Origin of the sequence: Paenibacillus assamensis DSM 18201, assembly GCF_000422445.1 — a bacterium.
GTDB classification, from domain to species: domain Bacteria; phylum Bacillota; class Bacilli; order Paenibacillales; family Paenibacillaceae; genus Paenibacillus_B; species Paenibacillus_B assamensis.
The window spans coordinates 1-57,671 of record NZ_KE383840.1; the positions used below are offsets into that span (position 1 = coordinate 1).

A 57,671-nucleotide genomic window follows, 5' to 3' on the forward strand; every position below is an offset into this window, starting at 1 on the left:
ACAAAGTTAGGTTTGTAATTTCAAACCCCTACATTTCACGCGAGTAATGCGTTTATAGTAGAACTTGTCGCACCCCAATTCATATCCACAATATCCGTAATACGAAAATCATATACCCGTCCAATGACTTCAACAGGAACGGTATCTGTTGCTACGTGGTTGTTTATTTCAAAGTTGGCGTCCTGCTGGGTAAGCGTATCGGAAGGAGCGTTTTCAGCAAACGATCTGAAATGAATCGTATAGTCCCCTTCATCTACCCACACAGGCAAATAGAAAGTGTTTGCTAGATCCCTTATAGGAATGCTGATCCATGTGTTCTTCGGATAATAGATAGATTTATCTGCACTATACACATCGAACTCAAATCTAACTTGCTTGTCTTTTATGTACTTGGCATAATCTCGGTTTCCATAGCCTAGAATGTTACGGTGTTGTCCTGATGTCGGGATATGTATGGTGAATGGTCGATCAAGAATAAACGCCCTTCTATTGAGGTTAGGCCTAGTCTTTTGATTATGTGCGGCATCATCCGTCGCGTTAGAATAGTTGACCGTAGGTGTGTGAACAGTGACAGTATTAATTCCGTTGATTGGAAATTCTTTATCGTTACCTCCATTTACATTTCCTGATACAAGATCGTAATAAATAGTTCCGTTACTCGGTGTATTGGCTGCATTTTTTATACTACTGCTAATAAGTAGACTACTTTCATAGAGCACATTTGTACCAATCAATGTCGGAGCAGGAACACGACCTGGCGCTGAACCATTCTTTGATGTCCAGCTCCCGTCCATAATAGTTGAGCCGTTAAAATTTACTTGATCGTTCCGTACGTCCGGCTCCCCAGTTTGGGCTTCTGCCATAGATTTCAACATAGACTCATCATTCGGTACAGTTGGTCTTTGGTAGCCTCCATTGAGTATTTGTGGTATATACGAAATTTTCCCGGTATCTTTCGGTCTTATATGCTCCGAAGGACTTGAGCTGTGTGTAGTAGACAAGGTCGGCATTGAATAACTTGACGGATACAAAAATATCGTTCCGCCCCTCGGTAAAGCATAGTTTGAAATACTTGATCTGTTAATGCCGTAAACTTCGATATTCTCAATCTCCCAATAGGAATAATCTCGTTGAAGCGTAAAAGAATATGATTTTGTTTCGCTATCGGACATCGGGATATCTGGTTGAGGCGTACATCCATTTTTAGTACAAATAGGAGATTGCTTCACTTTCCATATTAGACCATACTTTACATCGACTTTGCATTGGTAATTGACCTTACCAGACATATTGGCAAATGTATGCTGAAACAAATAATTATTCGCAAAAACATTCGCGTACAATGTCTCTGATGTCGGGATTCCCTGTAAGACATTAAATCGCTCGCTCCCCTTGCTGTCAGCTCTTAAAACTCCTGTTGCCTCTGGGGACATATAATTTGTTTTCGGGGATGTTACTTGACTAGGAGCCCCTATAGTCCAAGCGCAGCTACCACTACCTTCTACAGGTGGTATTTCAGGGTCTTTACCGATACTTTCATCCTCATATTCAACATAAATTTTCTTGTCATGATACATGTAAGTATAAGAAAAGAAGTCTGCTTCAAATCTCGCACAGTACCATAACTGCCTAGCGCCCGGAGCCGCCCAATCTTTAAATTGTTTTTTACCAGGTGTATCATACGGAAAAGATTCAAATGATTGTCCATATTTTAAAGAAAGTGAGTCACCGATTTCGCTAGGGTTCTTAACTCCAAAAACCATTGTTGTCGGATCATATGTACAAAAACTATTATGCAACTCAACTTTAATTCCATTTTGTCTTGTAACAGGTCTATCAGCAACCGTCAAATCCCCAGAAACTGGGGATACAGCTTTGTTTGGTATCCAAAAGTCACCGGGAGAGTTTGGTTCATCTTTCAGTAAAAAAAATCCTTTTTCTAATGGAATTTTCGATTCCATATGTTCACTTTCACAGCCCGGAAACTTACGAAGGCCGAAGTCGTCAGGAGGAACTCCTGGTTTCCCGCAATCATCACTATCCAAAGTAAAATGTTCGTTCGTTGCCCTCCAGTTATGACTCCCACTTCTTCGATCCCAATAATAAATTGTCCCATAATGCCCATTCATTAATGATTCAACTTTTACTCGTGTGCCTTGAATCGTATCTGTTCCAATAAAATTTTTCATACCCCGTGTGAAGCCATTTACATCTCTTATCGCTCTTCCATTCTTGTCGAAAATTCTTAGTGATTTAATAACTTTACCATCAGGAGCTGTAATGTCTATCGGTACTTTGCCTGTTAATGGAACTGTGTCCTTCGACTTGTCTTTTGAAAACAGCAGACCTCCATAATTGTAATCACTAGAATTTTCACTCAAGCTATATTTAACCTCTATCCTTAGCGGTGCTGCTTGTGATTTTTCTATATTGAAGCTCCCTCCTAGAAAAAGAACTAGGAAGGAGACAACCATTATTAAGGCGATAAATTTTCTCAAATGAATCCCCCTTACTTTTCAAAATACGATTTAACAATCATTTCGTTTTTATAAGGAGCAGAGGGACTTCCTAGTGCCTCAACATATATTCGAAGCTTTTTAGTCTTATCAACTTTAAATTTAGACTTAGAAACGATATATGCATCAAAAGTATCTTTTCCATGTTTTAAAACTTGTGGCGAATTAGTAGTTAATCCCGCTTCATCTTCTACAAAACCACCAAACAAAAATCTCAATCCATTTCCGTACCGCTTTGTATCTTTATTAAAAATAACATTCGCCCGCAAAAGGAATACATAATCATCACTAACTTCTTTTAACTTTTTCTCAGTAGAGAACGATGCCCAGCTTAGCTCCTTAATAGGAGGAAGAAGTTTCCTGTTCGGGTCTTTTGGATCCGCCATGTCGATAGCTATCAATTGCTGAATTTCCGCTTTATATTTGCCATCATCCGTTGTAAATGTTAACTTCTCTTTCTTCCAAGAATTAAGTCCGGCATTCGATGCTTTGGCATCATAGTTTTCCGGTCGATCAAACATATCAGCAGCTACTGTAAAAATATTTGTTCTATGCCAGTACAACTCCGCTGCTGAAACCGCATATTTATCAACAACAAGCTTCGCACCGCTCTTCACCTTTAGCATTCTTTCGATAACAGAAATCGCTTGGGCACGCGTCGTGCTCCCATCCGGTGATAGAACTCCTGGTGCTGTACCTGAAATCAACCCATTCTTCGTAGCAAGGTAAATCCACTGTTTATCCTCTGCTTTCATATCAAGCGCTCTAACCGCAACTTTGGACATTTCTTCACGGCTCAATGGCTTATTCCAATCCGTCCCTACAAAATCTCCTTCTACAAAAATCCCTGACGTCTTGGCAGCATCTACATACTTCACATACCATAAACCATTCGATGAAGATTCAACTGATAGATTCAATGCAGAAACCGCCATCTTCACAAACTCAGCACGAGATACTTTGGCATTGGGTAGAAACTTTCCTGTAGGATAACCGGTTACATATCCTCTCTTAACCGCCTCGTAAATCGCTCCTTCTGCCCAGTGCCCTGCTACGTCACTAAATGTAACAGCAACCGCACCATTAACCGTCGGAACGGACGCCGCAGATGATAGACTCACTGGCATACTGCCGCCCAAAAATACCAAACATGCCGTCACAGCAACAAGCGCTTTCTTCTTCATCATAAATAGATCCTCCTCGTAGTTGTTCGATTAATTACCAATCTTGTTAAGATGGATATGGAACTAAAAACGGAATACTATGCGAGTGAGTTGTATGTAAACATAAGATGTCGGAAGAGTACCCTCGCAGCAAACATGAGATTATGCCTGTATCGAATAAAATGAACAAGGGTTAACACTTAGAGGACTGACTTGATTGAAGTAATGGAGTAATTAATAAAAGGAAAAATATAGGCGGTTAAGTCTTATATCGGCACATACCTTATAAGACTTAAGTCCTATAGAACAAAAAACAGCCGAACGCACCTATATAAGGTCAACGTCCGGCTGCCTGCCGTCCAAGATTTGTATAATTAACTCTATTATACTGCTCTATATCACAATAGCAAGCTAGAAATACTTATCACGCGCTGCATAAATGAAAAAACTATTTATCAAGCTCTCTGCTCCGCAAAGTAAGCATCCAATAAACGTACAAACAAGTTCGGGAAGGCATATTGCTCCCGATCATTAGACCCAATAAACGCATATCCCTCCGGCACTGACGCATCTTCCGCTATGCTGCAGCGGAATACCCGCATCTGCCAGTGAATATGGCTGAACGTATGCTCTGCATCCATAAACCGCTCCATCGGCAGCACAGTAAGCCCTTCCTGATGCAAGGCACCTCGCAGCATATCTTGAGCTTCTCCATCGGGAAGTCCCGCTACGCTCATTTGCTTTGGCACCAATATATGAGGCATTTCCCACATCCGAGCCAGCAGCCCACTCTCAGGACGCTGACGCATAAGCAGCTTACCTTCGTTAACGCCAGTTCCTTCAATAAGAGCAGCATAGCGCAGCTCTGGCTTCGGCGGCTTCGCCTTCGTCTTAATCGGCAGCAGCGTCTCCTCTCCTGCCAAACGACCTGCACAATGCTCCATCACAGGGCATAGCAAGCAAGCTGGCGACTTCGGTGTACAGACAAGCGCACCAAGCTCCATAATCGCCTGATTGAAGTCAGAAGCATGTCCATCTGGAATAAGGTCACGCGCAATATGCTCAATATGAACTCGGGTAGCAGGTTTAGCAATATCATCATGCAGACGGAAATAGCGTGACAATACACGCATAACATTGCCATCTACAGCTGGCTCAGAACGATTGAACGCGATACTCATAATTGCGCCTGTCGTGTATGGGCCGACTCCTTTTAAGGAAGCGACAGCTGCTTTGTCATCCGGCACAACACCTGCGTACTTTTCCTTCACTTCACGGGCACCAGCCTGCAAGTTGCGTGCTCTTGAGTAATAGCCAAGTCCTTCCCAAGCTTTCAGCACTTCTTCTTCTGGAGCTTCTGCCAAAGCAGTCGGCGTAGGAAACTTCGCGATAAATCTTTCAAAATAAGGAATAACAGTGCTAACTCGTGTTTGCTGCAGCATAATTTCCGACACCCATGTGTAGTAAGCATTATGTTGACGGCGCCATGGCAAGTCCCGACGGTTGTCTAAATACCAACGAAGCAATTCGCGGCTAAAATATCGTTGTTGCTCCTCCATAAAAGTCTCCCCAATCCTCTATTCTCGATCCTCTATGTTTCTTTCTATTTCTAGTTATGACGTTACCAACTATTTTTTGCTGTTCATTATTTAGTATGATAAATATCCAAAAGTCCATTATACATCAGCAGCCTGTATTGTGAACGTTCTGCCAACAAACGGTTATCATGCTTGCCTATCTCTATCGCTCCTTACTATACTGATAACATAAGGAAATATAAGACAATCTAGCGAGACAACCTTACCTATTCAACTCCATGAAGCATACATGGTAACCGTCACACAGAGAGGATGAGATAACGAAAATGAGGATACATAACCATAAAGAGACCTCGCATCTGCACCAACCAAGCCATAGAAGACACGTAAAAAAGAAACCATTGCTTATGTCTTCATTCCTGCTTTTGATCACGATAAGTTTGACGGCATGCGGTGGAGGGACACAGCAGCAAAGTGCCCAGCTCGAAGGCCCGGCAGATGCCGTAGAAGTGTACAAAAATTCATGCTTAGCATGTCATGCAGCGGATTTAAGTGGCAAGATGGGACCTGAAACGAATTTGACTACCGTTGGCAATCGCCTGACGAAAGAGCAAATTATAACCATCATCAAAGAAGGCAAAGGCAGAATGCCTGCTCAAAGCGGACGTGTCAGCGACGAAGACGCTGAAAAGGTCGCCGCCTGGCTCGCAACGAAAAAGGAACAGACAAAATAACCGATAACGACACACCACGATCATTTCAAAATTACAAGCAAGGTCATGCAGGCTTCTACTATGGAGAAGAGCATGGCCTTTTTAGCATGCATGTCATAATCCTTGCAAATCTGTAAGTTTCCTGTCATCTCAATCGATAGTTCCCATAATCCTCCCTTGGTATAGTAATCAACAGATACACGACATGCTATCAATAACCTACTACGGAGGATTTACAACATGAAAAAAGCTGCTATAACGATGCTAGTCATCATGATGATGGCTATTTTAACTGGCTGTATAGATCAAGCGAACGGACTTATCCTTTATGGAGAAGAAGCTAAGCTGAACCAAGTGACAGACAAGTATAAAGATGATATTAAATCACAAGTAATCTACAATGTAAAAAAAGTCAGTGCCCAAGGAAAAGAAGTTCTCGTCGTATCTGAAACGACGGCACGCAATTTCATTCGCATGGAGCTGTGGAATGAAGTGAAAAACAACACGCAGCTAAGCGTTCTAAAAGGAATGCCTACGATCGGCAACGAAAGTGGCTTACTGTTCGCCAAACCTGAGGACAAACATATTGATATGGAAGGCCTGACCCTAAGCTACCAAGGCAACTGCGTGATTGGAGAATCTAGACGCTATACGGATGCCTATGTTGTTGTAAAGGACCGTTCGTTCGAAACGATAAAAGGCACGCTAAAGCAAATGACCGTTCTGCATACTAAAAAGAGCATGGATAAAGAACTTGTAACGATTAAAGATTATACGGATGCATTCCAACTCGTAAAATTGACTGCTATCCATTAAACAAGGTAATGACGATAACCTCCATTCTGACGAACAATAAGGAATGGAGGTTTGTGTTTTATTGCTCAACGACACAAACAGCTGATGCGATGTGCGGCTGATGAGAAATGCTAATATGAATGCGTGTGTGCTCTGCCTCAAGTCCTAATCGTTCCCATCCAGCTAGACTAAGCTCTACATAAGGTTTGCCTGATTCTGCAGGAAGGACCTCAATATCTTGAAATCCAAGGACAGAACCGATCCCACAGCCAAATGCTTTGACGACCGCCTCTTTGGCAGCAAAGCGTCCTGCAACCCACTCTAAGGATCTCGACTCATATTGTTGAAGGAGAGCAAGCTCGCGCGGCGTCAAGATACGCTGCAAGTAGCGATCTCTGCTCTTTCCATCCAATAAACGACCAATGCGATCAATTTCTAAAATATCATGACCAAGACCGAGTATCATTCTATCCCGCCTTCCCTTTTCATCGAATCAAAAATAACGTGCACTCATTATCTTATGAAGAACCATTGTTTGCAAATAGAAGTGACAGCTCGTTTGCCAATCTCGCATTATAGTAAAATCAGCATTTCTCCTCCTCTATTAATCTAGTCCGATCTGGTAACTCTCTCATATATTACAGTATCTTCTCAAATAAAAGGAGGAAGCAAGATGTCGTATTACAACAATTGCGGATGGGGCGGTAATTACGGCGGCAACTACGGAGGTGGCGGTCAAAATGATGGTCTGAAAGGTCCATTGGCTATCCTGAAAAGAATCTCTCTTGGCACTACGATTAGCGTACACTTCGACTCTGTAGAACGTGTTGGTAGATTTCTAGGAATTGAAAATGGCACTGTCCTTCTACTCGTAGGCGGAACAATATACTATATCTCTATTAAGAAAATTACTGCAGTCGACATACCATAACGATTCACAGTATGTAAAAAAATAGAGGGCTGCCTCACCAGCCCTCTCTCTTAACTCAATTGCCCCTATAGACATCCTCCTTCACGAGCTCGACAGCAGTTACTGCTATTCGCAGTACGTACATAAATAGAACGACGTAAATGGTTGTTTAGAAAATGTTGAGCTGTGAACTTCACTCCAGTTGAATACCTATTCCCAACTCATCGGCTTGCCTCGTATACCAAGCTGCTACTGCTACATCAAAAACAGCCAAGCCCATCGGAGCAAACCAGATTCGTTCCTGCCACGCTGCATCTATTTTCACCTTACCAGCAATGACATCGGACAGCGTAACCGCATGCTCTTCTTGCAGCCCTTCATCAAGGTGAAGACGCTCTATATCCGTATCCGCTCGACATACTTCATCCCAACTATCTACAACAACTAGGCCGCTGCTTGCCTTAGCTTCAGGTAAATAGTCACGAAGAGATACGTGCATAAGAATGCTGCCTTCTTTGGACGGAATATGAATATATCTTGCACTGGAAGCTGTGCAAGTAAATACGATATCGGCGCCTAGGTATGCCTCCTGCCAAGTCGCAACCGCCTTTACAGGCACATCATTAGCAACCGGCAATGAGAAACTGATTTCTCGCTTATCATAAACACGAATCTCCCCAATTCGTTCGCTAAACAAACTCGTCAACATATTTACATGATGCTGGCCGATTGGTCCCATCCCAATGACGGCAACTTGTAAGTCATCCCCTTGACGTTCTTGCAGCAGCTTGCGCAACAGCGCAGCGCTCACGGCAGTAGTCCGTATCGTACTAATCAAGCTGCCATTAATAATATAGTTCGGAATTCCGGTATCTGGATCATTTAAAATGGTGACACTATTTGCCCTTGGCAGACCTATGTTCACATTATTAGGATAGCTAGCAATCCACTTCATACCTGCTGCACGAATTGGCCTGCTAATATAAGCTGGCATGGCAATGATTCGATTGCTTGCATCCCCGAATTTTAAATAGGGCTTAATGGGCTGTGCATAGTCCCCCTCGCCATAGGCGAGGGAAACTTCTGTTATTACATCACTCAAAGCTGACCACGGAATGCCAATTTGCCGCAAGTCGTCTTCCGTTATATATTTCACGCGATCTCCACCCCGCCTTCACTCGCTTGCCGTGCACGGACTTGATCCAGTGCTTCCTTGCCAAAAAATTTGGCAATCCATTGATCATCATAAACGGTCTCTAAATATCGCTCCCCTCTATCAGGAAGTATCAATGCACAGGTAGAACCTGGAGCTATTCGTTCCTGAACCTTCTCCAGAGCAGCGACCATACCACCCGAAGAACCTCCAACAAGAATGGATTCCAAGCGAGCAAGGCGTCTACACCCAATAATGCATTCCAGATCGTCAACCTCTACAATGTCATCGATTCCGTCTTCGGGGCATAGCGCAGGCCTCACAGCCGCACCAAGTCCTGGAAGCAAACGACGCTGCTTCGGTCTATTACTGCCAAATATCGAGCTGCCAAGAGCATCAACCGCAATAACCTTAGTTGCAAGTCGATTAGCGCGAATGTATTCAATACAGCCACGAATCGTGCCGCAGGTGCTTACTCCGCAAAGTAAATAGTCTATTCGCGGTAAGTCAGCGGCAATCTCCGCCATCGTCGTCTGCTGATGAGAAAGTGGATTATTCATGTTGCCATATTGATTGGGCCAAAATGCATTGGGAAGTTTACGCAGCCAATGGCGCACTCTGGCCAAGCGAGCAGGCAAATATTCACCTGTCGCTGGATCTGGCTCACGAACGAGATCGATACGAGCGCCATAAGCACGCAAGATGCGTATATTTGTTAACGTCGTACGCGGATCAACGACACAAATGAACGTACATCCAATCAAGTTACAAATTTGCGCCAAGCCAATCGCAAGATTACCCGAACTTGATTCTACAACTACTGACCCTGGTCGAAGCTTACCTTCACGCAAAGCCTCTTGCAGCATCACTTTGGCTGGGCGATCCTTTATACTTCCGCCTGGATTCAGCATTTCCAACTTTACATACGCATCGAATGAAGCATGTTTGAACAAGCGCTGCAGCTTAACCACTGGCGTATTACCAATGACCGTCATCATATGCGCATGAGCGCTCACACTTACCACACCCTTCTTTTTGACTGCAACTCTTATTCTTGAACGTACAGCTTCTTCTGCTTCACCGCTTGATGGTTTAGACTTGGTACTGCATTCGGATCTTGTAAATTCACGAGATGCACATTCATGTCCTCTAAAATACCAGAATCAATCATTTGTCCAATTTCGGGAATAGCCTCATGCAAGCTCATGCGAATCTTCTGATAAAGGACGTTGTCGATAGGCTGTGGACTGTCGATATACACATGAAGCTGGTTATGCTCTACGATGACGCGCACATCTGCCTGTTTCACATGTTGGAATACGGCATCCTCAATGTCGTATAAGCTAATTTTTTCACCATGTTTCAATTCAGGGCCAATCCGTTTCACGATAGCTTCAAATGTCGTTACCTGCCGCCCATCTATACGCGCTGAACGGAGATCGCGTACGACATCATAGGTCACATAGCGCAGGACAGGGAATCGTCTACGGACGAATGAGGTTAGAACAAGAACTTGTTCTCCTGCTGGCAAATGTATATCAGGTAGCCCTACTTCCGCAGGAGAAACACCTTCCGCGGTAATCCCCTCCATCATGACATAGCGTCCAATAGCTGCATCATAATAAGCCATCGTACCAACCTCGATGCTGCCATACGTATCTTTTACATCGTCAGCAGAAATACCGAATACATCTGCCATCCGCTTCCGCCACGCTGGAGCTGCTACTTCTCCTACTAGAATGACAATTTGAATCCCCCAATCAAAGCCAGCAGGTGCCGCCTTGACGAGACGATCCAAAATGGAAGGCATCGTATACAATACTTCCGGGCGGTGCTCTGCAATGCAGGCCAGATGCTCTTCTACAGGCTGTTGGAATGGAATTGTCCAGCATTGCATATTTAGCTTCTCGAAGATTTCCTGCGCCGTAGCAGCCGCATGGCCTGTTCCCATATCACTAAGGGCTCTCTTTAGCCCCCTGCCTTCCAGCAGCTTACCGAACAGCTGCACCTTGTGCTCAACATACGCCTCCTCATCAGCAGCATCATAACCAATTGCTTTTCTCCTTTTTCCGCTCGTACCCGATGTTCGATAGACATTCCAATTGGGTTCTTGTACTAACTCTGTCTCGTCGAAATAAGGAAGCAGCCTATCATGTGTGAGCAATGGTAGTTTAGGCCAACTATCGATACACGCTCCCTCCAGCAGAGTCGTATACCAAGGGTAAAGCTGTTTTACTTCCTGCAGCTTTGCTGCAACATGCGGGGCGTTTATCTCTACCATTATGGCAACCCTACTTTCAAGATTGTTCATACTATACTATGCAGAACTTTCGAGCCCGTCTGCCCAATCCTCCTTAACATGACAGGCATAGCTTATATTAAAAAGAGGTGGTGCATAGAAGATGGCTACTAAAAGTAGACGTATCGCTAGCAAGTGGGTAAAAACAGCTGTACTTGTGCGCAACAAAACCGTACGTCGTGCAATTCCACAGACGATGCTTTACCGAGCTTCTGCATTGGATAAGCTCCTTAGGCGACATGGCATGGTATATGTAAAGCCTGATCATGGCTCACAAGGAAGAGGCGTTATGCGTGTTCAGCAAAATAATACAAAAGGCACTTCGTTCTCTGTTCAACGTGGAGACCGAATTCGCTCGGGTCTCACTTGGCGCAAATTAGTTAAAGAGCTCAGACCTTATACTCGCAGCCGTGTCCATGTCGTACAACAAGGTATCGATTTGCTTCGCTATAACGGACGATTACTAGATATAAGAGCTGTGACGCAAGTTGATCGTAAATGGAATTGGCATTTTACAGGCATGGTTGCTCGTATTGCTCAACCACGCAAAGCTGTTACAAACGGCAGCCAAGGTGCTGATATTACACCTGTTCCATATGTCTTTACACGCACTGGTAGATCAATGGATACGTATCATCAACTAGACGCTGATATTCGCCACCTTTGTCTAAAGGGAGCCAAAGTCCTATCTCGCAAATACCCGTTTCTACAAGAGCTTGGATTCGATATCGCCCTTGATCAAAAGCTTCGCCCATGGATTTTAGAAGTAAATACGAGACCAGATATAAAGCCTTTTAGTAAAATATCCGACCTGACGATGTATAACCGCATACGACGCTACCGCCGCAATTTTAAATAGGTGCATCTAATAGGCTAATAGATTAGTTGCCAGACCAACAGCAAGCTGGTCTATCATTACCCTAGTGCTCTGTGACTTTTTCATAGCGCATAAAGGCAAAAGGCTTACTCTCCTCAACCTCTTTTGCGGAGCGGTAAGCCTTTTAGGGGTAATCACAGACTACTTTAAAACAACATTTATTTGTACAAATAATCATTATACGTTAACCTATTTATATTAAAATATAGTTAACATATAGCTATGAATTAGATACTCCGTTGGGAGGTACTTATGAATTTGAAGCAAAAACAGGAACTGCTCGTTAAGGACAAGCAGTACGTGTGGCATCCATTCACACAAATGAAAGACTATGAACATCGAGACCATCTTCTCATCGAGCGTGCCGAAGGTATCTTTTTAATCGATGCGGATGGACGCCGCTATTATGATACTGTGTCCTCGTGGTGGTGCAATGTGCATGGGCACGGCCATCCAAGAATTAAAGCGGCTATTCAGCGTCAACTGGACGCGTTTGACCATATTATGTTCAGCGGACTAACACACGCACCAGGCATTGAACTAGCAGAAAAGTTGGTTGATATTACACCTGAAGGCCTTACTAAGGTGTTCTACTCGGATAATGGCTCAACTGCTGTTGAAGTGGCACTGAAAATGTCTTTCCAATATTGGCAGCAGATCGGGCAAACGTCGAAGACGAAATTTGTCTATCTCGACGGAAGCTATCACGGCGATACGTTGGGCGCCGTAAGTGTGGGCGGTGTGGCACTTTATCACGCGCTGTTCAAGCCGCTGCTCTTCCACGCGCACCGCGTTCCGGCCGCAGATTTGAGACAAGCTCAGGGGGCGCGTGCTAAGGTGACGACAGGACCGGGGCAGGAGCATGGGGCAGCGTCGAAAATTCAAGCCGCACTGCGACAAACTTATGGTAGAGAATCAAAGCTCACGGAGGATAGGATACAGGCTGGGGATGCGATGCCGAAACTTGGTACGCATCTCTATCAGGAACGTGATACAGACACGAATCTCGTGCAGGGCATGAGGAAGACAGGCAGAAGCACAGCGATTGAAGACACTGCTGCCGCGGCTAGGTTGGAAAGCGAGCGCGAAGTAGCCGAGCAGGCGTTAGCCGCGGTGCGCGAGCTGTTTGAGCGTGAAGGCGACACGATCGCTGGCATCGTCGTGGAGCCGATGCTCATGGGCGCAGGCGGCATGATTATGACGCCGGCTGCGTACATGCAAGGGCTGCGGGAGCTGTGCACGCAGCATGATGTCCACCTCATCGCTGACGAGGTGGCTACGGGCTTCGGTCGTACAGGCAAGATGTTTGCCTGCGAGCACGCTGAAGTGAGCCCTGACATCATGTGCCTGAGCAAAGGGCTTACAGCTGGCGTTATGCCGCTGGCCGTCACCTTATGCACGGATGCTATTTATGCTGCGTTCTATGATGACTACCATACGCAGAAGACGTTCTTCCACGGCCACAGCTTCACCGGCAACCCGGTTGCTTGCGCCGTGGCACTTGAAAGCTTGCGCTTGTTCGAGGAAGAGCATGTCCTCGAACGAGCGCAAGCCTCCGCCATCGCGCTGGCAGCTGCCCTGCGCGACTCTGGCTTAACCGAACTGCCGCACGTCGCTGATGTGCGCCAGCTCGGTCTTGTCGCGGCGTTCGACCTGTATGTCGATGCCGAACGCCGCGAGCCTTTCCGCCCCGAGCAGCGCATCGGGGCAGCCATTTACCAAGCGGGCTTCGAAGAGGGACTCATTCTCCGCCCGCTTGGGGACACGCTCTACTTCTGGCTGCCGCTGTGCGTCACGTCAGAAGAGGTGCGCGATATCGTCGCGCGCACTGTGCGTGTCCTTCGGCGCGTGTTGTCATAACGACACCCACACGCCGAACCCAATAGCGAGGAGGACTCCTTCACCAATCCGTAAACGGAGCCCTCCTCGCACAACAAAGAAGCGCCTGTCCTTACCAATCCCAGGACGGGCGCTTCTTTCACTCACTACCACTTGCTCCTCATTTATATGGCGGCCCAACAGCCCAATATAGCACTGTAGTCTCCGCTCAGCTAATTTAGTAGTAGTGCGACAAACTATTTAGAAACGAACACGCAGACGGTTAAGTAATTTAATCATTACATAGCCAATAATAAGTCCAACACCAAATCCGATCCCGTAGCCAATTTTTCCACTGTAATGTTGATGATATACATAAAATCCGAAAAATAACCCGCTGCTTATCGCAAAGCCGATAATTAAAATTTTCTCCCATATAGGAACAACAACCCACTTCCCGTTATGTTCAGCATGATTGAAACGATAGTGAACTATCCCTAGTCCAATTGTAACTAGTAAAACAAACAAGGAATGATAACTGCCATATTGCATATCAAAAAAATAAGTAATTAGCGGATATTGATTATAATTCTGTAGTATTGAAATATCATAAAGATGAGAGACCGTTCTGAAACTCCATCTTATAAACTCAGGATAATATATTACGATGAACGTAAATGCAATATGCGCTACTAACGAACCGCTAATCGTACCAACAAACATACCGATTGAATATGCAGACAGGACCACAAGCAGAAGCTTCCCTATATACGTCACATAATCTTCCCACATCATCATAAAGCTGAAATCCAAAGCAAATAGCATGACAATATCGAGTAATACATTTATCAATGTAGAAATAACTATACATGTTATACCAATCAATAACTTTGTTATATACATTTGACTACGAGAATATGGCAATGAAAAGCTAAGCTCCTGTCTGTGAGCATGTCGTTCTAGACCAAGCTGATAGATAGCCAAAATCAAACTCACTACTATCATCGTAGCTAAAAAGCTTGATAATAAATCGGTCACCATCCAGAAGCCTGCTGGGTTCTCCTTCAAATCTCTAATGATATGCATCAGTTCCCCATAAGGTTCCCCTGACTGCATTATAAAGTAATAACGAATATGCGTATAAGGAAGCGCAAAAAATCCAACGACGAGCATCACAAGCAGCATAAGCCTCGCCTGCCTAAATTCCTTCCACCACAGTCCTCGATCAAAAAGGTTACGCAGCATCGCCATCACCTCCCGACTTCCATGTGAACCAATCTTCAAGCGTTAAAGGTAATTCGTCAATGAGCAGTTTACTGTTATCACTCAGAAGCCCATATAGCTCATCAGATTCCATCAACACTGTATGTACAGGACCAATCTGCTGTAAAACGTGAACGCATGGCTGCTCCAGCATCTGAGCAGATGCACCATCCGTAAACACAATTTGCAGCTTGCGTACTCGCTGCTGCAATTGTTCTAACGTCCACTGCTCATCGCTCTTACCATCCCGCAGCAAAATAATTTTGTCCGCTATTCGATCTAGCTCATGGAGCATATGCGTAGAAATGACGATGCTGCTTTCCGGGGTCAGCGCCCCCATAATCAGTGCGAGCAATTGCTTCTTAGCAATGACATCTACCCCATTCGTCGGTTCATCCAACAAAATATATCGTGCTCTCGTCGCCAAACCTAACGTTGTACTGAAGAGCATTTTCATTCCCTTAGACAGTTTACGCACTTTCTGTCCTTCCCCCAAACCGAATTCCTTAAGCGTGGTCTGGAAAAAATCCATATCGAATTTTGGATAAATCCGTGCAAACATTCTAGCGCATTCCCCCAGTCCATAGCCATCCAACGCAGTTGGCGCATCTGGGATAAATACGAGATCTCGCTTCACTTCCGGCTTCGCATGAACATCAATGCCATCCAACGTTACTTTTCCGCTATCCGGGGCATATATACCCACTATCGTGCGCAGCATCGTTGTCTTTCCTGTTCCATTCCTTCCAAGCAATCCTACGATTTGGCCAGGCTCTACCTCAAAGGATGCACCACTTAGTACCTGCCTGTTGTCGATACGCTTCCCAATTGTTTCAATCCGCAGCATGATAACCCTCCCCAAGCATATGACTTGCTTCGTCCACCATTTCTCGAAATTGTGCTTTCGTCATACCTAGATGCTTCGCTTCCACCGTTAAACGCTGCAGTTCCTGCCGAAGTGCTTCGATACGCTCTGCTGCCATTCTAGGAACCGATGGCTCTAATATGAATGTTCCCTTCCCTCTAATCGTCTGGATCACTCCCTGACGTTCAAGCTCTTGATAAGCTTTGCTTACTGTATTCGGATTAATCAATAACGTAGAGGACAGTTCTCTTACCGAAGGTACTTTGTCTCCAGCCTTCATGATGTCTTTAGCAACTAGCTCTTTCATTTGCTCTACAATTTGCTCATAAATAGGAGAAGAACTTCGTTGTTGCAGCTGTATCATGTACAACCTCCTTCCTACTCCATTTCAATCGATAAAAGTCTTCCATGGGTATGTCACGAGATGATGTATCGTCTACGCCTCTCAGTTATCTGGCCCACTAACAGCGATTTCACTTAAAGCAGAGTAACCCGTAAAATAGTTAAGTGTATTATTTGATATAGTACACTTAATACACAATAAACTACCACCCTTGAATTGTCAAATTTTTCTCATTTTTGTAACTAACTAATCATGAAGTTTTGCATACAACAGCTACTCACTATGATACAATCACCTGTAAAACCGAATCGAACCGTTGAAGGTAAGGAGGAATCGCTTTGAGCTATCATTTTAATTTGAATATGCTAGGTGAGTCCGATACGGGCAATCGTAAAGAAAAGCTTTACGGGAGCCGAGTCGTTCGAGGAACACTTCATTTGCCCCCAGGAGGAGCAAAAGCCGTACAAGGCACACTTCTCATCTGCCACGGATTTAAAGGTTTTAAAGATTGGGGATTCTTCCCCTTTGCTGCTGAACAACTCGCTATTTTAACGAATCTGAATGTCGTTCGCTTCAATTTCTCACACAATGGTGTTGGTGCTGACATGGGCTCATTCAGTGAACCTGAACGCTTCGCCGTGAATACATATGAGCGCGAACAAGAGGATTTGGCGTCTGTATTGGCACTTGTCCATTCGGAAGCATTTCAACAATGGAAAGAACAGGTATATGCCAGCTTAGCTTTATCCAACCCGCTCCGAATTCCCTCATTTGATTCACGCATGCTTGTCCAAGCTGACCACGCCTCTAATGAACCTACATTTATTTTGGGGCACAGCCGTGGCGGTGCAACGGCATTATTGTATGCGCTTGATTATTCCGAGCATATTGCAGGCGTCCTTACATGGAACGGAGTCACCAATGTGGACCTCTTCTCAACAGAGCAAAAAGAAAACCTTCGTGCAACAGGTCGTTCTCAAGTGATCAATGCACGTACTGGAGAAGCTCTTCCGCTAGACGCCGTAGTACTGGAGGACTTAGAGAGAAATGCCGAAAAATATCAAATTATCGAGCGTATGTCTACTGCTCAGTTTCCTCTTCTTATGGTTCAGGGCTCTAACGATCTACCGGGGTTTTGCGAAGGTTCATCACGATTGCAGCAGCAATATAAAGAAGCTGAGTGGATTATTATTGACGAGGCAGGACATACGTTTCAGGCTGTGCATCCTTTCCAAGGCACAACTCGCCAGCTAAATGAAGCAATTGAGCATAGCGCAGCATGGCTGAAGAAACAATTGCAGTACCGTTATAAGTAAGGTAAACGAAAGTGCGTATGTAGAGGATAAGTAATAGTTGAATAATATTAGATTTGCAACCTGCCCCATTCCGATCAAACAGGCAATACAAATAGATGTCTTGTTCAATCGAAAATGAAGGCGGTGAGTTCAGCTTAATTGTGCTAATGCTAATCACCATTTGAGCATCAGACCAGTAGGCCGCAAAACAAGAGTTGAGTTTAACAAGTATCGTTTTTGATGGTTTCGTTTGCGCACAAAGGACATATCGCTAATTTGTCCACACAAAAGTGGACACGACCAACATATAACTGGGTTTGAACAACTTATTGTTGTAAGCAATAGATGTAGTGTATTAAACCTCATTAATGTCAATATATAGAGTGTAACGTACGGCTCCATCTATCTCTTTTTTTAAAATTAGTGTCCACTATTAGAAAGACATTGTTGTGCTTTTTTCCACCTATAGTGGACTTATCTAATTGGTCTGCATGGATAACATTAACTAAGGAATCTGTTCTGCACGTTACTTTATGTTACTGCTCTGCAACCCAAATACTAATGATATATCGAGAGGTTTATGACATCATGTTATCCAAACAACAGCTTGCTGCTAATATTTTCGTTCAGCCAAGGAATGGACCGTCGAACCATAATTAATGCCATTAAAGATGGAGCTTCCCGTACACAAGAAGTAATCTGGATATTGGTCATGGTCGGCTTGATTATTCCAACATGGACATTAAGCGGTACGATTCCCTAATTGATTGGCCACAACTCTTCCATGGCACAAGCGACTGCACGCAAAGCGCTGTGACCATATGGGAAGCACGTTGCGTCCTGACATCATGATCGGCAATGTTTGCTTACAAGATACCGCACCCAAGCCAAACCCGAACCTACTATACAATTCGTGCTATTCATCAAAAAAACATCCCGTCTCACTATAAAGTGGGCGGGATGTTTATGTAATTAAATGCCCGGAATGATAGCACGTTTATGTTCCGTTTTATTGTACTGACGCTCAATCTTCTCCTGTACATCAGTTGGCACTTCTTTGCCTTCCAAATAGTCGCTGTTATGCTCGTAGGAAATACCAAGCTCCTTCTCATCCGTTTGACCCGCCCACAAACCAGCCGTTGGAGCCTTGTCCAACACGCTCTGGGGAACGCCCAAATGACGTGCCAACTGACGAACTTGACGTTTATTAAGCGAGGAAAGCGGTGTAATATCTACCGCGCCATCACCCCATTTTGTATAGAAGCCTGTCAAAGCCTCAGAGGCATGATCGGTACCAACAACTAATAAGTTCAAGTCAAACGCCAACGCATACTGCGTAACCATACGCACACGAGCTTTCACATTTCCTTTGCCTGGGATGCTAAGATGACGATACTGTCCAATTTGCTTCAACGCATGCTCGGATTCCAAGGCAATCTCATTAACTGCCTCTTCGATGTTCGTCTCTACCGTATGCTCCAAGTGAAATGCTTTTGCTACCGCATAGCTATCTTGAATATCTTCCTGCTGACCATAAGGCTGGAAGACGCCTAACGTCATATACGGCTGACCTGTTTCTGCTGACAATTCATCTGTTGCCTGCTTACAAAGACCTGCTGCAACCGCACTATCAATACCGCCACTAATCGCAATTAACAGACCAGATGTACCCGACTGCTTCACATATTGCTTAAGAAAATCTACGCGCTTGCGAACCTCTGCTGCTTCATCAATTTCCTTCTGTACCCCGAATCGCTTGACGATCTCTTCCTGTAAGCTCATCTGCCCTATCTCCTTCCTTGTGCAAAAATCCCCGCGCATCGAGTGCGCGGGGTCTATTCGGTCTTAACGACAGTGCTTATCGAATGCTGCTGTTAGTTCTGCAGCAATGTCTTCAGCAGAACGGTTTTCAATGCTAAGACGCTCAATAAAATGAACCAGTTCTCCGTCCTTCATCAATGCAATCGATGGAGAAGAAGGAGGATATGGTGCGAAATATTCGCGTGCCTTTGCTGTCGCTTCTTTATCTTGTCCTGCGAATACAGTAAACAAGTGATCCGGTGTAACTTCATGCTCCAATGCTTTGCGCACACCTGGGCGGCATTGACCTGCTGCACAGCCACATACAGAGTTAACAACGACAAGCGCTGTTCCCTTCGCGTTTGGAAGCTTCTCTTCTACTTGCTCTGCTGTTATAAGCTCTTCGATACCCATCGAAGTAAGCTCCGTACGCATTGGTGTTACCATATCACGCATATATTGCTCAAATGACATAGACATCTCACATTCACTCCTACATAAATAGATTCCGATAGAACGCCCTCCCGTTCTATATCGACTCTATTGTAACGAAGCACCATTGCGAAATGCAACAAAATCCGAACAATCCATAATTACTAATTACTTGTTCATATTTAAGTAGAAGGACGATTTGGCCCATTCAACTTTTTATCAATACCAGCATTTCCTCCGGCACGTGACTTTCGCGCCTGATTTTCCTTATCTTGCTGCTGCTGAGCTTTTGAATCTTCTGACATGAGATAAGCCTCCTTTCTCCTGCATCATCACACGTATTATGTGCTTTCTGCAGCAGACTTATCCTCCATAACAGGCTGTTCCTCCATTTTCATCATCCAATAGCCAAGCAGGAGTAAGCCTATAAACACCCACTGTATGGTAGACAATCCTAACGTTGTCTTAGCTTGTACGGAAGTAAAGCTAATCAACATACCCAATACTCCACTCACTATTAGTGTCCAACGCGCATCTGCCCCTGTACCTAGATTACTTCTGCGCAGCCACAAACCAGCTAGCAGCAGAACACACCATATCGACTCAACTGGTGGAAGTACAGCCGCTAGTGTAGGAGGCAAAGGAAACGGAGTATAACCTTCAGGTGTCATGCCTGCATAAGCATAGATAAACCCATATACGGCGGCTGCAAACAATGCACCATGCGCAGTCAGATCCGCAACAACGTTAAGGCTTGTTTGCTGTTTACGAGCATAATACACAGTCCAAGCGACCAATCCAATGAGCATTAACACATTACCATTCCACGATGTACCTTGTAAAAAGAGTAATGCTTTAGGCTGCTGCCATAATATCGAAGGTGCATCCCATAAATACCCTAATTTTTCGTTTAAGATGACAACAAGCAATATGGTTAACATCCAATCGGTGTAAGCACGAAGCTTTATCCCCTCTAACCTTAGACGCAGAAGCATGACTCCACCTGCCAGCACTAAGGCCGCCAGCATAATAAACAAGTCAATTTGTAACGTCAATGAACCTAGTTGTATCGCTCCCACAATCGACCTCCATACATGGATTCACAGTTCAATCTTTTTACCTAATCATAACATAACAATATCCACTTATCCGATATAACTAACTAATACGGGATGTCTCTCCGGATGTATCATTTATACTTGGCGAGGGTACAACACTGATACACTTCTCATATGCTGCATTGGCTTCAACTTGGAAAGACACAATAAATGTGGTTCCTCGACCAATCTCAGAATCAATGCTTATAACACCTCCATGCCGTTCGACAATACTCAAGCATAACGGCAACCCCAAGCCTGTCCCCTTCGCCTTCGTTGTATAGAAAGGCTCAAACATTCGCTCTTGAACCGCAATAGGAATCCCTAGTCCGTTATCACGAACAATGAGTTCTACAACACCTTCATAGAATCTCGTTTGTATCGTTAACACGCCCTTTTGCTCCATTGATTCCATCGCATTGCGGGCTAAGTTCAGCAGCAATTGCTTCATTTCCTTCGAATTAATTAGCAGCTTGGGAACATCTTCAGCAAGCTGTAAATGAATCTCTTGTCCACGCATATTGGCATCTGCCCATAACAAGGGACTTATGTTGGAGATGATGTCATGCAAATGCATGAATTCCTTCTCCACGATTCGATTTTGCGCTAGCGATAAAAAATCGTTAATAATCATGTTTGCACGATCCAATTCTTCCATCACAATCGCATAATAATCATTGAGATGTTCTGGACTCTTACGCTGCATCAATTGAATAAAACCACGTACAACAGCCATTGGATTTCGAATTTCATGTGTAATACTAGCTGCCATTTGTCCCACTAGACTCAAGCGTTCCATGTTCCCCATTTCAGCTCTAAGTTGAGATAATTCCGTAATATCATGAGCCATTCCTACAGCACCGACAATTTCTCCCGTTTCCTGATTCCGCATTGAGGCGGTACGAACGAGATATTTCCGATTAAAATGCTGAATCACCTCAGATTGCGGCGGCTCACCACTCAAGACCCGACCAAGCATGAAATCATCTTTGTATAATAGCTCATACTCTTCAGAGAACGAATAATAGCAGCGACCAATAATATCAACATTAGTAAGCCGTGAATTGTACTGCTGCAGCATACGAAGCATCATTTGATTAACAGCAGTAATTCGCGCATTAGCGTCCACAGCAAGTACAGCCAATGGTGTCTCATCAATAAGTTGATGCATCTTCTGTGCCTCTTGTCGATACTGACGCCATACCATTTGATATCCCTGCTGAAGAAATGCTTTCTCACGGACATATTCCATCATGTAAATAATTGCGCACGACGCACATAAGAACACCGTTACATACATGCCCATAAACAATAAAATATGTGTCTGCATCTGGATATGATGATCCCATAAACTTAGTGAATAAATAATGAAGTGAAGCAGCATTCCTAGCGAAGCAACACCCATGAGCATGAGTATTCGCCTAGGAGCACTGGACTGCTGGAAGTAAGTAAGCATTAAAAATAAAAGAGGAGCAACATATAACAGTGAATCGGACCACCATGTGTAATGATCATGCCATGCGTGCATCATGAGCATGACAACGATGTACATCGCCGTTAACATAATCCCTACCCGATAACCCCCATATAGGAAACCAACCATGAACGGGATAAGGCGAAAATCAAACGGAAGATTCGTCTCGGGGAAATACATAAATGAGAACAACATACAAAAAAGTAACGACAACGCTGAAAACAGAAAGAGATATACATGCGCTCTTCCTATACGCTCTGGCTTCATCAAGCAAATATGGTAAGTAAAAGCCGGAAAATAAGCGATCAACACTTGTAGTAATGTATCTTTGAATGCGACGTACAGTGTGTCTTTGAAAGCAGCGAACATGGTTATCGTTATCAACTCCAATAGTTATCGTTGATTTTTTCCCTGATTAAACCATAAAATGCTGTCATTGTACAACGTTAATGTTGAAATTTTTAGATATTTTTTAACAAAACTCTGCAACCTACAGCAACCTTCTACAAAAATCTACACCAACCATTAACTTGTTCAATCAGCAAAATGAAGGGTACAATAGGGAAAAAGGAACGTTTACGCATAAGGAGATGGCTATGCAAGCAGATGTAGTAGTAATTGGTGGAGGACCTTCTGGACTAATGGCGTCTATCGCAGCAGCACAACAAGGTGCCCAAGTCGTACTTGTAGATAAAGGAGACAAGCTAGGTCGTAAACTCGCCATTAGTGGCGGAGGTCGCTGCAACGTTACAAATAATAAATCACGCGAGGAATTTATTCGCTATGTGCCTGGTAATGGGCGGTTCTTATACAGCGCATGGAATCATTTCAATCCTGAGCTCATTATCGGTTTTTTCGAAAATCTTGGTATCAAACTCAAGGAAGAGGACAACGGAAGAATGTTCCCTGTTTCGGACAAAGCTAAGACGGTTGTCGACGCCTTAATAGGAGAAGTTCGCAAACTGGGGGTTACAATTCGGACCATGTCTCCTGTCGATCATGTTCGCTACGATGAGGCAGGAGTAAGCGGCGTTCAATTACGAGACGGCACATACATTCATACAAAGTCCGTTATCATTGCAAGTGGTGGAAAGTCTGTTCCGCAAACAGGCTCTACTGGAGATGGATATGCCTGGGCAGAAGCAGCAGGTCATACGATAACCGAACTGTTCCCAACAGAAGTTCCTCTCACCTCGAATGCTTCCTTTATTCGAGAAGGTTCTCTACAGGGCCTTTCACTTCGTGATATTGAGTTGACCGTATGGAATGATCGCAGTAAAAAACTCGTTCAGCATGAGGGTGATATGATATTCACTCACTTTGGCTTATCAGGACCAGCCGTATTACGCTGTAGTCAGTATGTCGTGAAAGAGCTAAAACGCACTGGCTTATCTACCGTGCTGCTCACCATCGATCTGAAGCCTAACGAATCAGAAGAGCAGCTTGCCAGCTACCTCATGAAGCTTTGTCGTTTGGAGCCAAAGAAGGCAATCAAAAATATTTTAAAGCAAGCTATCCCAGAGCGTATGCTGCCCGTGTTATGCAAAATGGCTGGATTAGATGAGTCTATTACCTATGATAATATTCCTAAGCAGCCCTGGCTTAAGTTGTGTCAGCTAGTCAAAGCATTCCCGATTAAAATAAGTGGTACCAAATCAATCGAAGAAGCATTTGTAACTGGCGGTGGAGTTAATCTAAAAGAAATTGATCCCAAATCCATGCAATCGCGCTTGAAGCCGGGACTTTTCTTCTGCGGAGAAATTCTAGATATTCACGGATACACAGGCGGCTATAATATTACAGCAGCATTCGCTACCGGATATACAGCAGGTATGCACGCAGGACAACTACACGAACAGTAAGCTAATGGAGTAAAGAACAACTTCTCCTTGCTTTCTCGCAGATGAACTTAATATTCATTCACTGCGAGTTTCAGCGAGGAGAAGTTTATAATCACGTGTAATTACTGGTACTGAATCATACTGAATCGACATGACAGATTACAAGTGAATGCCGCCTTGGAATTGATTCGTATGCTCATCATTCCAACCTGTCGCTTCTTCATCGCGATGCGACAAATCATCCCCAGTCGGATCAATCGTGCTGTAGCTTTCACGATCCACCCAATCCTCATTTACAATATGCGCAGGAATCGGAATACAATCGATTCCATAAGCACTGCTCATTACAGCTGTCTCGGTAAGAGGGGCTTCTTCAATTAATTGCCCACCATGGGCTTCCGCAATTTCTAACGCAGAGGTCAAGTCTTGGCGTTCAATGTGAATATGAAGACAATCACCGCTTGGCTCTATCACCGCATCATATCCCAGCTCTGACAATGTATCTTGTGCTAATTGCGTTGCACTGCTAGTACCAAATCGGAATCGTATTACAGCCTGATGCATCGTAGATGCCTCCTGTCTGCTAGTTTCGTCCCTTACTATTCCCAGCAATAACAAGATTATACCGATGTGTCAGCTTTAGGACGCTCAAAGCTCCACCCACGCAAGGACAGAAAAGCACGCCCAACGAATGGCAATACAATAGTACCTAGGACAGCTGCCATACATACGATCAACAGATTCCCTGAACCTACAACAATACCTGTCGCTATCCCCCATACTAGACCGCCTAATGCAGCATTTACCGTTACAAAGTGCTCGGCCGCCTTCCACAATACTTCACTACGGAACTGAAATAAACACCAGTACTCGCCTGTGACAAGGCTTTTCCAGTACATATGCAGCCAAACACTAACAATAACGAATAGAAGCGGAATAACTCCGATTAACATCAAAGGTTCCTCTAACCCCGTCGCCACAATAGCTGTAGTTCCTACACCTACAATCTTAATAAAAAGGAATAATGAGGCTTTATTGCGCCATAACGTCTTGACTGCCAATGGACCCAGCTTGTCATCTCTATTGCGCTTCAGCCGTTTCCCATAGCCAGATTGTCGGAACACCCACGATCGCTTGCGGTTTCTGCGGCCAGTCTGCTCAACAGCTTGGGACAATACCAGCTGAGCAAGATTCCCCTTTTGCTTGGCCTCAGCCGCTGCATCCTTTTCGAAGTTAGCTCTCTCCCTCAAGCGCCAGCGCAAGACAGGCATAGATAATAAGACGACAAAGACTATACCAACAATAGCAAGCAAGCCCGATGTATCGAACTGCACAAGCCAAATGAGCAATCCAAACAACAGCGTGATAGCTATCATTTGCGCCACTTTCCCTACTACACGTCTCCAGCCATGCAGATGCGCTCGAAGCCAATGTTCAGTTAAAGCCTGAAGCCAAGACAATGATAACGTGCATAAAGCTGCCGTAACTATTATCGAGGTAGGCATAGCATATCCTCGCACAAGCCATGGCAAAACAATAATAATCGAGAAGGCTATTATCCCTAACTGTCTGACCACAAATTCCACCAGGCCAAATCGTACAAGTGAACGAATCCATTCTTGCCGTTGAATTAAAAAGAGCTTATCCGCTGCTTCTACCCAAACACGAAGCTCACCCATAAACACTAAACTTAGCAATGGAGTGAACCATACGAACTCAGGCAGTTGAAGCGCTGCCGCATATAGGGGTTCATTCCACCATGACCAATAAACCACAGCAACAAATACAAGGGCAGGAACTACGATATAAAGAGCAACTATCCAATCAGGAATAACCAATTTGATCGAGTCCCATTGATATCGAGAAAAGGTCTTCCATCTTCGTATAGCTAACGCTCTAGCTGTCTTCATGTCAGCACCTCAAAGCAATCCATTAAGCTCCCGTTTGGCAAACCAGCTCGTTGGCGGATATCTTCTAGTGTGCCATGTGCAACGACAGCTCCCTGTTGAATAAGCACAAATCGATCACAAATGCGCTCGGCCGTGTCCAATACATGAGTACTCATCAATACACCCGCTCCGCGTTCTCGTTCACTTTTCAACTTATCCAGCCATATTCGAGTTGCTCTAGGGTCCAAGCCTACAAATGGCTCATCTACAATATAAAGAGGAGGCCGGAGCAAGAAAGCAATAATGAGCATCATTTTCTGCCTCATCCCCTTAGAAAAGCTACCAGGCAGATGATGAATAACGTCGAGCATCCCAAACTCCTCAATAAGCGGCACGGCTCGCTCTTTCAATTCCGTGTCACTTACATCATGAGAAGCACCTGCCAGTTCCAAGTGCTCCCACAACGTCATCGTATCGTAATATTCCGGCTGTTCTGGAACATACGCATATGAACCATTACCAGCCCCAATTTGAATACTTCCCTTTACGTGCTGCATAATGCCTAAGATCGACTTGATCGTTGTACTTTTCCCAGCACCGTTCGGGCCGATAAGTCCAACTAGTTCCCCAGGTTGGACATCAAATTTGATCGCAGATATCTTACTGTCGCCTGCTTCATATCCTGCCTCTATCAGGTCAACTTGAAGCACTGTCATGTAGTTCTTCCTCCTAAAGTGAAATTAGGGAACAAGAACCACCATTTTCCCTATATTTTCATTACGTTCCATACGCGCATGCGCTTCATTTATTTCTTCAGCTTCCCATACAGAGTCCACGACAGGCTCGATTTCACCTTTCTCAATCAAAGGCATTGCCCAGTCAACAAAGGAAGCTGTAAGTGCCGCCTTGCGCTCAATAGGCAGACCTCGCAGCGTACTCGTAATAATATGAATGCGCCGCATCATAGCTGGCAGCAAATCAACGTTCTCCACCTTAGAACCGCCCAACACACCAAATAAGATCAGACGCCCGTCCATCGCCAAGGCTTCCATATTAGAATTCCAATAAGAAGCACCGATAGGATCCATGATCATATCGACACCTTTTCCATTGGTATATTCCATAACCGCATCTTCAAACGATTGATTCCGGTAGTTAATGACGACATCTGCATCAAGGCGTTCAACTGCATCCGCTTTTTCATCTGTACCAACCGTTGCAATTACAAATGCACCCGCTGCTTTAGCCAGTTGTACGGCTGCAGTTCCTACACCACTTGCCGCAGCATGAATTAACACATGCTCGCCTGCTTTCAATCTGCCCAACTCGAACATATTGAGATATGCTGTCAAAAATACTTCTGGAATCGCCGCAGCCTCAACAAATGTAAGCTTATCAGAAATTCGTATAGCCAATTCCGCAGGTATCGTAACGTACTGGGCATAACCTCCCCCAGGCAGCAGTGCACATATTCGATCGCCCACTTCCCAGCCTTCTACGCTTGAACCCACTTCCTCTACAACTCCCGCCATCTCTAAACCGATAATCGGGGATGCCCCTTTAGGCGGGGCATACAAACCGCGCTTTTGCAGCAAATCTGCTCGGTTCAACGCTGTCGCTTCAACACGGATAAGCAATTCTCCTGATGTACACTTCGGCTTTGTCCAACTTCCCCAATACAAACTCTTATTTTCATTAACTAAACACGCAATCATCTGCTCTTCCATCTTCATTACCTCCTCTAGGATGTATCGATTTATTACATCGCTTGTATAACAATACGTACAAGAAATCCATGTGCACTCAACATTTTCCATTATGTGATAAATGACATGTCCTTTATCCTATTAACCCATTAAGATGAATAGGTACATATATAAGTAAGGTGGGATTCCTATGCATGAGCGCATGGACAGAGAGACCGAAGCGTCACTGCATCTATTTCGCGTTTTCTCCAAAGCATTCAAGAGCATCTCCGATCACACTGCTGCTGGCTGTAAACAGGAAGGCTTCAACCCGACTGACTTTGCTGTACTGGAAATGCTATACCATAAAGGACCTCAGCCTATCCAGCAAATTGGTTCTAAGTTGCTGCTCCAAAGCGGAAACATCACTTATGTCATCGATAAACTTGAGCGCAGCGGATATGTGAAACGTCTTCCTTGTACAAAAGATCGTCGCGTCATCTATGCCGAGTTAAGTGAAAGTGGATGGCAAAGTATGAAGCTTATTGTGCCCCGTCAAGCCCAAATGCTTCGTAGAGCACTAAGTGGATTGACAACGAAAGAAAAAGATCAAGCCATTACCCTTCTCAAAAAGTTAGGCTTACAAGCAGAACGTCTTGCTCTTATCCACTATACAAAAAATGAATAGAGCTAAAGAGCCTGCTTCCCCTACGAAGCACGGCTCTTTTTCATAAACATCTATTTATCTTCTTACACTCATCATGTCCATTAAAATCTTGCGAGACTGCCTTACCTCCGCATTGATCGCATGTTCAATGGAAGAAAGAGTGTCATAAGGCTTTGAATTATCATCTATCGCTTGCTGCCTACGTGCTCGATACTTCTCTTCCATATCCACATCAAACGGGGTTGGGCGGTATTCCACAATGTGATTGGTCAACTTCATATACAGCTCATTCGCATGCTGTCCTCCTAGAAATTCACTCCTGCTACTTTGTTCCAACAGGTGAAGTCGAGATGGAAGATGGGCAGCCACTAATCCGTCCTGATCCATATGTTCATACACATATTTCATGAACTCCCAAGCCAACTGCTTATTGTTCGACATCTTAGGCATCATGAAGTACGTTCCGTCTGAGAACCCGTACGTGCCTAATGGTAATTTCGTAGCCCGCCACAATCCCTTCGTCTCTGGTGCGATCTCTCTTAGACGCTTCTCGCCCCATGTCCCAAGATACACCATTGCCTGATGGCCCGAACGAACTGCCTCCTTCCCTGCCTTCGTACGCAATGGGATGTTGAGTGCAAGATCGCTTTCTTTTAGTTTCTGTGACAGCTCAAATGCACGTGCGATGTGAACGTTATTACGGTTAAACATATACATGTTGTCGAATAAAGGAATGGCTGATTCTGCCCAATCTAAAGGATTGGTGACATCTTGCATCATATAGATTCCTTCTTGCCTCAGCCTTATAGCCATAGCAAGTAAACGTTCTTCGCTCTCCAAATACTTTGCAAGCTCTTCCGGTTCAGATGGATAACCGTACTTTTCCATAATATCTTTGCGATAGTATGTCAACAGTGGTGAAGTCGAAATCGGGAGTGCAAATAGTCGCTCATTATCTAGCGAATGCGCCGCTTTCAATAGCGGTATTGACATCGTATTTTTGAGCTTATCCTCTAAATAACCCTCACCTTTTAAGTCCACCAGCCCATCAATCACACTAAACTCACCAAGCACCATGTGATCGACTTCCATAACGTCAGGAGTGCTGCCGCTGACTAATGCTTCTCTGTACACATTCACATGGTCATGATAATTAATACGCTTAATATGGACTTTGACCCCTTGATGGTTCTTTTCAAATTTTTCAGCTAACTGCTTATAGTTTTCACTATATGCCCATATCGTAATCTCTTGCGGGGCCACTTCTTTCCCCAATGTTTTATGCTCTCGTGGCCATGTTGATACCTTTTCGGTACGAGCGCAGCCAGATAGCAGTAATGCAAAGAAACATACAATAAGCGTAGCAAGCAAATGTCTATATGATAATCGAACTTGTATCATGTCCGATCAACCTCCGGGTCGAGCAGCTCCCAATATATGCTCCATCATCGCAAATTGATGATATTGTGCGACGAACTCCTTTGCTGGAAGCGGCGGTGTTATAAGGTATCCTTGAATTTGCGTACAACCAAGCGCCTGTAGCTGCACTAGTTCCTCCACTGTTTCTACTCCTTCTGCCATAACTTTAAGATTCATGCTTTGCCCCATCTGGATGACAGCCTGCACGATAGATACATTGGTGCTGTCACTTTGCAAATGTCGAACAAAGGAACGATCGATTTTTAAGATGTGGATGGGTAGTGTTTTTAAACGACTTAAGGATGAATACCCTGTCCCAAAGTCATCTACTGCGATTTGAATGCCGCGCTTGTCCAACTGCTTTAATACGAAAATGGCTTGTTCTACATGCTTGTGAACATAACCTTCTGTAATCTCAAGAATCAAGCTTTCGGGATTAAAACCTGTTTGCTCTAAAATGCGGTCAACACTTGCCAAAAAATCATGGTTCAGAAATTGCCGCAGTGAAACATTAACAGACAGCTTAAAATGCGGCAGCACTTGCTTGCTTGTCCACTCCAGATGCTGTAAGCATGCTGTACGCAGTACCCAGTCGCCAATAGGAATAATAAGTCCTGATTCTTCTGCCAAGGGAATAAATTTGGACGGGGACACAAACCCGCGTTCTGGATGATTCCAACGCAGAAGCACTTCAGCGGCCGTCACGACTCCCTCAACATCAACGATTGGCTGGTAATTAAGATGCAGTTCTCCACGATCCAGCGCCTTGCGCAGATCGCTCTCCAGCATATGCCTTTCTGGCAGCTGCTCTGGATGAAGCTGATCATAGAACATATACGTCTGCCCTCCTCGATCTTTAGCAGCGTACATGGCTGTATCAGCATGCTTCAACAACGAAGTAAACTCCGTACCATCATCAGGATACACAGCGATGCCAATTGATGCCGATATGTACAACTCGTAGGAAGATACAAAAAAGCTTTCTCTGAACTGAGTTAAAATCTGATGCACGGCTACTGTAGCATCTTGGCGGCAGCTGTCTTCCATAATGACAACAAATTCATCTCCACCAAGACGTGCACAAATGTGCGCTCCTGCCATAGTGCTCATACAACAGGTTAGCCGCTGCCCAACCCGTACCAGCAAAGAATCACCAATGTTATGACCAAGTGAATCATTAATATGCTTAAATCGATCCAAATCGATAAACATAAGTACGAGCGAAGAAGACTTCTGTTCAGCTGCCTTTAACGCTTTCTCAAGATTAACTGTAAAATAATGTCGATTTGGCAACTGCGTCAATGTATCATAATAAGCGAGATGTTGAAGCTTCTCCTCTGAAGTTTCCAGCATCGTCGTCTGATCAACCAACTTCTCGTTCATCCGATTCATCTCACGAATCATTTCCGCGAGACGGTCGGACATCATCCGAAAGTTATGCACCAGTGAGCGGATTTCTCCGATACTGCTCTCTGGCCACGGAATTTTGTGAGTAAGAAGCTTATTCGGCATCCCTGTTGTAATCGCTGTAAGATTGCTAAGCGAGCGGACGATATACCGATTGGCTAATATAGACATACCTGCTGCAAGCGAACAAAGGATAAACAACGTAATATATTTTTGCAAATAAAGCTCAATCGTTTCTTTTAAATAGTGCGAGATTGGCAGCAGCACCACCACTTTATTTATGGGATGCTCCTTCAACCGTCTTTCCATTACATAATAGCCATCGCTCCATCGGCGAGTTTCATAGTCATAATCATGTGCAGATGGAAGCCATCTGAAAAAATGTTGTACATCATTATGATTCAGATTAAATCCATCAATTAAGAGAGGATCCTTCTCTAGTCTCCCTTCATTTTTACTCATGTCAGTCACCTTAAACCAATGCTCATCCGTAGATGTAATGAGCTCATTATTACTATCATAGAGTGAAATTTTTAATAAGCTGCTATGAGAGTAATCCTCCATCATTCGTTCTACCATGCCAACCTGAATCCTGTGTCTTAAGGCTAAACTCTGTCGTTTACTCAGATTCATCTCGTACAGCCAGTCTGAAACAAGACGTGTCTGCGTATCTAAAAAATAGAAGGAATCGGTTTCAATCTCGTTGCGCATTTGTTTGCTGTCCAAAACCATGTTGATCATAAACGGAATAAAAATAGCTGCGATGCAAAGATGAGTTAAAAGTTGGCTCAAATAAACGGACTTTTTGCGAGCCTTTGGAATGACCCGCGACCACGGAACGTAGGTAACGATAATGTCTGCAAGAAAAGCATTAAGCAAACCATTCATAGCAAACATAAAATATTGAAGCAGTACTTCCGCACTGAGTATGTCCGTAGACAAGTAAAAGAATAGGGCAGCAAAGGGAGCCCCTATACAAAGCCAATACAAGCCGCTCCATAATAAGAGTAGTTCTCTCTTACGCTCATATAAATATCCTACCAAGATAAGCTCTAAGCCAATTAACAGTAGCGTAACTGATCCAAAACCAAAAAAATACAAGCCAAGACTAACAATTAATGCGGAGCCAGCCGCCCATTGGGAACCGAACAAAACGAGGATAATTAGTAAAAAGGCGCTGCAAATCATAAACTCGGCGCCATATGCATATTGAATGCCATACTGCGTGAAAAGGGCCGCGAATGCGATGAGAACCGCGCAGATGAGCCCCGCACGCCATGAGCTATAAGGTAGTAAAGAACGCGGCATAGCAAAATTACTCCTTTACATATTGAACAGACATACATAAATTAATGTTCTGCCGCTATCTGCACGACACTGCGAATAGATGTACATGTCACGGAGAAAGGCATCTAATTTGGAATAACATCCCTCACCATGAAGGCATTACATAAATAAATTCGACACAAAAATGACTTTTCCTACCTATTGCAAATAAAAAACCGACACTTTCATCGTGTCGGTTGTTGTTAGATCCGTTCATTCACTATTCTAGATCAGCTACATGTTCTATTCCTCGTTTACATGTTCATGCCTATAAATACGGAGATTCCCGTTGTTCATCATCCATAAATGCCAGTTCGATCGCTCCTGCGCATAACGATCCCACAGTTCATCATGAGTAGCCACGATAAGCGCTGTACCTTGCTGACGCAGCAGCTCACAGTAATGAATGAGTGCAGAGGCAAAGCGTTCATCCAATCCTGCAGTTGGTTCATCTAAAATGAGCAAATGAGGCCGATGAGCGGTTGCCATGATGAAATTTAGCATACGTCTACTGGCAGCAGGAAGCTCTTGTGGATTTTCCTGTGCTCGATGCGTCAAGCCAAGCAGTTCCAAATGGTTGTTAACCCATTCGGTACGCGAGCGTTCCGGCTTCCCATGTTTGCCTTGATTGTCATTGTTAATAGGATCGACCTTCTTAACCTTGCAATCATCATTTTCGTTAAGCGGATTGACTGGACAAGGTGTATAAGGGTTTATTCCAATTGCGATTGTGCTATCATACACGAACTCAAGCTCTTGCTGCACAGTATCATATAAAAACATCGCGTAGCTGGACTGAGGCACATAACCGACAAGCCTAGCCAATTCATGCGGCTTCAAACTCAATAACGAATGTCCAACTATGCGGACAGTTCCATGCTGTAAAGGCAAAGACTGTGTAATCATATGCAGCAGCGTTGTCTTTCCTGAGCCATTCTCACCTTGCAGCAGCACAGCTTCACCTGGCATAAGTACAGCATCTGCGCGAATGCCAAAGGCGGAGTCTGGATAGCTTGAGCATGCATCTTCCAGTTTAATAGCCGCCACTTGCAATTGTTCGTCGATATTTCTGTTTCCCCTAACTGCTGGCTCTCCTTCGCTTCCCTTATCCATCGAGAACGAACTAGCCAGCTCAAACGGTACAGTAGGAAGCAATTGACCTTGCTTCAATTGGAGCCAAGTGGCCCGCAACCAAAGAGGATGAGAATGATCCCGCTGTTCCACTCTTGGCAAGATCATGACTAGTGCATGAGCAGCAGACTCCTCAAGCCACTGTAATAGAGCATCCGCAAATAACAGCTTTGCGCCTTTATCGAGATGACTCCAAGCATCGTCCATGATGAGCAACTGCGGCTCCATCGTCCAAACACTGCTTGCAGCAATTTGCTGCTGCTGGCCTCCAGATAACTGCTCAATAGCAGACAATCGGTAATCCCGCATGTCAATTCGCTTGAGTTCTCTTTCAATGCGCCGTTCAATCTCGGAAATGTCTACGCCAAGATTAGCTGGCCCAAAAGCTAATTCATCTTCTACAACTCCAACGACGAAGGAAGATAACTCGCCACCCATATGTCCAACAGTTTCACTGCTTACATAAACACTGCCATCCAATCGACCTTCATGTTCTGGCATCACTTGAGCCATAATACGGCTTAACGTAGATTTTCCGCTACCGCTCTCTCCCAATATGACGGTGAAGCTTCCCTGTTCGATAGTCAGATCTATCTCTTTCAATAAACAGGGCGCATCGGGGTAGCTGAAGCTAACCTGTGATAGTCGCAGCAAAGGCATATTCATCGTAACGGGCCTCCTTTTGCTTCCCTGCTCATTGAATCTTAATCACCTTAAGCAGCGTTATTGTGCTGCTGGCCGAGTGCATAAGGACGGACATAGCGTGTTGATGCTAAGCGATCTCCGATCCATTTCGTCAAAGCCCCGCATAACAGCATGCCGCTCGCGCAACGAACAAATAGAGATATGATAAGTACTGTAGATGAATATTTGATGTAACCGAACATAAATGCTGCCACAACGTACCAAAGCGGCACCATGGCAATACCTGCGAATAACATAGCTAGCCATCCAAAACGCTTATAGCGATAAATAAAGAACAACGGCTCAACAATTACGGCATAGCATGCAGCCGCTGCGATGGCAGACCATATGCCATACGAGGTACCGACCATAATTTGAAGCAAGGCTCCGATGGCGTATGTGCCAGCGGCAGCACCAGGCTTGCGAATGATATACATAGCCAACAATCCATAAACCATATAGACGCCAACGATGGTCGATGTTAGGATAGGACCGCCCCAACCATGCAGAAGTTTATTTACATGCGACAATAGTGATGTCGCTACCCCATTCGCTGCGGCCAACAAAGCCATCAGCATCCACTCTCTTACCGTAAGATTACGAAACGCTTGCTTCCAAGAAGAATTCATAGGATGCCCTCTTTCTTTATCTGAAATTATAATTAAAACCACACTAGCGTTGCGGCGGCGGCACCTACAGTAGCCGCCGCGAGTAAGCAGCCCACTGGCGAGATCGCAATGCGTCGCCAGTGGGTACGTGCCTGAGCCGAGCCGAAGCGCTTCGCCTCCATCGCCGTAGAGACATCCTGCACATGGCGAAGCGCGGAGCGCACGATGGCTAGGGCCATTCGGCGGGCGCTCTGCAAGCGCCCACCTACGCCGCGCACAGGCGTCAGCCGGCGCAGCCGCTCAGCGCGGCGTATTTGCTCCGCTTCGGCCAAGAGCAGCGGCACGAAGCGGAGCGCCGCAGCAGCTGCGTATGCCAGCTTGTCCGGCATACGCAGCTGCTGCGTTAAGGCGACGACGACATCCCTCGGCTCAGTCGTCGTCGCATACACGATCGATGACGCAAATAACGTCATCGATCGCAGCGTCAGCGCTGCTGACAATTCCAGCGCTGACGCGGTTAGCATAGGCCCGCCGCTGCCAAATGGCTGCCATAGTGGCTCCTCCCCCCCTGAGGGGAGCATGAGCCACTGGAACAGCAGCAGCGGAAGGCCAAAGCCCATCGCCCATAGGGCGAATAGGCGCCACTGCTTAAGGCGCCAACCTGCTCCGGTTCCTGCTATAAGCAGCACAATCAGGAACCAGAGCAGCTGCGCGGTGAGCGACAACGTCAGCATCACCGCGAGACCAGTGCAGAGAAGCCAGATCCCCTTCGTCAGGGGATCTAGGCGTCTAAGCCATCCTGGCTTTCCCCTTATAGACGGCACTGCTTGTCTACCGTTCATCTTATCGTTCATCCTCCGCTCGTCGACCGATCGCGCTCCGCTAACAACAACTCTAATAGCCTTCCAGCTGCCTCTTGGATAACGACACAATAAGCTCCCTCAGTTCCTTCTTTTGTTGAAGATGAACCTCTTTACGTTGGAAAGATACAAACAGCTTGAACCGACTAAATTGATCCAAGGACTGTATAATAAGCCGCTCCAGCTCCTCTTTATACGTCTGATGATACCCATTTTCGGCGAACAGGGCCAACGTCTCTTCCATGATGCTTTGCTTCTTCGCTTCCATCCGCTCGCCTCCTTACGAACTACAATCCTGCATGAAAAATGACTACGAGGTCAATTAATACCTACATAAATCTTGTAATCTATATTTCTATTATCCGTTTACAACATACCACACAACTATCGACTCCTTAAATATGTACAAAGAAAAACCTTTATCTTTGTTTAACAAGCATGTTTTGTTAACGACAGTAAAAAGCACATGGGCAAGCTCTTTCTCCTCCGTTTATATATGGGCGTTCGGCATTGCTGCACTAGGAATTATTTTGACACCTGCATTCATCCCTATCCCTTATCATCTACATGCATCGCACCATTTCATTTACGGTATTCCATTCATGCATGTGACGATATAGAAGAAGGTACCCTATGTCTTCGCAATAACGAAGAACAGTGGGTACCTTTTATTCATGTCGCGGCTAGTAACAGCGGCTGACTAGTAGCTCTTTATTGTTATCGCTTTGCTCTTAGTTATGATTCGCAGAGAACGCGATATTGCTATTTTTAATGTACGTGTTATGCCACAAGGCAAATACATACAGCGTCCAAATTTTACGAGAGTAATCTCCTTGACCTGCTTGATGGCGGCGGAACATCTCTTCAATTTGACTCAAGTTAACGATTGGATCGATACCGCTCGCAGAAATTTGCTCCCACATGATGCCAGCGCGATCTGTACGCAGCCAATCACGCATTGGTACAGGGAAGCCAAGCTTCGGACGGTTCAAGATGGAATCTGGAACAATTCCATTCATCGCTTGACGTAGTGCATACTTCGTCGTACCTTCTGCAATACGATATTTCATCGGAATCGTACGTGCCACATCGAATACTTTGCGGTCCAAGAATGGAACGCGAAGCTCCAGTGAGTGAGCCATTGTCAGCTTGTCCGCCTTCGCCAAAATATCACCTGGCATCCATAGATTCATATCGATATACTGCATGCGAGATACAGGATCGAGATGCTTCGTACGAGCATAGTATTCACCAGCTTTGTCAAATGGCTTCGTAAAGGAAGCGATTTGCTCTGCGGTTACACGCATAAGCTCTGGCTTCGCATCATCCGAGAAAATATTTGCATTTCCAAGGAAGCGCTGCTCCAATGGCGTCGTACCGCGCATCAAGTAGTTCTTACCGTAGAAGTTCGGAAGCTTGCGCAGCATTGCGTTTACAGAGCTCTTCATACCATCTGGCATCCAGTCTAGGTAACGCAAGGAATGCGGTTCGCGGTAAATACGGTATCCACCGAACAATTCATCTGCACCTTCACCTGAAAGTACAACCGTTACATGCTCTTTTGCCAAGCGCGCTACTTCATACAAAGCGATAGCAGAAGGATCCGCAACAGGCTCGTCCAAGTGCCAGATCGCACGAGGTACAGCATCAAAGTACATTTCCTGCGTAATCATGCGCTCAAAGTGCTCGGTATCAATTTGACGCGCTGTATCACGGGAAATAATGGTTTCATTGTTCGGTCCTTCGAAACCAACGCTGAACGTCTTGATCGGCTCCACCGAACGCATCATTGTTGAAGTAATCGTGGAATCGATACCACTGGACAAGAAACAACCGCGCTGAACTTCACTGTGAAGATGATGCTCAACGGAATCCTTCATGACATGGCGAATTTCATCCAACACTTGAGCCAATGGACGATCCACTGGATCGAACATCGGATCCCAATATTTGCGGAGCTTCGGCTCGCCTTGGAATGGGATCGTAATCGAGTGTGCTGGAGGCAGCTTATGGATGCCTTCATACATCGTATCCGGGTCCGGTACGTATTGGAACGTTAAGTAATTGTAGAAACTGTTCATGTTCAGCTTGCGTGGTACACCTGGTACCGTCAAAATGCTCTTAATTTCCGAACCGAACGCAAATACTTCTTCATTACGATAATAATAAACAGGCTTAATTCCAAAATGATCACGCGCAATAAAGAGCTGCTGCTTGTTGCGATCCCAGATCGCGATACCGAACATACCACGAAGATGATGAACGCAATCTTCTCCGTACTCTTCGTACAAATGCACGATTACTTCTGTATCTGTATGTGTTTTGAATTGATGTCCACGAGCAATTAAGTCCTCGCGCAATTCCATGTAGTTGTAAATTTCTCCATTAAAGATAAGCCATATCGAATCATCTTCATTGCTCAATGGCTGAGCTCCTTCAGCCACATCAATAATGGATAGACGACGGAACCCAAGTCCGACGCGATCGCCGATCCATAACTTTCCATCATCTGGTCCGCGATGATGAATAATAGCCATCATGTCGCGGATAATATGTTCAGACGGCAGTTGGCCGTTCAATTGCAATAACCCAGCAATACCACACATTCCAGTTCCAATCCCTTCGCTACACGCTAGACGGTGTCGAATATAAAATAATAATCAGTATAAAGCCCCTACCGACCGCAGGGACTTATCCTGTGTTACATTATAAACCTTTTTGACCATTTGCGACACCTACCCCTATTTTTTTGCACCAGTTCCCTGTCTTATAAACGTGTAATTTGAAGGTTTTCGGAACAACCTAATGAAACAAACACTAAGGACAAGGGGTCAAACCGAGGGATCACTTGACTGACCCCGGGTCTCAACCAAAAGAGGCGATGCCATGTTGTGGTTATTACTGCTATCAGGATTGGGAGCATTCGTACTGTTGTCACTTTGGTGCATGCCCCGAATTGCTGTACATCAAATGACGCGTATGAAGCGCTCTTCTTATGACAATTGCCTAGATTTATTGGAAGAATATCGAATATTTTCACGACAGCAGTTCTACGACCTACGAAAAGAAGAAGTTCGCATCCAAAGCCATGACGGACTTCAATTATACGGTACTTATATCGAGCTCGTTCCTCATTCCAAACGAATCATGATCTTCGTCCACGGTTATACAGGCGCATTGCCATGGTCGTCTCAATTCATCGATATGTTTGCTCAAGTTGGATTCAATGCTTTGTTAATTGATCAGCGAAGTCATGGCAATAGCGAAGGAAAATATGCAACATTTGGCCATATGGAAAAATACGATGTGCAGGCATGGGTAGATTGGGTGGTAAGACGAAATGGAGACGATAGTATTATCGGCCTTCATGGGCAATCTCTTGGAGGCGGAACCGTTCTTGAATACGTTGCGATCCACCGTCCGCAAGTTCGATTTATTGTGGCTGACTGTCCGTACTCAGACTTAACCGAACTCATACGCCATCAAGTCGTCAAACTCAATCGTGCACCTGCTTGGCCATTAATGCCATTAATTGATCGCTTATTGAAGCGAAAGGCAGCCTTTGAGATGAATGATGTTAGTCCCATTCGCGCCATAGCACAGTCGAAGCTGCCTATTTTATTTATTCATGGAGCAGCTGACATTTTCGTGCCCACTAAAATGAGCAAAGATTTGTATGCGGTGAAGCCAGAACCTAAGGAATTATTGCTTGTGGATAAAGCCACTCATGGTGTATCCCATTGTATTGAGCGAGAAGTGTATCGCAATGTGGTAATCAACTTCGTGACACGATACGTTGGAATGCCAAATCCAAGTCCGCAAGCAGAAGTAGATTTCGTTTATTCTATCGAGCTTAACAAGTCTTATTCCGGTGTATCCGTTCCATTTGCTGAACTTAACGAGTCCTACTCTGTTGCGACTGTTCAAGCTGCCGGTGGATATAGCGAGTCCAACTCTGTTGAGTCTATTCATGTTCAATCTGCTGGATTGGCTCCATTTGTTGAACCTATCTCTGCTGTCCCGGCGCTTTCTGAAGAGGAAGGATTACAAGTAGATGAAAATGAAGACGGAGAAACTGTACTGGAACCAAACTTTGCTTAAAATCTTAAAATGCTTAAAATTCTTGAACCCCTTAGAGTTTTTAGTAAATCTCGAAGTCCTGAGCATTCTTAGATTCGTATGATTATATATTCATGATAGAGACAAATATGCAGTTATTTTCGAACGAAAACTCCCTTTTTAAGGGATTATCCGCAAAAGTGCAGTTATTTTTTTAACTTAACCCGATTTTACGCATTATCAATGAAAATAACTGCATTTTTGTCCGTAAATGCTCTCTAACACGGATTTCTTAGTTAAATAGCTGCACTTTTGTCCAAATGCCAATCATTTATCTAATTCGCAACTCCATTCACACGATGAAAAAACACTCGGCAATCCAGTTTCTTGCTAACAACTAGAACTAGATACCTGCAGAATAATAGCGTTCAAGCTTATTAGAAAAATAGCTGATATGGAGTTGAACTATCTCATGCCAGCCCCTGAGCGCAAAAATCTAATCTTTCTACAACTAAAAATAACTTTCCTACCGTTACATCAATGGATGCTTGGAAGGACAGCCTCATTCCAAAAAAATGGGAGCCCTTTATCGGCCCCCACCTTTTCCGTACTTATACAAATGATTGCATGATTACATCTGCTAATCCATTTATCATCAGTTAGCCGTTTCAATCTTTGAAGACAGCAATTTGATCCCGAAGTCGATCCGCTTGATCACGCAGCAAGTCAGCCGAAGCAGCCATCTCTTCCATGAATGCATTTTGCTCTTGCGTAGCGCTAGCTACTTCCCGAGACCCCGCAACCATTTCCATTGAAATGCTTGTCATCTGCTCGGTTTGTTCCAGCGTGTTGGAGAAACGATCGGTCTGTTCATGCACAGCCTCAGCAATCTCATGCACAGCGGCTGAAGCTTGCTTCGTCACGGAAGCAATGTTCGATAAGGCTAATGCTGCCTCATCTTTCTTGTCAGCTTCTTTATTTACGCTCTCCACTTGGCATGTAATCAAGTTTACGGCTTCTTTCATTTGAGCTTGCATCTGAACAATGCGCTCATTAATGTCATTTACCGCATCCGCTGACTGTTCTGCCAACTTGCGCACTTCCGATGCAATAACCGCAAAGCCCGCACCATGCTCCCCTGCGCGTGCGGCTTCAATAGATGCATTTAACGCAAGCAAATGCGTCTGGTCAGCAATCTCTTTCACCGTGTAAGATATCGAACCAATCTGTTCCGCTTGTTCATTCAAGCGCTTCACCGTTTGAATCGATTGCTTCCCTGAAGCAGCCGCCTGAAGCATTCCGTCAATAATAGAAGAAAGCATATGCTCGCTCTGCGACAATGTGCTTAACATTTGCTGGGTCATCTGCTGAGTATCAGCAGCGCGCTTCTGAACCGAAACAGCTGATTCATGAATGTCCTGAATCGTCGCAGAAGTCTTTTTCGCCCATACAGCTTGCCGCTCCGCACCCTCGTGCATATGCTCTGTCGTTACAGCGATATGCTCGATTTGACCAGCAGCATGCGCCATTGCTTGACTAAGCGATACGGTGCTCGTCGTCGTAACGTTGGCACTGCTCTTTATTTCATGGACTATGCTATTGAGATTATCCGTCATCTTACCGAATGCATCTACAAGCACTTGAATCTCATCTTGATGAGCATAGGTCGGCAAACTAACATTAAGCTCCCCCCTAGAAGCTTTATAGGCTGCCTTCGTCAGTTGCATGAGTGGCTTGACAATGACTTGTGCAGCCAGCCAGCCGAGCAGGCATGTCCAAAATATGCCCATTAGGAATATGATTGCAGTATAGAGCAAATCATTCATATTTGGCGCAACATAAGGCTTAATCACAAATATAAAGAACCCGCTCGTCCCGTATGTAATACAAGATACGATCAATATTCCCAATACCATCTTAGCTCTTAAACCGAGTTTCATCTCTATATCTCCCCCAAAAGATTAGCGATTATATATCCTCGTACAGCTGAATCCCTTTCCTTGCGCGTTACTCAGGTTTTCTGCCAACTACAAGCAATAAGATGATCAAAATAAAGGCAATCAAAGCGAGCATCGGTATCGTCAACCAACCCTCCAAGTAATCGAAATTACAAGGAACTCCGACTTTGCAGGGCCCCATTTTTAATGCAAAACTCTCCACTTTTTGCAGCAAGTAGTGATAGATGGAAATACCCCCGCCAATAATCGGAAATGGCAGCGCGTAAACGACAATCGAATGATCGTTGCGGTATGCCGCAATACCAAGCAGCAGAACAAGTGGGTACATGAAAATACGTTGAAGCCAGCATAATTTGCAAGGTTCCCATAGTAAAATCTCACTCATATACAAACTGCCTGCGGTAGCAACAAGCGCTACTATCCAAGCCATGTACAGACCATAGCGGCGGAAAAAAGACATTACGACGCCTCCTTTATGGGTTTATTCAACTCCCCTGCGAGTGGTTATATAACCTTAACTGCTGAGTTTAGGAAGCTGCCAGTGCTTTTTCAATAGCAGCCTTAAGCTCTTCATAGTTCAATGGCTGCTCTGTCATATGCAGCTTGCCATTAATAAATACGGTAGGTGTCGAAGTAACCTTTGCTTCTTTGCTTACACGGTCATCATGCGCCAGTTGTTCTGCATAAGTCTCGTTGCGGATATCATCTTCAAGTTTCTTTAGATCTAACTCTGGTACAGCTTTTTTCGCAATATCTAACAAGTATTCTACGGTAAACTCTTGGGTTAAGTGCTGCACTTGATCCATATAAAGCGCCTCATGGAACTTCCAGAATGCATCATTGTTTTGTGCAAATACTGCTTCCCCAGCTAGTGCTGCCAAGCGAGTATTTCCTGGCTGGAACGTCATATTGCTGTAAGATAGATTCACTTTTCCTGTATCAATAAAGTCTTTCTTCAACTGCGGATATACGTGCTGCTTCCAGTTCACACAAGAACCACATTTATAATCGCCAAACTCAACCAGCGTTACCTTAGCGTCTTTAGAGCCGATAACTGGCTGATTCGACAAATCGAATGAAACAACATGTGTTTCCTTCTCTAGCTGCGCTTGTTCTTTTCCTGTCTTATCCAAATAACCAACTAATACGATTAAAAGAACAAGAACGATCGGGAAAGCAATTAAAGCTACTTTACTAATTTTTTTGTTTCCTTTTTTACGTGATTGTTTCGACATGATTAGTCACCTCTCAATTTGTTTGTTACTATTCGCCACACAGGCATGAACTTCCTTGTTTTAATTTAATCGATATTCAAACATAATTCTATTTCTTTCTTCATCTTCCTCTGTCATACTGTCGAGATTGCTGCTTAATTTTGAATATATTTTGTCATCTTCATTGTCCTCCACTCGCGGACATTCAAATTCGTACATACTAGGCAAAGCAGCCTATTAGAGCAACAAGGATTTCAAGTTCGTCGCGTTGCCTTATTCGAGCGTCCTACGCCACTGCAAGCTGGTCAATCATCGTTCTCCATCTGGCTAGAAACATTTGCGAATTATCGCCATTAATTCTCATTCCTTATTCGTGGAGAACTGGCACATACTAGTCTCGATAGCAGCGATCATGCATGTACAAGAACCCTTTGCAGGCACAGCTGCTGGGATTCACCTCGAACTAAGGTGAAAGGGGACTATCTCTTTGGCAAGTGACAAACGAAAAATAGCAATTATCGGCACGGACCCGATTGGCTCCAGCATTGCCTACAGCTTAGTTAATCACTCCATAACCACTCTCAAACCCTACATGAGCTCCATTGGATTGGAGACACAGCGATGAGCGTACGACGAGAATATATAATGACTCGTATGTTTAAAGCCTCTAACGGAATTGCCCAAGGCATATTTGTAACGCTAGGAATCGGATTACTCATCGAAAATGTAGGTAAGCTTGCAGGCTGGTCAGCGCTTATGAAGATTGGTTTCGTGGCTAAAATGCTCATGTCGCCAGCAATCGGAGCAGGGATTGCCTTCATGCTAGGTTCGACGGGATTGATCGTATTCTCAGCTATGATTGCCGCAGCAGTTGGTGCGGGAGCCATTCAGATTACCCCGGTAGGAGTATCCATTATTACAGGAGAACCCATTGGAGCCCTCTTGGCAGCAACTGCAGCCGTGTATATTGGCAAAAGATTATCAGGACGAACTCCTGTTGATATGATGCTTGTCCCTCTTGCTTCCATTGTGTTGGCAGGACTGCTTGGGCTATGGCTGAGCGCTGTAATTACACCTATATTACATACAGCGGGCGGCTTCATTAAAACAGCAGCGGAGATCAATCTCCTCATTTGTTCAATCGCATTGGCAGTGGTATGGGGCCTACTTCTCCTGTCACCAGCCTCCTCAGCTGCACTCGCCATTGCCCTTAATCTCGAGGGACTAGCTGGAGGGGCTGCTTTAGCTGGTTGTGCAGCACCATTTATCACCTTCGCTCTTATTTCCGCTAAGGAAAATGATATTGGTGGCATAGTAGCACAAGCGATCTGCACACCTAAAATTCAGCTGCCCAACATTACGAAAAATCTAAAAATTATTATTCCATCTGCAGCTGCCAGTGCAGTCATGGGCCCTGTGTCTGCGCTCATCTTCCATATTGAAGCGCCAAGCCAGATCGCAGGTATGGGACTTTGCTCATTCATTGCACCAATTACATTGGTACAATTGTATAACCCGTCTTATATTATTCCAGCTATGCTCATCACTTATATTCTCTTGCCCGCAGTTATATCGTATCCGATATACTTGCTGCTGCGCAAATCCGGTCATATCAAGCCAGGGGATTTAGCATTGCCAAAAGAATAACAACAAAAAAACAAGGCTGTCTTATCAAGTAGAAACCCATAAGGTTATCTACAGAAAGGCAGCCTTTTTCTAAATTGGTACTAAGAGGGACTACTTGTATAATTACTCCGCCTGACAATGCTCCTCACGCATATGCTCCAAGGTCATGCGCACGAGCAGTCTAATATGATGGTCATGCAGGGAATAGAATACATTTTTCCCTTCTTTGCGTGACTTCGCAATTCCGAGAGAACGCATCAAGCGAAGATGGTGTGACGTAGTAGCAATTGTATGACCCGTCAAAATCGCCATATCGCATACGCACAGCTCATCCCCTTTATCCAAATACATTGCCATTTTCATCCGTGTCGGATCAGACAGCGCCTTGAATAACTGTGACATCCCTTGTGCTTCTTTATCATCGACGGTGTGCTTCAAGGCACTAATTTTTTCAGCATCATAGCATACGATCTCACAAACTTCATTGTTTGATTGATTGTCCGTTTGTGCTGCAACATTTATTTTTTGATTGGCTGCCATCCGAAGCCCTCCTCATTGTTCGATATCCGATCATTTTTGATATATGTTGTAGCCATTCTAGCAAATGACCTACTTGTATTCAAATGCAATTCTATGTACATTGTAAGCTGTACGCTTACACCAGTCAGCCCCTAATGTTCATATAAGCTGTCCTATTTCTTGAGAATAACAACACTAGCCTGAACGCTGCGCCTATTTCACCTAAGTCCAACTAAAACCCTCTGAACCAAACGTCTCGATCATACGTTCACGAGTAGCTAAAGACACTGCCTGTTTGCCTTTAACAGAGACGTATGGGTCATCTGCAACATAAAATCGCCACAAGACGTCTGCATACTCCTCTGCATAAGGAATATTGATTCTCGGTGCACATAAAATATGCCTTGGCAATACAGGCTTTCCAACTTCAAGCCACATCGCTTCCCCATCCATCATATCATAGCCATCAAAGCTCTTATCGATATACATAGCTCGGCACAGCTTACCAGGTCCATTGCTCAAGTTAACGACTTTGTTAGAGCTGAGTGAACGGTATCTCTTCATGATTGATTCATCGTACTCTGTTAATGGCGCAGCAGCACGAATAAGTACCGCTTCTGCCTGTCCTTCCTCGGCAGCAACGACATTTAAACAATGATACATCCCATAAATAAGGTACACATAAGCATGCCCTGCTCTTTGAAACATCGTCTCCGTTCTTTTGGTACGACGATTGTTATAAGCATGACAACCCTTGTCGTGTGGAGCGACGTAACTTTCCGTTTCCACGATGCGAGCCCTTATCACACCTTCATCTGTCACACGGACAATCGTACGTCCAAGCAATTGTGGAGCGAGCGGTAGTGCGCTTTGTCTAAACCAGGATAACGGCAAGCGAGCTTGCGAAGGTTCATCTCCATACTGCAACTCATGTTCCATTCGATCACGCTCACCTTTAGGAGTTACATGCAAATCCAACGATTCAGCCCCCTTGGCTATATCATCAATCTTCAGACGGCTGCGACTTCGCACCTTCACAAATTTCACGGAATGCACAGCGACGGCAGCGTCGTTCATCATCGGTTACTTCAAATGCTTCCAGCGGCTTCGGTTCGTTCAGCTCTGGATTGAGCAAATAGCTTCGCATCTTGGAGATGCTAGACGCTGTATAAGCAACAAGCGCCTCCATCTCAGGCTCATCTACTTGGTCAATTTGACAACGACCGCTCAGTAAATATTCCGTGCGAATATCGATGCGTTCATAAGGAATGCCATAGTTCTCATGAACGTACCAGCCATAAAGCCGTAACTGTGTATCATTGCGCTCATCTTCCTGTCCCGTCTTCCAGTCTACGATTATATAGCGATCCTGCTTGCGGAACATGAAGTCTAGCTTCACATATACTTTTGTACCTTGAAGCTGAATCGTATTCAGCTTCTCCATCTCAACAAGATGGCAGCCGTCTTCATGCATAAACATCTGCATGCTTTCGCTAGTTAGCAGCCTATCGACCAATATAGGAAGCCGACTGCGAATTTGTTCCACTTGCCGATCCGGCAGACTGCCAAGATAATATACTTCCTCAAGCATTAATCTCGACTTCGGGTGCAGCCGCCATGACTCGACGTCTCTAGAATCCAAGTATGCCTGATTAAGCAGCTTGCGTATACGTCTCACAAGCTCATCTGCCTCGATTGCCTCGCCATAATGATGATACTGTTTGATCGTTTCTTCAGCCATTTTATGAACAGCATCACCGAACACTAAATATAAATTCGTCATCTGCTTAAGCCGATAAGCATGGCGGGCCAATACAGAAGACTCTGCTAACCAGCCATTATGAGCAGCATAATAGTGATAATAGTATTTGCGTCTGCATTCTTGAAAAAGATTGTGTCGTGATGGCGACCACGACCACTCGGGATAGGGTCTCGGAGGCATATGCCTAGCTCCTTTCCAGGTGTTATCCGATCATTCGTTCTATCGGTCTATTATATCACACCCAAAATAGCAGCAAAGACATTCATCAAGATGATCGTCCAGTCTGAACCCCAACAAACCGCACAAGCTCTATAGACTCAATCCTGTCCAGTTCCAGTACGTATAATAAAATACGATCATAACTAGAACATAAATAGGCAGCATAATCATACTTAGTTTCAGCAAATCTTTCGCATCATAAGCAACCTCTTCGTCCTCATAAAATAGCAGCAGTGCCTTCGAACTAACAGGGAATGTAACACAGTAGTTCATAGCCACTAAACTAAGAAACACGATCGCTGTCTCATTTAAACCGAGCGATTGCCCAAATACGATCAATCCTGGAATCATAACAACGGCACGAGTTGTATGAGAAGTAATATATAAATGCGAAGTAACCGTAATAATTAGCACCGTTAACAAAATGATAAAGTCCGGAACATGCTGAAGCACATCAAGTAACTGAAACAGACGCTGTTGAATCCAATTCACAACTCCCGTTTCGACGAGCCCTTTTCCCAGCGCTGTCGCAGCGGCAACGAATACGATCAAACTCCACGATATCGACTTAATCCCCTGCTTCCAGGTGATAACACCCCATTGCGGTGTCATAAACAGCAGTGCACCAATCATTGTAATAAACGCCAAATCATAGCCATGCAAACTTTCCGTCATCCAAGCAACAATGAGTCCGCCTGTCATCCATACCGTCTTTTTCTCCATTACAGTTAAACGGCTGCTATCGCTCGCATCTTCCGCCTCTATCGAACGAGAAGGCTCAGCTAAAGGTTGCAAAGGCTCTTTAGAACCATATAGCTTTTGTAAGACAAGTAAGGAGATTGCACAAATGACCAGTACAAAGGGAACCCCCCAAATAAACCACTGCACGTAGGAGATGGTCTGGCCACTCGTCTGCTCTAATATACCAATCCCGATTACATGTGCACCTGCACCAATCAAGGTAGCCGATGTACTCATCAAGATCATAATTGGTACAAGCATAGCAAGCGTCTGCTTCTGGCGTTTGCTATGCAGCAAAGCACTAATCTCCTTCACGATCGGCATCGATAATGCCGCCCGCCCTGACGTGGACGGGATGAAAAAAGATACGACTTGAAGCGCTAACGTCAATAATGTCATAACATGTCCGGAATGGCGTGCTCTTCGAACAACAGCGCGTGTAAATCGAGAAGCAAGCCCCGATTCACGAACGGCTTCACCAATGACGAACGCTCCAACCATTAGCCAGACAACCTCTTCTGCAAACGATTCATACAATAAAGAAGCTTCGGCACCACGGCATAGAACGATTGCAATAACAGCACCTAATGCTACGTAGCCCGCTGGAAGTGAACTTCCAATCCATAACCCCATCGCTAAGAGAAAGAAGAAGGCTGTTACTTTTGCTTCATACGGAAGCCCTTCCACTAACGCTATGAGTACAATGGATACAGCTACAGCCAGCGCACTAAAAATATGACTGTTCAATAGTTTCGTAAGACGAGTTCCCCATCGCTGCTGTGTTGAAGTTCGTCTACTTAAATCAGGCTCCATTCTACTAAACTCCTCCTTGATGCTGCTCACGCTGCGCGATCTGATAACCGATGCGAATATAGCGCATAGATGCCTCCACACTATCAGCGATCCAAGCGGATGCTTTAATCATTGCCTTTTCCAGTGAAGTTGGTTTCTGAATAATGCTCATAAATGCATCAATCCCACTGTCATAGTTCACATGAGCGTCTTTGCCGATTGTGCCTGTAATCGCAATGACAGGAATTCCATGCTTCTTGGCAATACGAGCAACTTCAGCCGGAATCTTGCCATTCGGCGTCTGGAAGTCCAAACATCCCTCTGCCGTCAACACAACATCGGCTTGCTCAATCGTCTCTTCGATTTGGATGTATTTCATAATAACATCGTAGCGTGGATGTAATTTCGCACCTGTAAAGGCAACTAACCCAGCTCCAAGACCTCCTGAAGCTCCGCTGCCCGGAGATTGACGTACATCAAGCTCAAGATGTTGTTGAATCAATGCTGCATACGTATCAAAGGCAGATGATAACTGCTCCACTTCTTCTTCCGTTGCACCCTTCTGCGGCCCAAATACTCGCGCCACACCTTTTTCACCACACAGAACATTGTGCCAGTTGCATGCCACATCAATATTCACTTTACGCAAGCGTTCGTCCAAGTGAGATAGATCCATATCTGCCACCTCACCCAAATCTCCGCCCCCGCGAACGACTATCTCGGCTCCATTCTTATCAAGGAAACGTAGACCTAACGCTTGAGCCATCCCAGCACCGCCATCTGAAGTCCCAGAATCTCCGCATCCGATCAAAATATTGTCCACTTCCAAGTCCAATGCAGCCGAAATCAACTGTCCGACCCCATACGTCGTTGTCCACAACGGATTGCGCTGATTGCGCGGCACAAGCTTCAAGCCCGCTACCGCAGCCATCTCAATTACAGCAGTTTTTTTACCGCATTCATCGGTGAATACGCCAAAGTGACTTTTAACAACCTTTCCTACTGGCCCTATTACTTTTTTAGGAATCAACGTGCCCTTTTTTATGTTAATAATCGTCTTCGCGAAACCTTCTCCTCCATCGATCATTGGAATGACGGCGATATCTGCCAATGGATTCAGGCGGCATACCCCTTCTTGCATCGCGATTGCAACTTCCTCAGCATCTAAACATTCTTTAAATCCAGATGGTATCATTACAATTTTCATTTTACTTCCTCCCCAAATATTTCCCTTAGTTGTTCTCTTAGACCTTACTTTACAGATCGAAACAAAGAAGGACGTGAGAGATAGATTAGAAAATAGTGAGAAAATGAGGTTAATTTCATAAGTTCATGTAAAATGTTTGGATTTTTTTAGAAGAACGTGAAACATCTGTTTCCCTATGCTCGTTAATAGTGATGTACCACTTAAATATCCTAATAAAACCAAATTAAGGGGGAGCTCTATGGTTGCAAGTAAATGGAAGAAAATGATGATTCTCATTTCTGCATTCTGCACCGTATTTACCATTACGATGGTCGCTCAAGTGCAAGCTACAAATATTCCTTCCTACCCTGCAGTCAAACAAGAACAGAGCTTATGGTGTTGGGCGGGCGCCAGTGCCAGCATTTTGAAGCACTACGGTAAACATGTGTCACAATGCGATATCGCAAAAGCAGTCAAAGGTACTTCTACATGCTCTGACGTGTCCGCTAGCGCACAAGAAACACAGAACGGACTTGTCCAATATGGAATTTCGAGTTGGCTGTATGATGGAGCGCTTACTTATTCCGATGTAAAAACCCAAATTGACAATAACAGCCGTCCTGTCTATGTGTCTTGGCAATGGAGTACGGGAGGCGGACATGTCGTCGTTATTTATGGTTACGATTCGGTCGGGGGCAATGACATGATCAACTATATGGACCCTCTTGTCGGCCGAAAAACATCGATGCGCTATACCGAATTCAAGGGCGGCAGTTCATATAATCAGACTTGGCGTTGGGGCTTAAAAGATCTTTACAAGTTCAAATAGGAGGTGGAGGAAAATGATGAAAAGAACGATTACATCCGTTACAGCCGCAATGACACTGACGTTCATCACATTTGTGTCCCTATTCATAGGCACGCCCTTCATTCACACGGTGGACGCATTTAAATCACAGTCGATTCCTGCCGAGGTACAAAGCTATGTAGATAAAGAGGCCCGCCCATTATTTATTGAGGCCGTTAGCAAAGATCCGCGTGGATACGGTTATTCAACTGCGCAAGAGGTACAAAATATAACTGTTGGTGAAGGATTCCCCGTGTACCTAATTGACCCCCAACAACTTAGCCTTCCTACATCTAATACATTTCAAGATGTCATTCGTCCTACTGAGCAATGGGAATTTATTGTATATAGCGATCAACAGGCCATGTCGTTTTTGCGAGTAAGCAAGACTTCTTCTGGCTATCAGCTCGAATCCTTTGGCGGTGATTCCAGCTATGTAAAGTCAGCGTTACAGCAACTCCCTGCTGTAGGCAACAATCCCTATATTCTCGTTACCGATAAGTCCGACAAATATATCGTCAAGCTGGGCGAAACCCAGCAAGAGCTTGTTGCCATTGCCTCGCCTAATCAAGATCTTCAATCGTTTGGCGTCCCCAATGATCAAGCTATACACTCCGCACCTATTATTAAGGCTTTGAAACAATACCAGATTCAAAATGAACATTCGGATCGTGACGGCGGTTCAAACCTAATGGGCGCTAGAATGATTGGTATTGTCGATGACACATCATCGAATCAGCCGATCCTACGTGCCGTACTTGTTAGCATTACTGCCGCTCTTTTCTGTACATTGCTATTATGGGTCGTGATCAAAGTTAGAACGAAACAATAAATGAATCTTAGCTGCTGAAAAATAAAAGACTAGGCTCTTCCATGTAGGAAGGACCCAGTCTTTTTTCTTGTTATTCGATATTCTCTGCAGTTGAAAGACTATGCAGACTATGCGCCACATGTGAATGCTAAACTTTAGCCTATTTTCATCTAAGCTTTTATCCACGCACGCTTCAGATCCATCTCTTCAATACAGCGACTATCATCATGATGCTCATATTGAATAAGTGGTGAGACCGGATACAGATGCAGACGTTCATCTTCAATTGGCTTTAACAATCGATTCAAGTAATCTAGTTCCATAGAGCTTGGTTGAAGCCACGCCTCCATCTCATCTTGATCGAGTATGGCAGGCATCCGAGAATCAAATTCCAATATCGTTCGATTTGCACGAGACATTACGATTGTACAATTGTAATGATCTTCACCTTGCGGACTGCGCCAACATTCATACAGCCCCGCAATACCGAAGATTCCCCTTGTCTGTAACACCACACGAACTGGATGCATTCGCTTCTCCTGCTTGCGCCAATAGTATAAGCCGTTACAAGGAATAAGGCAGCGTCTACGCTCCACCATTCTAAAGTAGGAGGAATTCTCCGCAACGGCTGTTAAATCCGCATTAATCGCGTCTGGCGCCCAGAACGGTACGAGCCCCCAGCGGTAAGCATCCAACACTCTGCGTCCTTCTTGTTCCATAATGATGGGAATGAACTGAGTGGGTCTTATGTTATAACGTGGACGATAAGCAATTCGTGATTCATCGAGCTTGAAGGTTGACTTCAGCTCCGAATAATCCGTACTGAGTGATAATTGACGGCACATTGCCCTCACCTCCTGTACGCGTAGTTTGCGCACAAGTGGAAAGGATATACATTTTATAGATGGGATAAGATCATGATTAGTGATGACTGTAGCTTTGAAGAACTTTCGGAATTATTGTCTTTGTTTAGAATGCTGAGAAGTAGTAATATTCGTTGCCTACCCTAGTATTGCGGCAGGAAGTATAGCGATGAAGAGAATAAAGACTGTAGGAAGAATGATTGTCGCTAGTGCTCTTTTTTTAGAAAACTGATGTGCTTCTGAAATACCAATCACCAGGATAACAATGCCCCATATCACAACTACAAAACTAACAATCGCAAGAAGAGCAGCCCATCCCGCCACTAAGAAACCAGTAGCTGTTGTTGTAAATACTTGCTTGCCAAATATCAAAAGCGACGGAATCCAGAGCAACCCCGTAATTGCCGTAGGTCCATATCCAGCCAGCCCATTGACAGCACGAATTTCTTGGCTATCTGCGGTTCCCCCGAGCATCGTCCCAATCCATAGCATAAGAAAGCTACTAATATAATAACTGATAACACCACTAATAATCCCAACAACAAAGGCTAGTAAAATAATCGTGGCTAACGGTGAATGATCCCCCATACCATCTTTGGCATAGCTATCCAACGTTCCAAAAAATGAGCTAATGCCTACGAGCAGCAGTGAAAACCAATCTGACTTTGTTACTTGCATATGTTCCCGCATGACTTCTCGTGGATTGAACCACATTTCACCTAGCGCTCGCAACCTTTGTCTCCATACCATTGCATCCGTGTTCGTTGACATAAACACGCTCCTTTATTTACTTGGCTAATGATGCTGGAAGAGCCGAGGTATGACCCTCGGCTCTAAACGTGGTGTAGCTTATATTGTAAACGATAGTGCTTGTCTTGTTAAAGAGTAGGTTAGATGTTGTAAATAAAACTCCCCTTTAATAAAAAAACTAACAAAGGAGCAATTATAGATTTCAATGCTAATCAATAATTTCTACGCGTGTTCTATAATCCGCATCAGGCCAACCCTTTCCTGTCGGATGGAAAACATTAAGTGAGCTTGAAAAAATATAATAAGTTCCGGCTGCAAGACCACTAGTGTCCATATAATGAATGTCGTTTATGTCCTCCCTATTTATCACTAGTTTTTTAGCTAGACCTTTCTTTACTTCTCTATCCAATGTTTCAGTTACAATATCAATATGAGCGGCGATAACCTTATCGTAAATATAGAAAACATTTTCTTCATTTACTTTAATAGGTATCCTCTCTCCTTTTTTAACAGAAAGACCCTCTGCTTGCCAACTCCATGTCATGCCCGGAAAACTAATAGTTGTAACTGGCTTCAGAGCATAACTCTGTACTTCCATATTGGATTCACCTGTAATTACCGATGTCACGGTACTAGGAAATATCTTAAAAGCAACCCATTCATTACTAAGTTTTGTTGACGGTAGAATCTCAATGCTATCTAGGTTAATTGTTACTTTAATATCTGAATGCAGCGGCTTAAACGTTGGCTCTTCATAAGTCGCTATCATAACTGATTGGTGTAGGTTGACTCCTTTATCTACTCGAATCGGATGGCTGAACTTATAGCGAATCATGATGTCATTAACATTGTCACCAATCGGCAGTTGATATGGACCAGACGACGTAAACAAAGAATTTACATCTTCCCACATATAAAAGGATTGACTGTGGAAACGTTTCTTTTTGCTATCTACAAAAATAGCCACATATTCACCTTCGAACAATAATCCCGAGGAAAAGAATGTCCCATCAGGCTTAGTTTCCGCTCTTAAAATCTTGAACCAATTACCTGGAGATATTTTTTCCATCTCTGCAACATCTATATTCTCTAACTCTTTTTGCACGATGTATACTGTACCTTGTTCTTGTTTACCGATAGTTCCGTATACCACTTCACCAACAGTAAAGACTTCTTTGTCCATTTTTACTACAACATTATTCCCTTGACCGTCATTGCCGCCTGGCTTTTCTGGCGTGACGCCACCAGTAGAACCTCCACCACCGATAGCGCCACGGCCTGCTCCACCGGAAGTGTTCGCAGATTTAATCAGATCTCCGGCTTTGGTCTCTTTGCCAGCAACAACCACGATCATATCTTTGCTTACGTTCTCTCCTAGTTTCCATTCCATTGGAGCAGCAGCAAAGCTAATGCCAGCCGCATTTATCGTCGCTTGCTTAACTGTCCCTTCGCCAGCCACTTTTGCTTCTGCATGGATAATTAAGGATGCAATATTTGTATCTTTTCCTACCTCAATCTTTGTTCCTTTTGCCTCTTTGTTTACCGTTAGCTGTTGAACAGACCCTTTTGCTAGCTTCAAGTTGCTGCCGTATGTGCTCACTGTAACAGAAGGAAATGCACCATTTAGTTGAATATCAGACTGGGCCTTAAGTTTCTCAGATAGTTGAACTTGTGCCACCATAGCACCATTTTGTACATCAACGATTGTTGGCGATTGCAGTACTAGTTCTTGAACTGTAGATGTATCTTTCACATTTACACGCAATGCACCATTTTTCTTGTTTACGATAACATTGGAAAGAATGCTATCGTTTACGTGAATGCTATTTTTTCCACCACCACGTACAAACGTCTTACCATCTACCTTCACCTTGTTCAGATGCACATCCCCTTCACCTACACCTTGTGTTAGGATTAGATCACCTTTAATATGAAGGTTTTGCAACGTAACACCAGGAACGTTAACGATCACGTTTCCTTGGATTTCTTCTTGCTTCGTCGTAGAACCATATGTACCTGCTGTTCCATACCATACTCCATATGTATCAAATGCACGATCCAAGATGCTAACCGCTTCTGCACGCGTCAACGATTGATTCGGCTTGAATGTGCCTTCTTCATAGCCTTTAACAACACCTAGATAAACAGCTTCGGATACGGATGAAGTTGCCCACGGCTGGATATCTGCACTGTCTTTATAAGTAAGAGCTGTATCGTTCGTCTTCCATTTCAACAGCCGAGACAAGGAAGCTACCGCTTCTTGACGCGTTAGCGTTGCATTCGGCTTAAATGTGCCGTCGGTATACCCTTTCATGTAGCCTGCTGTTGTCGCTGTATTTACAGCATCCGCATACCAAGCTGTTGCTAGTACATCTGTGTAAGCTTGCGGCTTCTGTTCGTTGAGCTGGAACATGCGGTTTACGATTGCTGCCCACTCTGCACGTGTTACTTGTTGATTCGGCTTGAACTCATTTGCAGATGCACCAGATACTACACCTTGAGCTGCCCACTCTGCAATTTTGTCTTTTGCCCAATGTGCTTCTACATCTTTAAATGTAACGACTGACTTCATTTGTTCGCCTTCATTCGCCGCAGTTGCTTGCACGCTTACTGGCGCTGCTAATCCGCTAAAAAAAGTGCTGAACGCCAGAGTTATCGATAGCAATGTTGCTATTCTCTTTTTCATAGTTTCCCCCATATAATATATGTTTCTTAAATCATCTATTCAATTATAGTTTTGTGAATGTAAATATCCATGAAATTATTGGTTGATTTAAAATTTTATAGTTCTTAAGTCACGTAGGCCCTTTATTACAGCAGTAACTTTGGCTAAAATGAGAATGCAACTATCATCACAGAATAATCATTATCGCAAAAGGAGAACAGCATGTCACAATCCGAACACGCTAGAACTATGGCGGTTCCAACAGAACGAAACCTACTAAAAATATTCCTAATCGCCTTTAAGCTAGGCCTGACCTCCTTCGGAGGACCTGTCGCGCATCTTGGCTATTTTCATGAAGAGTATGTGCGGCGTCGTAAATGGATCGATGAGCGCAGCTACGCTGACTTAGTGGCGCTGTGCCAGTTCCTGCCGGGGCCGGCTAGCAGCCAAGTCGGCATTGGTATTGGCGTGCTGCGCGGCGGCCTGCTTGGCGGCATAGCCGCATGGCTTGGCTTCACGCTGCCGTCTGCAGCAGCGTTGGCCCTATTCGCGCTGGCGATACAAGGTTCAGGTATCGCTAACGCGGGATGGCTCCACGGCCTCAAGCTAGTGGCCGTGGCTATCGTTGCCCATGCCATATGGAGCATGGGCACGAAGTTGGCGCCAGACCGTGGACGCGCCACCCTCGCCGTGGCGGCAGCCGCCGCTGTTCTGCTATGGCAGACAGCCTTGGCGCAAGTACTTGTCATCGCTGTCGCTGGCTGTGCCGGCGTATGGATGTATAGGCACAAGGAAATGCCGAAGCCAGAGCATATCCATGTTCCCATTAGCCGCCGAACAGCGATCATTTGCTTGTCGCTGTTTGGCGTATTGCTTGCAGCCTTACCTCTGCTGCGTCAAGCAGGCATAGGCGGCTGGTTCATCTCGTTATTTGATAGCATGTATCGAGCTGGATCGCTTGTATTTGGTGGTGGCCATGTCGTACTGCCTTTGCTTGAGCGTGAATTTGTACCTACAGGTTGGCTCGACAAAGCTGACTTCCTTGCCGGATATGGTGCTACACAAGCTGTTCCTGGCCCGTTGTTCACCTTCGCCGCCTATATTGGAGCTGTCGCTCAGGGTTGGCTAGGTGCAATCATAGCAACCATCGCGATCTTCCTGCCCGCGTTCCTGCTCATCGTTGGTGCGCTCCCATTCTGGAGCACTCTGCGCGTGAACTTGCGCGCACAAGGCGCCCTCTTCGGCGTCAACGCCGCCGTCGTGGGCATACTCATCGCGGCACTATACACGCCGCTCTGGACGTCGACCGTGCAAGCACCGGCCGACTTTGCGCTCGCAGCAGCCCTATTCGTGCTGCTCACGCATTGGCGTATCCCGCCTTGGGCCGTCGTCATCGCTGGCGCCCTTGGCGGAATGCTGCTCGAATGGCTGTAAACAAAGACACGCCATACTAGTCAAAATAGGGTCAGGGGCTTCTCTACACCAGAAGCCCCTGACCCTTTGTTAATTACATCGCAGATTAACTGAAACCGGTTAATTAACTCCCTAACCCACAAACACTAACTCAAACTTACCCGCTCCTCACCTAAGCTTCCTTGCTGCGGATAAAACATCGTTGTATCCATTTTCGTCACAGCTCCCATTCGACGAGTTACTGGATCGATCAGCCAAACGACGGCTACAAGCGCAACAAGCAAGCCACTAATCATAAGGACAGCCGCACTACTCAGCGCAGCACCTCCAATACCCCCTAACAAAGAACCAATTGGCATCGCCACTGCACCAATGCTT

Annotated in this window: 52 protein-coding genes (1 of these 52 running past the window's edge); 14 read left to right on the forward strand and 38 right to left on the reverse strand. The window is 44.8% G+C overall.

Annotation, left to right across the window (positions count from 1 at the left end; translation table 11 throughout):
* Positions 1 to 35 precede the first annotated feature (35 nt).
* From H580_RS25660 to mutY, 3 genes are all read right to left on the reverse strand, one after another.
* The gene (locus H580_RS25660) at positions 36 to 2,498 is read right to left on the reverse strand and encodes a DUF5704 domain-containing protein (RefSeq protein WP_051217649.1); all 2,463 of its coding nucleotides are present in this window, start codon (positions 2,496 to 2,498) and stop codon (positions 36 to 38) included.
* A gap of 11 nt (positions 2,499 to 2,509) precedes the next feature.
* A complete protein-coding gene (locus H580_RS25155) occupies positions 2,510 to 3,703 on the reverse strand; it encodes an S-layer homology domain-containing protein (RefSeq protein ID WP_051217650.1) in 1,194 nt (397 codons plus the stop codon).
* 431 nt (positions 3,704 to 4,134) lie between these two features.
* Positions 4,135 to 5,238, reverse strand: a complete 1,104-nt coding sequence (gene mutY / locus H580_RS0121805) for an A/G-specific adenine glycosylase (protein WP_028596664.1) — start codon at positions 5,236 to 5,238, stop codon at positions 4,135 to 4,137.
* Between the two features lie 305 nt (positions 5,239 to 5,543).
* On the opposite strand from mutY, the gene H580_RS0121810 reads away from it, so the two are divergent.
* Complete coding sequence (locus H580_RS0121810; RefSeq protein WP_245583623.1) at positions 5,544 to 5,951, forward strand: c-type cytochrome; 408 nt, start codon at positions 5,544 to 5,546, stop codon at positions 5,949 to 5,951.
* Positions 5,952 to 6,170: 219 nt separating this feature from the next.
* Complete coding sequence (locus H580_RS0121815) at positions 6,171 to 6,746, forward strand: lipoprotein BA_5634 family protein (RefSeq protein ID WP_028596666.1); 576 nt, start codon at positions 6,171 to 6,173, stop codon at positions 6,744 to 6,746.
* Between the two features lie 58 nt (positions 6,747 to 6,804).
* Here the strand turns inward: H580_RS0121815 and acpS are convergent, their stop codons facing one another.
* A complete protein-coding gene (gene acpS, locus H580_RS0121820) occupies positions 6,805 to 7,191 on the reverse strand; it encodes a holo-ACP synthase (RefSeq protein WP_028596667.1) in 387 nt (128 codons plus the stop codon).
* A 207-nt stretch (positions 7,192 to 7,398) separates the two neighbouring features.
* Here acpS and H580_RS0121825 point away from each other — a divergent pair, with 207 nt between their 5' ends.
* Positions 7,399 to 7,656 (forward strand): hypothetical protein, encoded by a 258-nt coding sequence (locus H580_RS0121825; RefSeq protein WP_028596668.1) that lies wholly within the window; start codon positions 7,399 to 7,401, stop codon positions 7,654 to 7,656.
* Positions 7,657 to 7,828: 172 nt separating this feature from the next.
* Here the strand turns inward: H580_RS0121825 and H580_RS0121830 are convergent, their stop codons facing one another.
* Genes H580_RS0121830 through H580_RS0121840 form a run of 3 tightly spaced genes read right to left on the reverse strand, consistent with a single transcriptional unit; the run spans position 7,829 to position 11,069 of the window.
* A complete protein-coding gene (locus tag H580_RS0121830; protein ID WP_028596669.1) occupies positions 7,829 to 8,791 on the reverse strand; it encodes a hypothetical protein in 963 nt (320 codons plus the stop codon).
* Complete coding sequence (gene sbnA / locus H580_RS25160) at positions 8,788 to 9,804, reverse strand: 2,3-diaminopropionate biosynthesis protein SbnA (protein ID WP_245583624.1); 1,017 nt, start codon at positions 9,802 to 9,804, stop codon at positions 8,788 to 8,790. Before sbnA ends, H580_RS0121830 begins: the two co-directional genes overlap by 4 nt.
* A gap of 32 nt (positions 9,805 to 9,836) precedes the next feature.
* Positions 9,837 to 11,069, reverse strand: coding sequence for a phenylacetate--CoA ligase family protein (locus H580_RS0121840; RefSeq protein WP_028596670.1), 1,233 nt, complete (start codon positions 11,067 to 11,069; stop codon positions 9,837 to 9,839).
* 121 nt (positions 11,070 to 11,190) lie between these two features.
* Between H580_RS0121840 and H580_RS25165 the strand changes: the two genes are divergently transcribed.
* A complete protein-coding gene (locus tag H580_RS25165; RefSeq protein WP_036605659.1) occupies positions 11,191 to 11,946 on the forward strand; it encodes a YheC/YheD family protein in 756 nt (251 codons plus the stop codon).
* Between the two features lie 270 nt (positions 11,947 to 12,216).
* The gene (locus H580_RS26760; protein ID WP_028596671.1) at positions 12,217 to 13,824 is read left to right on the forward strand and encodes an aminotransferase family protein; all 1,608 of its coding nucleotides are present in this window, start codon (positions 12,217 to 12,219) and stop codon (positions 13,822 to 13,824) included.
* A 219-nt stretch (positions 13,825 to 14,043) separates the two neighbouring features.
* On the opposite strand, the gene H580_RS0121860 is transcribed toward H580_RS26760, so the two are convergent.
* Genes H580_RS0121860 through H580_RS0121870 form a run of 3 tightly spaced genes read right to left on the reverse strand, consistent with a single transcriptional unit; the run spans position 14,044 to position 16,274 of the window.
* Positions 14,044 to 15,027 carry a hypothetical protein gene (locus H580_RS0121860; protein WP_028596672.1) on the reverse strand — a complete coding sequence of 328 codons (984 nt, stop codon included), beginning with the start codon at positions 15,025 to 15,027 and terminating at the stop codon, positions 14,044 to 14,046.
* Positions 15,017 to 15,892 carry an ABC transporter ATP-binding protein gene (locus H580_RS0121865; RefSeq protein WP_028596673.1) on the reverse strand — a complete coding sequence of 292 codons (876 nt, stop codon included), beginning with the start codon at positions 15,890 to 15,892 and terminating at the stop codon, positions 15,017 to 15,019. Before H580_RS0121865 ends, H580_RS0121860 begins: the two co-directional genes overlap by 11 nt.
* On the reverse strand, positions 15,879 to 16,274 hold the full coding sequence (locus H580_RS0121870) for a GntR family transcriptional regulator (RefSeq protein WP_028596674.1): 396 nt from the start codon (positions 16,272 to 16,274) through the stop codon (positions 15,879 to 15,881). Before H580_RS0121870 ends, H580_RS0121865 begins: the two co-directional genes overlap by 14 nt.
* A gap of 317 nt (positions 16,275 to 16,591) precedes the next feature.
* Between H580_RS0121870 and H580_RS0121875 the strand changes: the two genes are divergently transcribed.
* Together H580_RS0121875 and H580_RS0121880 are read left to right on the forward strand one after the other, a co-directional pair.
* Entirely contained in the window at positions 16,592 to 17,569 is a 978-nt protein-coding gene (locus H580_RS0121875; protein ID WP_157283063.1) for an alpha/beta hydrolase family protein, read from the forward strand.
* Positions 17,570 to 18,128: 559 nt separating this feature from the next.
* Positions 18,129 to 18,311, forward strand: coding sequence for a hypothetical protein (locus tag H580_RS0121880; RefSeq protein WP_028596676.1), 183 nt, complete (start codon positions 18,129 to 18,131; stop codon positions 18,309 to 18,311).
* 209 nt (positions 18,312 to 18,520) lie between these two features.
* Here the strand turns inward: H580_RS0121880 and nadE are convergent, their stop codons facing one another.
* The 5 genes from nadE to H580_RS25175 form a co-directional block, all read right to left on the reverse strand.
* On the reverse strand, positions 18,521 to 19,330 hold the full coding sequence (gene nadE / locus H580_RS0121885; RefSeq protein ID WP_028596677.1) for an ammonia-dependent NAD(+) synthetase: 810 nt from the start codon (positions 19,328 to 19,330) through the stop codon (positions 18,521 to 18,523).
* A gap of 63 nt (positions 19,331 to 19,393) precedes the next feature.
* The gene (locus H580_RS0121890) at positions 19,394 to 19,828 is read right to left on the reverse strand and encodes a BrxA/BrxB family bacilliredoxin (RefSeq protein WP_028596678.1); all 435 of its coding nucleotides are present in this window, start codon (positions 19,826 to 19,828) and stop codon (positions 19,394 to 19,396) included.
* Positions 19,829 to 19,962: 134 nt separating this feature from the next.
* A complete protein-coding gene (locus tag H580_RS26550; protein WP_211224433.1) occupies positions 19,963 to 20,085 on the reverse strand; it encodes a spore protein in 123 nt (40 codons plus the stop codon).
* Between the two features lie 36 nt (positions 20,086 to 20,121).
* Positions 20,122 to 20,859, reverse strand: coding sequence for a prolipoprotein diacylglyceryl transferase (locus H580_RS25170; protein WP_051217651.1), 738 nt, complete (start codon positions 20,857 to 20,859; stop codon positions 20,122 to 20,124).
* 79 nt (positions 20,860 to 20,938) lie between these two features.
* Positions 20,939 to 22,720, reverse strand: a complete 1,782-nt coding sequence (locus H580_RS25175) for a two-component system sensor histidine kinase NtrB (RefSeq protein ID WP_245583625.1) — start codon at positions 22,718 to 22,720, stop codon at positions 20,939 to 20,941.
* A 227-nt stretch (positions 22,721 to 22,947) separates the two neighbouring features.
* Here H580_RS25175 and H580_RS0121910 point away from each other — a divergent pair, with 227 nt between their 5' ends.
* Positions 22,948 to 24,213, forward strand: a complete 1,266-nt coding sequence (locus H580_RS0121910) for a BaiN/RdsA family NAD(P)/FAD-dependent oxidoreductase (protein WP_028596679.1) — start codon at positions 22,948 to 22,950, stop codon at positions 24,211 to 24,213.
* A 138-nt stretch (positions 24,214 to 24,351) separates the two neighbouring features.
* On the opposite strand, the gene H580_RS0121915 is transcribed toward H580_RS0121910, so the two are convergent.
* Genes H580_RS0121915 through H580_RS0121930 form a run of 4 tightly spaced genes read right to left on the reverse strand, consistent with a single transcriptional unit; the run spans position 24,352 to position 27,808 of the window.
* A complete protein-coding gene (locus H580_RS0121915; protein WP_028596680.1) occupies positions 24,352 to 24,756 on the reverse strand; it encodes a hypothetical protein in 405 nt (134 codons plus the stop codon).
* 56 nt (positions 24,757 to 24,812) lie between these two features.
* On the reverse strand, positions 24,813 to 26,102 hold the full coding sequence (locus tag H580_RS0121920; RefSeq protein ID WP_028596681.1) for an ABC transporter permease: 1,290 nt from the start codon (positions 26,100 to 26,102) through the stop codon (positions 24,813 to 24,815).
* Positions 26,099 to 26,797, reverse strand: a complete 699-nt coding sequence (locus H580_RS0121925; RefSeq protein WP_028596682.1) for an ABC transporter ATP-binding protein — start codon at positions 26,795 to 26,797, stop codon at positions 26,099 to 26,101. The genes H580_RS0121920 and H580_RS0121925 overlap by 4 nt, the downstream gene beginning before the upstream one ends.
* A gap of 24 nt (positions 26,798 to 26,821) precedes the next feature.
* Positions 26,822 to 27,808 (reverse strand): NAD(P)H-quinone oxidoreductase, encoded by a 987-nt coding sequence (locus H580_RS0121930; protein ID WP_245583626.1) that lies wholly within the window; start codon positions 27,806 to 27,808, stop codon positions 26,822 to 26,824.
* Positions 27,809 to 27,977: 169 nt separating this feature from the next.
* On the opposite strand from H580_RS0121930, the gene H580_RS0121935 reads away from it, so the two are divergent.
* Complete coding sequence (locus H580_RS0121935) at positions 27,978 to 28,454, forward strand: MarR family winged helix-turn-helix transcriptional regulator (RefSeq protein WP_028596684.1); 477 nt, start codon at positions 27,978 to 27,980, stop codon at positions 28,452 to 28,454.
* A gap of 54 nt (positions 28,455 to 28,508) precedes the next feature.
* On the opposite strand, the gene H580_RS0121940 is transcribed toward H580_RS0121935, so the two are convergent.
* From H580_RS0121940 to asnB, 7 genes are all read right to left on the reverse strand, one after another.
* Entirely contained in the window at positions 28,509 to 29,834 is a 1,326-nt protein-coding gene (locus H580_RS0121940; RefSeq protein ID WP_028596685.1) for an ABC transporter substrate-binding protein, read from the reverse strand.
* A 6-nt stretch (positions 29,835 to 29,840) separates the two neighbouring features.
* Positions 29,841 to 32,567, reverse strand: a complete 2,727-nt coding sequence (locus H580_RS25180; RefSeq protein WP_051217652.1) for a putative bifunctional diguanylate cyclase/phosphodiesterase — start codon at positions 32,565 to 32,567, stop codon at positions 29,841 to 29,843.
* 261 nt (positions 32,568 to 32,828) lie between these two features.
* A complete protein-coding gene (locus H580_RS0121950; RefSeq protein WP_028596686.1) occupies positions 32,829 to 34,382 on the reverse strand; it encodes an ATP-binding cassette domain-containing protein in 1,554 nt (517 codons plus the stop codon).
* A 47-nt stretch (positions 34,383 to 34,429) separates the two neighbouring features.
* Positions 34,430 to 35,029 (reverse strand): ECF transporter S component, encoded by a 600-nt coding sequence (locus H580_RS0121955; RefSeq protein ID WP_028596687.1) that lies wholly within the window; start codon positions 35,027 to 35,029, stop codon positions 34,430 to 34,432.
* 32 nt (positions 35,030 to 35,061) lie between these two features.
* Complete coding sequence (locus H580_RS0121960; protein WP_245583627.1) at positions 35,062 to 35,862, reverse strand: energy-coupling factor transporter transmembrane component T family protein; 801 nt, start codon at positions 35,860 to 35,862, stop codon at positions 35,062 to 35,064.
* A 40-nt stretch (positions 35,863 to 35,902) separates the two neighbouring features.
* Positions 35,903 to 36,136: a hypothetical protein gene (locus H580_RS0121965; RefSeq protein WP_028596689.1), complete on the reverse strand. Its 234-nt coding sequence runs from the start codon at positions 36,134 to 36,136 to the stop codon at positions 35,903 to 35,905.
* 463 nt (positions 36,137 to 36,599) lie between these two features.
* Positions 36,600 to 38,474: an asparagine synthase (glutamine-hydrolyzing) gene (asnB, locus tag H580_RS0121970; protein WP_028596690.1), complete on the reverse strand. Its 1,875-nt coding sequence runs from the start codon at positions 38,472 to 38,474 to the stop codon at positions 36,600 to 36,602.
* Positions 38,475 to 38,754: 280 nt separating this feature from the next.
* On the opposite strand from asnB, the gene H580_RS25185 reads away from it, so the two are divergent.
* The gene (locus tag H580_RS25185; protein WP_084509487.1) at positions 38,755 to 39,969 is read left to right on the forward strand and encodes an alpha/beta hydrolase; all 1,215 of its coding nucleotides are present in this window, start codon (positions 38,755 to 38,757) and stop codon (positions 39,967 to 39,969) included.
* A gap of 626 nt (positions 39,970 to 40,595) precedes the next feature.
* Here the strand turns inward: H580_RS25185 and H580_RS0121980 are convergent.
* The 3 genes from H580_RS0121980 to H580_RS25190 all read right to left on the reverse strand — a co-directional run bounded on the left by H580_RS0121980 (position 40,596) and on the right by H580_RS25190 (position 43,120).
* Positions 40,596 to 41,867 carry a methyl-accepting chemotaxis protein gene (locus H580_RS0121980; RefSeq protein ID WP_028596691.1) on the reverse strand — a complete coding sequence of 424 codons (1,272 nt, stop codon included), beginning with the start codon at positions 41,865 to 41,867 and terminating at the stop codon, positions 40,596 to 40,598.
* 67 nt (positions 41,868 to 41,934) lie between these two features.
* Entirely contained in the window at positions 41,935 to 42,345 is a 411-nt protein-coding gene (locus H580_RS0121985; protein WP_028596692.1) for a disulfide oxidoreductase, read from the reverse strand.
* Positions 42,346 to 42,412: 67 nt separating this feature from the next.
* The gene (locus H580_RS25190) at positions 42,413 to 43,120 is read right to left on the reverse strand and encodes a DsbA family protein (RefSeq protein ID WP_036605650.1); all 708 of its coding nucleotides are present in this window, start codon (positions 43,118 to 43,120) and stop codon (positions 42,413 to 42,415) included.
* A 600-nt stretch (positions 43,121 to 43,720) separates the two neighbouring features.
* Between H580_RS25190 and H580_RS0121995 the strand changes: the two genes are divergently transcribed.
* Positions 43,721 to 44,746 (forward strand): PTS sugar transporter subunit IIC, encoded by a 1,026-nt coding sequence (locus H580_RS0121995; protein ID WP_028596693.1) that lies wholly within the window; start codon positions 43,721 to 43,723, stop codon positions 44,744 to 44,746.
* Between the two features lie 102 nt (positions 44,747 to 44,848).
* Here the strand turns inward: H580_RS0121995 and H580_RS0122000 are convergent, their stop codons facing one another.
* From H580_RS0122000 to H580_RS0122025, 5 genes are all read right to left on the reverse strand, one after another.
* Positions 44,849 to 45,265: an ArsR/SmtB family transcription factor gene (locus tag H580_RS0122000; protein WP_028596694.1), complete on the reverse strand. Its 417-nt coding sequence runs from the start codon at positions 45,263 to 45,265 to the stop codon at positions 44,849 to 44,851.
* Between the two features lie 201 nt (positions 45,266 to 45,466).
* Positions 45,467 to 46,222 carry a DNA-3-methyladenine glycosylase gene (locus tag H580_RS25195; protein ID WP_245583628.1) on the reverse strand — a complete coding sequence of 252 codons (756 nt, stop codon included), beginning with the start codon at positions 46,220 to 46,222 and terminating at the stop codon, positions 45,467 to 45,469.
* A 25-nt stretch (positions 46,223 to 46,247) separates the two neighbouring features.
* Positions 46,248 to 47,186 carry a PD-(D/E)XK nuclease family protein gene (locus H580_RS0122010; protein ID WP_028596695.1) on the reverse strand — a complete coding sequence of 313 codons (939 nt, stop codon included), beginning with the start codon at positions 47,184 to 47,186 and terminating at the stop codon, positions 46,248 to 46,250.
* Between the two features lie 129 nt (positions 47,187 to 47,315).
* A complete protein-coding gene (locus H580_RS0122020; protein WP_084509489.1) occupies positions 47,316 to 48,779 on the reverse strand; it encodes an SLC13 family permease in 1,464 nt (487 codons plus the stop codon).
* Between the two features lie 4 nt (positions 48,780 to 48,783).
* Positions 48,784 to 49,965, reverse strand: a complete 1,182-nt coding sequence (locus tag H580_RS0122025) for a glycerate kinase family protein (protein ID WP_028596697.1) — start codon at positions 49,963 to 49,965, stop codon at positions 48,784 to 48,786.
* A 238-nt stretch (positions 49,966 to 50,203) separates the two neighbouring features.
* Between H580_RS0122025 and H580_RS25665 the strand changes: the two genes are divergently transcribed.
* Positions 50,204 to 50,773, forward strand: a complete 570-nt coding sequence (locus H580_RS25665; RefSeq protein ID WP_051217654.1) for a papain-like cysteine protease family protein — start codon at positions 50,204 to 50,206, stop codon at positions 50,771 to 50,773.
* Between the two features lie 13 nt (positions 50,774 to 50,786).
* Positions 50,787 to 51,623, forward strand: a complete 837-nt coding sequence (locus H580_RS0122035) for a hypothetical protein (RefSeq protein ID WP_028596698.1) — start codon at positions 50,787 to 50,789, stop codon at positions 51,621 to 51,623.
* 149 nt (positions 51,624 to 51,772) lie between these two features.
* Here the strand turns inward: H580_RS0122035 and H580_RS0122040 are convergent, their stop codons facing one another.
* The 3 genes from H580_RS0122040 to H580_RS25670 all read right to left on the reverse strand — a co-directional run bounded on the left by H580_RS0122040 (position 51,773) and on the right by H580_RS25670 (position 55,901).
* Complete coding sequence (locus tag H580_RS0122040; protein WP_028596699.1) at positions 51,773 to 52,447, reverse strand: SOS response-associated peptidase; 675 nt, start codon at positions 52,445 to 52,447, stop codon at positions 51,773 to 51,775.
* 156 nt (positions 52,448 to 52,603) lie between these two features.
* Entirely contained in the window at positions 52,604 to 53,236 is a 633-nt protein-coding gene (locus H580_RS0122045; RefSeq protein WP_028596700.1) for a Yip1 family protein, read from the reverse strand.
* 187 nt (positions 53,237 to 53,423) lie between these two features.
* Positions 53,424 to 55,901: an S-layer homology domain-containing protein gene (locus H580_RS25670; protein ID WP_028596701.1), complete on the reverse strand. Its 2,478-nt coding sequence runs from the start codon at positions 55,899 to 55,901 to the stop codon at positions 53,424 to 53,426.
* Positions 55,902 to 56,102: 201 nt separating this feature from the next.
* Between H580_RS25670 and chrA the strand changes: the two genes are divergently transcribed.
* Positions 56,103 to 57,314, forward strand: a complete 1,212-nt coding sequence (chrA, locus tag H580_RS0122055) for a chromate efflux transporter (RefSeq protein ID WP_028596702.1) — start codon at positions 56,103 to 56,105, stop codon at positions 57,312 to 57,314.
* A gap of 125 nt (positions 57,315 to 57,439) precedes the next feature.
* On the opposite strand, the gene H580_RS0122060 is transcribed toward chrA, so the two are convergent.
* A protein-coding gene (locus H580_RS0122060; RefSeq protein ID WP_051217655.1) for an MFS transporter crosses the window boundary here: on the reverse strand, positions 57,440 to 57,671 show its final stretch. It continues 1,094 nt past the right edge of the window; only the last 232 of its 1,326 coding nucleotides appear in the window; its start codon lies off the right edge, out of view — the gene reads right to left on this strand; its stop codon occupies positions 57,440 to 57,442.

Excerpts from the sequence above, each read along its gene's own strand:
- H580_RS25155 (WP_051217650.1), bottom strand. The coding sequence starts at position 3,703 with ATGATGAAGAAGAAAGCGCTTGTTGCTGTGACGGCATGTTTGGTATTT.
- mutY (WP_028596664.1), bottom strand. The coding sequence starts at position 5,238 with ATGGAGGAGCAACAACGATATTTTAGCCGCGAATTGCTTCGTTGGTAT.
- H580_RS0121810 (WP_245583623.1), top strand. The coding sequence starts at position 5,544 with ATGAGGATACATAACCATAAAGAGACCTCGCATCTGCACCAACCAAGC.
- H580_RS0121815 (WP_028596666.1), top strand. The coding sequence starts at position 6,171 with ATGAAAAAAGCTGCTATAACGATGCTAGTCATCATGATGATGGCTATT.
- acpS (WP_028596667.1), bottom strand. The coding sequence starts at position 7,191 with ATGATACTCGGTCTTGGTCATGATATTTTAGAAATTGATCGCATTGGT.
- H580_RS0121825 (WP_028596668.1), top strand. The coding sequence starts at position 7,399 with ATGTCGTATTACAACAATTGCGGATGGGGCGGTAATTACGGCGGCAAC.
- H580_RS0121840 (WP_028596670.1), bottom strand. The coding sequence starts at position 11,069 with ATGGTAGAGATAAACGCCCCGCATGTTGCAGCAAAGCTGCAGGAAGTA.
- H580_RS25165 (WP_036605659.1), top strand. The coding sequence starts at position 11,191 with ATGGCTACTAAAAGTAGACGTATCGCTAGCAAGTGGGTAAAAACAGCT.
- H580_RS26760 (WP_028596671.1), top strand. The coding sequence starts at position 12,217 with ATGAATTTGAAGCAAAAACAGGAACTGCTCGTTAAGGACAAGCAGTAC.
- H580_RS0121860 (WP_028596672.1), bottom strand. The coding sequence starts at position 15,027 with ATGCTGCGTAACCTTTTTGATCGAGGACTGTGGTGGAAGGAATTTAGG.
- H580_RS0121865 (WP_028596673.1), bottom strand. The coding sequence starts at position 15,892 with ATGCTGCGGATTGAAACAATTGGGAAGCGTATCGACAACAGGCAGGTA.
- H580_RS0121870 (WP_028596674.1), bottom strand. The coding sequence starts at position 16,274 with ATGATACAGCTGCAACAACGAAGTTCTTCTCCTATTTATGAGCAAATT.
- H580_RS0121880 (WP_028596676.1), top strand. The coding sequence starts at position 18,129 with ATGACATCATGTTATCCAAACAACAGCTTGCTGCTAATATTTTCGTTC.
- nadE (WP_028596677.1), bottom strand. The coding sequence starts at position 19,330 with ATGAGCTTACAGGAAGAGATCGTCAAGCGATTCGGGGTACAGAAGGAA.
- H580_RS0121890 (WP_028596678.1), bottom strand. The coding sequence starts at position 19,828 with ATGTCTATGTCATTTGAGCAATATATGCGTGATATGGTAACACCAATG.
- H580_RS26550 (WP_211224433.1), bottom strand. The coding sequence starts at position 20,085 with ATGTCAGAAGATTCAAAAGCTCAGCAGCAGCAAGATAAGGAAAATCAG.
- H580_RS25175 (WP_245583625.1), bottom strand. The coding sequence starts at position 22,720 with ATGTTCGCTGCTTTCAAAGACACACTGTACGTCGCATTCAAAGATACA.
- H580_RS0121910 (WP_028596679.1), top strand. The coding sequence starts at position 22,948 with ATGCAAGCAGATGTAGTAGTAATTGGTGGAGGACCTTCTGGACTAATG.
- H580_RS0121915 (WP_028596680.1), bottom strand. The coding sequence starts at position 24,756 with ATGCATCAGGCTGTAATACGATTCCGATTTGGTACTAGCAGTGCAACG.
- H580_RS0121920 (WP_028596681.1), bottom strand. The coding sequence starts at position 26,102 with ATGAAGACAGCTAGAGCGTTAGCTATACGAAGATGGAAGACCTTTTCT.
- H580_RS0121925 (WP_028596682.1), bottom strand. The coding sequence starts at position 26,797 with ATGACAGTGCTTCAAGTTGACCTGATAGAGGCAGGATATGAAGCAGGC.
- H580_RS0121930 (WP_245583626.1), bottom strand. The coding sequence starts at position 27,808 with ATGGAAGAGCAGATGATTGCGTGTTTAGTTAATGAAAATAAGAGTTTG.
- H580_RS0121935 (WP_028596684.1), top strand. The coding sequence starts at position 27,978 with ATGCATGAGCGCATGGACAGAGAGACCGAAGCGTCACTGCATCTATTT.
- H580_RS0121940 (WP_028596685.1), bottom strand. The coding sequence starts at position 29,834 with ATGATACAAGTTCGATTATCATATAGACATTTGCTTGCTACGCTTATT.
- H580_RS25180 (WP_051217652.1), bottom strand. The coding sequence starts at position 32,567 with ATGCCGCGTTCTTTACTACCTTATAGCTCATGGCGTGCGGGGCTCATC.
- H580_RS0121950 (WP_028596686.1), bottom strand. The coding sequence starts at position 34,382 with ATGAATATGCCTTTGCTGCGACTATCACAGGTTAGCTTCAGCTACCCC.
- H580_RS0121955 (WP_028596687.1), bottom strand. The coding sequence starts at position 35,029 with ATGAATTCTTCTTGGAAGCAAGCGTTTCGTAATCTTACGGTAAGAGAG.
- H580_RS0121960 (WP_245583627.1), bottom strand. The coding sequence starts at position 35,862 with ATGAACGATAAGATGAACGGTAGACAAGCAGTGCCGTCTATAAGGGGA.
- H580_RS0121965 (WP_028596689.1), bottom strand. The coding sequence starts at position 36,136 with ATGGAAGCGAAGAAGCAAAGCATCATGGAAGAGACGTTGGCCCTGTTC.
- asnB (WP_028596690.1), bottom strand. The coding sequence starts at position 38,474 with ATGTGTGGTATTGCTGGGTTATTGCAATTGAACGGCCAACTGCCGTCT.
- H580_RS25185 (WP_084509487.1), top strand. The coding sequence starts at position 38,755 with ATGTTGTGGTTATTACTGCTATCAGGATTGGGAGCATTCGTACTGTTG.
- H580_RS0121980 (WP_028596691.1), bottom strand. The coding sequence starts at position 41,867 with ATGAAACTCGGTTTAAGAGCTAAGATGGTATTGGGAATATTGATCGTA.
- H580_RS0121985 (WP_028596692.1), bottom strand. The coding sequence starts at position 42,345 with ATGTCTTTTTTCCGCCGCTATGGTCTGTACATGGCTTGGATAGTAGCG.
- H580_RS25190 (WP_036605650.1), bottom strand. The coding sequence starts at position 43,120 with ATGTCGAAACAATCACGTAAAAAAGGAAACAAAAAAATTAGTAAAGTA.
- H580_RS0121995 (WP_028596693.1), top strand. The coding sequence starts at position 43,721 with ATGAGCGTACGACGAGAATATATAATGACTCGTATGTTTAAAGCCTCT.
- H580_RS0122000 (WP_028596694.1), bottom strand. The coding sequence starts at position 45,265 with ATGGCAGCCAATCAAAAAATAAATGTTGCAGCACAAACGGACAATCAA.
- H580_RS0122010 (WP_028596695.1), bottom strand. The coding sequence starts at position 47,186 with ATGCCTCCGAGACCCTATCCCGAGTGGTCGTGGTCGCCATCACGACAC.
- H580_RS0122020 (WP_084509489.1), bottom strand. The coding sequence starts at position 48,779 with ATGGAGCCTGATTTAAGTAGACGAACTTCAACACAGCAGCGATGGGGA.
- H580_RS0122025 (WP_028596697.1), bottom strand. The coding sequence starts at position 49,965 with ATGAAAATTGTAATGATACCATCTGGATTTAAAGAATGTTTAGATGCT.
- H580_RS25665 (WP_051217654.1), top strand. The coding sequence starts at position 50,204 with ATGGTTGCAAGTAAATGGAAGAAAATGATGATTCTCATTTCTGCATTC.
- H580_RS0122035 (WP_028596698.1), top strand. The coding sequence starts at position 50,787 with ATGATGAAAAGAACGATTACATCCGTTACAGCCGCAATGACACTGACG.
- H580_RS0122040 (WP_028596699.1), bottom strand. The coding sequence starts at position 52,447 with ATGTGCCGTCAATTATCACTCAGTACGGATTATTCGGAGCTGAAGTCA.
- H580_RS0122045 (WP_028596700.1), bottom strand. The coding sequence starts at position 53,236 with ATGTCAACGAACACGGATGCAATGGTATGGAGACAAAGGTTGCGAGCG.
- H580_RS25670 (WP_028596701.1), bottom strand. The coding sequence starts at position 55,901 with ATGAAAAAGAGAATAGCAACATTGCTATCGATAACTCTGGCGTTCAGC.
- chrA (WP_028596702.1), top strand. The coding sequence starts at position 56,103 with ATGTCACAATCCGAACACGCTAGAACTATGGCGGTTCCAACAGAACGA.